Below are 52731 nucleotides of genomic sequence, written 5' to 3' on the forward strand. Positions count from 1 at the left end.
CACCGTGCGGTCATGGATCGCAGCCACCGCATCGCCACAGCCGCTGCAGTGGAGAACGTGACCAGGCACCGGGGTCAGCTCCAACACCAGCCAGCGACGCGCGCCGCGGTGCGCGTGCCGCCAGCCCTCAACCCGGTATCCCACCCACCCAGCGAGCTGGCAATACAATCGCCGTCGGCCACGGCCGACCCCCGGTTTGTTGACTCGACAACTGCAAACTAACCGGGTCGGCCGTGCGCCTCTCCCTCAGATGGGAGAAGAACCGTTTTTTTTGCCGATGCCCGCGCCCGACCGACTTCGGGTGGCTCAACGCAACTGGCTGTCCTTGCTGCCGCGACGGTTGTAGCCGGCGGTGCCCGCTTCCTCGCGATCATGGACGTCCTGGCAGGCCACGCACAGGCGCACGCCCGGCAACGCCTTGCGACGCGCCTCGGGGATCGCGGCATCGCAGTCTTGGCACTGCAGGCGGCCCGGCCCGCTGGGCAGGCGGCTGCGGGCACGCTGGATCGCATCCTTCACGGTGGCGTCTATCTGATCCTGCACCGCGCCGTCGCCGGCCCATCCGGTCGCCATGGCGTGCTCCTGCTTCAGCTTCATGAGCGACGCAGCCTAGCAATCAAGCAGTGGCGTTGGCGTCGAGGCGCCTCCTCGCGCACACTGGCGGCTGCTCTGGGGGGAGCCGGCATGGGACGCAACCACCACCGCGAGGACGGCGACGGCACCGGCGTGCCGCCGCACCTACGCAACCTGCATCGCCGCACGTATCCGATGCGCACCCTGGGCATGGGCCTGGCCGTGCTGCCCGTGCTGGTGGTGCTGCATGAACTCGATGCCGGCTGGCCCGCCTGGGCATGGACGCTGTTCTGCGGCCTGGCCTGGCCGCACGTGGCGCGACTGCGTGCCCACTACAGCCGGGTTCCCTACCGCGCCGAGCTGACCAATTTCATGATCGATTCGGCGATGGCCGGCAGCCTGGCGCCGATCATGCATTTCAACCTGCTGCCGTCGGCGATGCTGGTCACCGTGGCCACCGCCGACAAGATCAACGCCGGTGTGCGCGGGCTGTGGTCGCGTTCCCTGCTGGGCATGCTGGCGGCGATGCTGGTGATGACGCTGCTGGCCGGACTGCACTTCGACATCGCCACCAGCACGTCGGTCCTGCTGGCCTGCCTGCCATTGATGGTCATCCACGCGCTCACGGTGAGCGCCAGCAGCTACCGCCTGGTCCGCAAGGTGCAGAAGCAGAACCTGCGGCTGGATGAACTGACCCGGTCCGATTCGCTGACCGGCCTGCAGAGCCGCGATCACTGGCAGCAGCAGGCAGGCTCGATGCTGGCCAGCCACGCCGCCGGGCAGCCCGCCAGCATGCTGCTGGTCGACGTTGACCTGTTCAAGGCGATCAACGACCGCCACGGCCATGCCATCGGCGACGACGTGCTGCGCGGCATCGCCGGGGTCATCCGCGCGTCATTGCCGGAAGGCAGCCATGCCGGGCGCCTGGGCGGCGACGAATTCGCGATCGTGATGCCGGTCGCGGCGGAACAGGCCCACGGCATCGCAGAGGGCATCCGCATCGGGGTCGCCACGCTCGACCTGCCCACCCTGCCGTCGCTGCGGAGTTCGGTCAGCATCGGCAGCGCGGAACCGCCGACGATCCAGGCGGACCTGCGCAGCTGGATGGAGGCGGCCGACCATGCGCTCTACCGCGCCAAGGCGGCGGGTCGCGACCGGGTCGCCAGCACGTACCCCGGGGATGGCACACTGCCGGCCATGCATTGATGCGGGCACGCGAAAGGACGACGCGCTGAAGACAGGCAGTGAACTCGACCGGCGACTCATCGTCCAGCTCGCCGATGCCATCACCGATTCGCACTCGCTGGAGCAGTTCGTGCGCCCGCTGCTCGGCCTGCTGGAATCGGCGACCGGCCTTGAATCGACCTGCATGACCGCGATCGACGAGAGCGCCGGTTTGCAGCATGTCCTCTACGCCCGCAACAGCAGCAGCCTGCAGATCCCGGAAGGCCTGGTGGTGCCGTGGGGCGACACCCTGTGCAAGCGCGCGCTGGAGGACGCCGCCAATGCGCGCCTGCTCGACCTGTCCTATCGCGATGCGCTGACCGGGCTGGCAAATCGCCGGCGCCTGCTGGACACGCTGGAGCGCACGCCGGCCGGCAGCCTGGCGGCGCTGGTGTTCTTCGACGTCGACCACTTCAAGGAATTGAACGATCGCCACGGCCATCCGGCCGGCGATGAAGTGCTGCGCAGGATCGTGGAAGCGATGGCGTCGCGCGCGCCCGCAGGCGCCCTGCTCGCCCGCTACGGCGGCGAGGAATTCGCCTGCCTGCTGCCGGGGATCGACACCGCGACCGCCGCCGATGTCGCCGAGCGCATGCGTGCGGCAGTCGCCGCGATGACCGTGCAGATTCCCGATGGCCCGCAGGATGCACGGGTCTCGATCAGCGCAGGCGTCGCCAGTCGCCACCTGCATGCGCCCGAAGACCGGCAACGGCTGCTGCGCGATGCCGACATCGCGCTATACCAGGCCAAGGATGCAGGCCGCAATTGCGTGCGGATCTCGGCCGGCTGAACCGTGCGACCGTCAGGGCGTCGGCTTGGCTGGCGGCACCAGGCGGTCGTGCCATTCCGATACCAGCATGTTCGCCGCCGAGCCATACCAGGGGTGGTACTCCGCGATCATCTCGCCGTGGATGATCACCGGGTCGGTTGCGACCAGGGCCCTGGCGGCCTCGATATCGTCCACCGCCAGCACGAACAACCCGCGCCAGCCCGCCGGATCCTGCATGAACGGTCCGGCCAGCGCCAATTTCCCTTCCTTCGCCAACCGCCCGATGTTGGCCATGTGCCCGGCGAACATCGCCGTGCGCGCCTCGCCATCCGGCATCCGCGTCGGCCCGGTCTTGAGGATCACCAGGACGTAGCGGCGCATCCCGCGCTCGTCCGCGCCGGTGCGCTGCGCCAGCGCGGCATCGAACGTCGGAGCCGCGGTCGGAACCACGGGATCAGCGGCAGCGGCCGTGCCGATGCACAGCGACAACGCGAAGGGCAGCAGCAGGCGCATGGCCGGTCTCGATGGGAGGGACGACGCAGTGTAGGCCCGCCTTGTCGCCTGGTGCATCGCGGCAGCGACCTATACTCGAACCTCGCCCGCCGCGAACCCGCCCCACCCTGGAGACGCCGATGAACCGCCTGCCCGTGCTTGCCCTGCTGCCCCTGTCGCTGTGCCTGTCGATGCCGCTGCAGGCGCAGGACGCGCCGAAGATGTCTGCCGAGGAAGCCGCGATGATGGAGGCTTACCAGAAGGCCGGCACGCCCGGCATCGCGCACGCGGGGCTGTCGATGACCGCCGGTGAATACAACGTCGTGATCAAGAGCTGGAGCGCACCGGGCGCGCCGCCGTCGGAATCCACCGGCACGGCGTCGCGCAAGGTCATGCTCGGTGGCCGCGTGGTCAGCGAGGAGTTGAGCTCCAGCATGTACGGCCAGCCCTATACCGGCTTCGGCCTGACCGGGTTCGACAACGTCACCGGCACGTATTGGACCACGTGGAACGACAGCATGACGACCGGCCTCACCACCGGCACCGGCACCTGCGACGCACAGGCCCGTTGCGCCTTCACCGCGCACTGGGACGACCCGGTCAGCAAGAAACCGGTGACGGCGCGTATTGCGATCCGCTGGACCAGCCCGTCGGAGCAACTCTTCGAAATGCACGGCCCCGGGCCGGACAGCAAGGAAATGAAGATGATGGAGATGGTCTATACGCGGAAGTAAGCCGCAACGCGGTTCCTTGCCGCGTCCGTCACTGCCTGGCTGGTATTCCTGAGCTCCCCCACGGAAGGAAAGGAGTTGGCCATGACCGATGCACGCGACCTTGAACGCAAGTTCTGGAAGGTCATCGACCACGACCGCACGGTGATGCTGGGCATCACCGGCGTCGCACCGCGACCGATGACGGTGCTGGCCGAAGACCAGCAGGCACCGCTCTGGTTCTTCACCGCCTCGGACACCGACCTGGCCGAGAGCCTGCGCGGCAGCCTGGGCAAGCAGGCCACGGCGACGGTCGCCAGTAAGGACCACGCCGTGTTCGCCACGGTCAGCGGCAAGATCGTGGTCGACAACGATCCGGCAGTGATCGACCGCCTGTGGAACCCGTTCATCGCCGCGTGGTTCGAGGGCGGCAAGGACGATCCAAAGCTGCGCCTGCTGCGCATGGACCCGGAAGACGCCCACGTCTGGCTCAACGAGAACAGCCTCCTCGCCGGAGTGAAGTTGATGCTCGGCGTGGATCCGAAGAAGGCCTACGAAGACAAGACCGGCGACATCAAGATCGCCTGAGTGCCTCAGGCGTCGTCGTCGGCCTGCTGCAGGTCGGCGGCGTCACGGTCGTAGCCGAGCAGCTCGGCCGGCGCGCAGTCCAGCACGAAGCACAGCTTCGCCAGCGTGCGGAAGCGGATGCCCTTGACCTTGCCGCTGCGGAACAGCGACAGCTGGGTTTCGCTGATGCCGACCATCGCCGCGAGTTCGCGCGCTTTCATGCCACGGCGGACGAGCATCTCGTCCAGGGTCACCCGGATCGGCATCAGACGATCTCGTCCAGCTCGGCCTGCAGCGCGCGCGCCTGGTCGACCAGCCGCGCCAGCAGGATCAGCGCCGCGCCGACCACGCCGAGCACGATTCCCGACATGTCGAAGTACAGGTAGCCGCCAGTGCCACCGGCGATCCAGCGCGACAGGTTGGTCACCGCGAACACATTGACCAGCGCACCGGCGAGCACGCCGATGCCGATATGCCGCATCGCCCTTGCCACCGTGGGATGGAACAGGCGACCGGCGGACAGGTCGGCCAAGGCCCGCTGCACCGCCCACAGCGCCCACAGGTAACCGATACCGGGCAGGAAGCGCACCACCGACAGCAAGGCCCGGGTATTCCAGCCCTCCGGCATGTCGGTCGCCATCCGCCAGGGCAGCCCGACCATGCCCATCGCCAGCAGCAGGAACAGGCCGGTGAACACCACCAGGGCACCTGCCCGGAGCAGGCGGCATTGGCGGTGGAAACGATCGCTCATGGGCATCGCGCCCCCCTGTCTTCAGTCATGGGAATTTAACCTTGACTTAAATTTTTGAATCGCGATAACTTTATCCCAGAGTTAAATTTCAGGGAAGCCTCCACATGTCGCCTGCCATCCAGACCTTGGGCCTGACCCGTCGCTTCGGCGCGCACGTGGCGGTCGATGCGGTCTCCATGACCGTGCCCGAGCGCAGCATCTACGGCTTCCTCGGCCGCAATGGCGCGGGCAAGACCACCACCATCAAGCTGCTGCTTGGTCTGCTGCAGGCGGATGCCGGGCAGGCGCGGATCGCCGGCATCGACGTCGCCGCGGACCGGATCGGTGCCGCGCGCAAGGTCGGCGCGCTGCTGGAAGCACAAGGTTTCTATCCGCACCTCGGCGGCCGCGAGAACCTGGACATCACCCGTCGCCTGCTCGACCTGCCCATGCGCGAAATCGATCGCGTCCTCGAGCTCACCGAGATGACCGCGCATGGCCGCCGGCGGGTCGCCGACTATTCGCTGGGCATGCGCCAGCGCCTGGGGCTGGCGCGGGCGATGCTCGGTGCGCCGCCGGTACTGATCCTGGACGAGCCCACCAACGGCCTTGATCCCGAGGGCATCGCCGACATGCGCGGCTTCCTGCGCGAGCTGCCCGAACGCAGCGGTGCCACCGTGCTGCTGTCCAGCCACCTGCTGGGAGAAATCGAACAGACCGCGACCCATGTCGGCATCCTCAGCCACGGCCGGCTGGTGCTGGAAGGTGCGCTGCACGAGCTCAAGGCCGGCATGGCCACGGAGGTCGCGATCGAGACCGACACCCCGGAACGCGCGCTGCTGCTCGCCCGCGAACACGGGTTCGATGTCGAACAAGGCGACGATGCACTGATCGCGCGCTTCGCCGCCGGCGAGGACGTGCGCAACGCCACCGCAGCACTCAATCGCGTGCTGTGCATCGCCGGCGGCATCCGCATCCATGCGCTGGCCCCGCGCCGGCGCTCGCTGGAAACCCTCTACCGCAACGCCGCGCTGGCCGCCGCGCCGGCGGCGATGGCCTGACCCGGAGCCACCACCATGCCGCACCCTGCCCGCTTCACCACCGCCCTCGCCGTCGAGGCCCACAAGCTGCGCCGTTCGCTGGCACTGTTGCTGGCCGCGGTCGCGCCGCTGCTGATCGCGGTGTTCGTGTTCTTCAACCTGTTGCGGGTGGACAAGGCCGCGCCGTGGGCGATGACCCTGCAATCGTCCGCGGCGATCTGGGCGTTCTTCATGCTGCCGATGAGCGTCACCGCACTGACCGCCCTGGTCGCCCATACCGAGCACGGCCCGCGGGCATGGGACCACCTGCGCGCCCTGCCGCTGCCGCGCTGGCACCTGTACGCGTCCAAAGCTGTGTGCGTGCTCGGCGTGGTCGCGGCGATGAGTGTGCTGCTGGCCCTGCTCACCCTGCTGGCGGCCACGGGCGCGGGCTGGCTGAAACCGGCGGTCGCCGCCACCGGAGCGATGGATATCGCCGGCTACCTCACCTTGCTTGGCCGCATCTTCCTGGCCGCGTGGCTGCTGGTCGCGGTGCAGTTGTGGATCGCGCTGCGCTACGCCAGCTTCGTGCCGGCGCTGGCGGTCGGCATCGGCGGCACCTTCTTCGCGGTGGTCGCCACCTCGGCGAAGGTCGGCGCGGTGCTGCCGTGGCAGATCCCGGTCAACCAGCTCGCCACGGATCCCATGCGGGTGCAGTTCACCCTTGCCGTGGGTTGCATCGGCGGCTGCGCGATGTTCGCCGCGATGTTGCGGCGGATGGGCCGGCGCGACGTGCTGGGCTGATCGAACGCGTCTTGCCGGGTGAAGCCCCGCACCCATCCTGCCCGACCACACCACCACAGGAGGAAAGCCGCCATGTCCAATCAACATCGTTACTGGTTCGCCGCCACCCCGTTCGGCTACGGCTGGTGGCGCCCCAGCCACTGGCTGGGTTGGATCTCCGTCTTGTCGGCGATCGCCCTGGCCATGCTCGCCGGGCATCTGTTTCCGCCCGAGACCGCAGCGCTGCCGTTCTGGGGCACGACCGCCGCCATTGCGGCCGGCTTCCTGCTGCTGTGCTGGCTGAAAGGGGAGCCGCTGGGCAAACGCCGAGAGTGATGGCCGTCCAGGCGACGCCGATGATCGGGCTCAGCCTTGCGCCAGCGTGAAGTCGATCGCCGCACGCACCGCCACAGCCTGCGCGTCGTTGCATTGCGCCGGCGTGGCGCGCGGGCTGTCCGGATAGACCTCGGTGGTGGTGACGAAGCGCGCATCGGTGGCGCCGGCGCACAGGCCGAGCGCGCGGCAGTCGTATTCGATCACGCCCGGTGCGACCACCTTTGATCCGATGATGGTGCCGTCCGGATCGGCCGGCGCGATATGCGTCACCTTGGCCACCGCGTCGTTGATCGCCTGCTGGAAGGCGGGCTCCGGGCGCGCACTGTCCGCGCACAGGTAGAAGCCGTCCGGGATCGTGCCGGGCTCGTAGTCCTTGCCGTCGCGTGCGGCCAGTGCGGGACGGAATTCGGATTCGTCGCTGTCGGTGGTCTCGTGCAGGTCGATGTGCATGGCGATGCGGCCGGCCAGCGGTTGCAACAGCGCCAGCAACGCTGCGGATTCGGGCACCGGACTGTCGGCCTTGAAATTGCGGTTCGGATCCAGCGCATCAGGATTCCAGCGATTGATCCGCTCATAGGCCCACGGACTCACGCAGGGCACCACCAGCAGGTTGGCACGACCCGCGTAACGGGCGGCATCGCGTTCCACGAACAGCAACGCGCCCTGCACGCCGCTGGTCTCGTAGCCGTGCACGCCACCGGTCACCAGCATCGTCGGCAGTGCGTCGTCCCAGTCGCGGCTGCGGATCGCCAGCAGCGGATAGATGCCGTCCGGCGCACAGTCGAGTTCGCCGTACTGTTCGACGTCGAAGCGATCACGCAGCGCGTCGATCTTCGCCAACACCTCACCGGCATGGCTGCGCAGCCTGGGCTGGCGCGCGCGCCATTCCGTTTTCTCGGCGACGTCCCAGGGCTGGCCCGGCGTGCCGATCGGATAGGTCTGGTTGGACATGTCGCCTCCCGGCATTCAGATGGCCGCGGTCACCACGATTTCCACCTTCCAGCCGGGCCGCGCCAGCGGCGCCTGTACGGTCGCCCGGGCCGGTGCCTCGCCCGGCACGACCCAGGCATCCCAGGCGCGATTCATCGCATCGAAATCGGCGATGTCGGCCAGGTAGATCTGCGCGCGCAGGATCCTGCGCTTGTCGCTGCCGGCTTTCTCCAGCAAGGCATCGATCTCCGCCAGCACCTGGCGGGTCTGGCCCTCGGCGTCGGCGCTGGTGTCTTCCGGCACCTGGCCGGCCAGGTAGACGATGCCGCCGTGGACGGTGGCTTCGGACATGCGCTTGCCGGCGTCGAATCGCTGGATCATGGGCGGAGAGCTCGCGGGAGTGAGGGAATCCGCATGGTAACCGGCACGACAGCTCGCACGGCCCGGCCGGTGCCCGGCACGGGTGTCCCGTACACTGGCGGCCTGCCCCACCCCCTGAGTGCCCATGGCCAAGCCCAATTATTCGTTCGAGAAGCGCCAGCGCGAGCTGGCCAAGCAGAAGAAGAAAGACGAGAAGGACGCGAAGAAGCGCGCCGAGCGCGAAGCCGCGAAGTCCGACGCTGCACCGGCCGCCCCCCCCGCGGCGGACGAGCTCGAATAAGCGATCCATCGCCATCCCCCGCAGTCGGGGGATGGCGATGACGGCTGCGCGAAGCGCGGCTTACCAGATGCGGACGCGCTGCTCCGGCGGCAGGTACATCGCATCGCCCGGCTTCACGTCGAAGGCCCGGTACCACGGATCGAAGTTCCGCAGCGGGCCGTTGGCGCGGTACATGCCCGGCGAATGCGTATTGGTCTTGATCTGGTTCAGCAGTGCCTCGTCGCGGTACTTGCCCTTCCAGACCTGCGCCCACGACAGGAAGAAGCGCTGGTCGCCGGTCAGGCCGTCGATCACCGGCGCCGGCTCGCCGCCCAGGCTCAGCTTGTAGGCCGTATAGGCCATCGACACACCGCCGAGGTCGCCGATGTTCTCGCCCATGGTCAGCGCGCTGTTCACGCACTGGCCCGGCAACGGGCAATAGGCGGCGTACTGCGCACCGAGCGCCTTGGTCAGTTGCTCGAAGCGGGCGCGGTCCTCGTCGGTCCACCAGTTGCGCTGGATGCCGGCGAAATCCGACTTGCTGCCCTGGTCGTCGAAACCGTGACCCATCTCGTGGCCGATCACCGCGCCGATCGCGCCGTAATTCACCGCCGGGTCGGCGTTCACGTCGAAGAACGGCGGCTGCAGGATGCCGGCCGGGAACACGATCTCGTTGAAGCTCGCGTTGTAGTAGGCGTTGACCGTCTGCGGGGTCACGCCCCATTCCTCGCGATCGGTCTTCGTGCCCACGCGGCGGTTCTGGTCGTCGCGGTCGTAGCGGCGCATCGCCACCACGTTGGCCAGCAGGTTGCCTGGCACCACCTCGACGCTGGAATAGTCGAGCCACTTCGACGGATAGCCGATCTTCGGGCGGAAGGTTTCCAGCTTGCGGTAGGCCTCAGCCTTGGTCGCTTCGCCCATCCATGCGATCCCGGCGATGTTCTGGCGCAGCGCGGCGCGCAGGTTCTCCACCAGCGTGTCCATCGCCGCCTTCGACTCCGGCTTGAAGTAGCGCGCCACGTACAGCTGGCCGAGCGCCTCGCCCAGGCCGCCGCGACCGCCGACCAGCGCCACCGCGCGCTTCCAGTCGTCGCGCTGGGCCTTCTGCCCGCCCAGTACCTTGCCGTTGAACTCGAACGAGGCGTCGTCGATCGGCTTGCTCAGCAACCCGGCATTGCCGTCGATGGCGTGGAACGACAGATAGTCGCGCCAGGTCGCCAGCGGGGTGGCATCGATGATGTCGAGGATCGGCTGCACCGCGTCCGGGGTGACCACGTTGATCCGATCCGGCGCCTGCATGCCCTGCGCGCGCAGATGCGCGGCCCAGTCGTAGCCCGGATACTGCGCCTGCAACTCGGCGAAGCTGACCACGTTGTAGGTCTTGTCGCGGTTGCGCAGCTGGGCGCGTTCCCATATCGGCCTGGACAGCGCGGTTTCCAGTGCCAGGATCGCCTCGGCACGCGCCTTGGCGTCGGCGCAGCTGATCCCCGCGAAACCGAGCATGCGCTGGATGTGGGCGACGTAGGCCTCGCGGATCCTGACGAAGCGCGCGTCGGGATTCACGTAGTAATCCTTGTCCGGCAGGCCCAGGCCGCCGACGCCCAACGAGGCCAGGTAGCGGTCGGGATCCTTGCGGTCGGCGCCCAGGCCAATGCCGATCGGTCCGTTGCCGCCATCCAGGTCTCGGCTGGCGAACGCGGCGATCAGCGCGGCCTTCGAGTCGATCGCGGCGTAACGGTCCAGCACCGGCTGCAGCGGCTTGATCCCGGCGGCATCGCGACCCGCTCGATCCATGTAGCTGGCATGGAAGTCGCGCAGCTTGCGTTCGTTGCTGCCGGCCTTCAGGTCGCCGCGCTTGCCCAGCTCCTCGATCAGCGCATGCACCTGTTCCTCGGCGCGGTCGCGCAGCGCGTTGAAGGAACCGAAACTGGTCTCGTAGTCCTTCAGCTGGTAGCTGTCCAGCCACTTGCCGCTTGCGTAGCGGTTGAAGTCGTCGCCCGGCTTCACCGCGGTGTCGCGCGCGGACAAGTTCACGCCGAAGCTGCCGATCTGCGGCTTGCCCGCGCCGGGTTGGGCGGCGATCGCGCCCGCTGTGGTCAACGCCAGGGCGATGCCCAGGCTCAAGGTCAATGGCGCAAGACGCATGGCGGTGTCCCCGTCTGGAGTGGAATCCCGCAGGGTTACCGCTCGCGCCATGCGGCCCCCCTGCCATTGGTACGGCGACCGGCGCGCGATGGCGACCGGGTTAGCATGCCGCCCCTGCCCAGGAGATCGCGCTTGCCTCGTTACCACGGCCCCCTGCTCACTCGCCCGCTGGGCGAGGCCCTGCACGCCGCGCGCGATGCCGGCGCATCCACGTGGAACGGGTCGCTCGACCTGGGCCGCAGCACCGATGTCGCAGTGCTGGCAGATACGCATTGGGAGTGGCAAGGCATCCGCTATCCCTGGCCCCACAAGCTCAAGGACCGCACGCTGTACTGGTGGGATGGCGAAGAGTTCGCGGCGGTGTCCCGCTATGCCGGCAGGCTGATCAAGCTGGTCCCGACCGAATGGAACGTGCCGACCTTCGAGATCGACGGCATCAAGATGCTGCCGACGTCGAAGGCCTCGCCGCTCGACGACGCGCGCCGCAAGGTCGCGCTGGTGCAACCGTCAGGCAAGGCGGTGCTGGATACCTGCGGCGGCCTGGGCTATTTCGCCGCCTGCTGCCTCGATGCCGGCGCCGCGCGCATCCAGTCGTTCGAAAAGAACGAGGATGTGCTGTGGCTGCGCATGCTCAACCCGTGGTCGCCGGATCCCGATGCACCGGAACACGGCGGGCGGCTGCAACTCGCGCATGCCGATGTCTCGCAGGCGATCACGACCCTGCCCGATGCCGCGTTCGATGCCGCCCTGCACGACCCGCCACGCTTCGGCATCGCCGGGGAACTCTATTCGCAGGTGTTCTACGACCAGCTCGCGCGCGTGCTCAAGCGCGGCGGCCGGCTGTTTCATTACACCGGTGCGCCGAACAAGTTGACCAGCGGTCGCGATGTCCCGCGTGAAGTAGCCAAACGGCTGGAGAAAGCCGGTTTCCGCGCAGAACTCGCGCTGGATGGCGTACTCGCCGTGCGTCGTTGACCCGGGCGATCAGCGCGTCGCCGGATCCGACAGCAGGCCCTTGCGGCGATACCACAATTCCAGCGGCACGGTGACCAGCGGCGGCACCGCCGCCAGCAAGGCGAGCAGCAAGGCCCAGCCCGGCCAGCGCAGGCGTGCGCCGGCGATCACCGTCACCACCAGGTAGATCAGGAACGCCGCACCGTGCAGGCGGCCGAACAGCCACACGCCGGTGTCGGTGACCTGCAGGCCGTATTTCAGCCACATCCCGAGCAGCAATCCGGCCCAGGTCAGGCCTTCGAGGAATGCGGCGATGGCGAACAGGCGGCCGCTGGGCGACAGGGACGGAACTGGCATCGGCGGCTCCTTGCGTGGGGCCGGCATTGTCGCCGAAGCACTCCGCGCGCGGCACGCATCGCTCACTTCCCTGCGCGGTCGCCCGGTCCAAGCATGCGCGCGATATCGGCATCCTTGTCCTGCCACAGCGCGTTCATCCATTGCTGGAACTGCACGCGGAATGCGCGATCGTTCTGGTAGTCGCCGCGCAGGATCTCGGCCGGGATCTCGCGCTGGCGCACATGCACGCGGATCTCCGGGATGCGGTCGGCCAGCAGGTCGAGTAGCGATGGCGTGCCCGTCGGATACGCGATGGTCACGTCGACGATCGAATGCAGGCCCTGCCCCATCGCGTCCAGCACGAAGGCCACGCCGCCGGACTTGGGCTTGAGCAGGTATCGGTATGGCGAGCCCTGCGCATCGTGCTTGGCCTGGGTAAAGCGCGTGCCCTCGACGAAATTCATGATCGAGACCGGGATCGCGCGGAACTTGTCGCAGGCGCGGCGGGTGGCGTCGATGTCGCGACGGGCCAGCTCCGGGTTCTTCGCAATCTGCTTCTTGCTGTAGCGGCCCATGAACGGGTAATCCAGCGCCCACCACGCCAGGCCGAGCAACGGCACCCAGAACAGCTGGCGCTTGAGGAAGAAGCGCATGAACGGAATGCGCCGGTTGAACACCTTCTGCAGGACCAGGATATCCACCCAGCTCTGGTGGTTGGCCAGCACCAGGTAATGCCCATCGAAGCGCAATGCAGCGTCTTCGCGCAGGTCCACGCGGGTATGGGTGAATGTCCGCCACATCCAGTTGTTCACACCGATCCAGCTCTCGGCCAGGCCGGTCAGCAACGGATTGCTGGCCACCCGCAGGCGCTCGGACGGCAGCAGCGCCTTGATCAAGGCCATCGCCACCAGCGGCGGCACGTGCAACAGGGTGTTGATGGCGATGATGAGGAAGACCAGGGCAAGGCGCAGTGGCAGCATTCAAGGGCCATGAAACAGTGCGGGGAAACGGATTTTCGCCGATCGCGTGCGATCGCGCCCACTCCCTTCACCGGCGATGCGGCGACTCGGGTATGTTTTCGGCATCGCGCGACCGCAGGAATGCCGCCATGACCCGCATGACCGCAAGGGATTTCCCGCCCGCACTGCTCGAGCTGTACGACGGCTACGTGCACGGTCGCATGAGTCGCCGCCAGTTCCTCGACCGCGCCGGCCTGCTCGCCCTGGGCGGAATGACCGCCGTCGGTGCGCTCGCCGCGCTCACGCCCAACTACGCGCTGGCGCAGCAGGTGAAATTCACCGATCCCGACATCGTTGCCGAATACATCCGCTATCCCTCGCCGAACGGACACGGCGAGGTACGCGCCTATCGCGTGCGTCCTGCCAAGCCGACCGGCAAGTTGCCCGGCGTGGTGGTCGTGCACGAGAACCGCGGCCTCAATCCCTACATCGAGGACGTGGCCCGGCGCGTAGCCAAGGCCGGTTTCATCGCGCTGGCACCGGACGGCCTGAGTTCGGTCGGTGGCTATCCCGGCAACGACGACAAGGGCCGCGAACTGCAGAAGCAGGTCGATCCCGCGAAGCTGATGAACGATTTCTTCGCCGCGATCGAATTCCTGGCCAAGGACGAAGCCGCCACCGGCAAGGTCGGCATCACCGGCTTCTGCTACGGCGGCGGCGTGTCGAACGCGGCCGCGGTTGCCTACCCGGAACTGGCTGCGGCCGTGCCCTTCTATGGCCGCCAGGCCAAGCCGGAGGACGTGCCGAAGATCAAGGCACCGCTGCTGCTGCACTTCGCCGAGACCGACCCCAACGTCAACATGACCTGGCCCGCCTACGAGGCCGCGCTGAAGGCCGCCGGCACGACCTACGAAGCGCATGTCTATCCCGGCACCGGCCACGGCTTCCACAACGATTCCACCCCGCGCTACGACGAAGCCGCGGCGAAACTCGCATGGGAACGCACGCTGGCCTGGTTCCGCCAGCACCTGGCCTGAGCGCATCCCGCACTGCGGGGTTCAATGCAGGCGCAGGTGCTCGACCAGGGCGCGCCTGACCCGGTCGGCGTAGGCCGCGCTGGTGTAGTCGCCGGTTTCGAACACGCCGTTGCGGCCGGCCATGCGCAGCCCGGATTCGGTGGGCTTCGGCACGATCACGACGCGCCACGGATCCGGGCCTTCACTCGCCCCGAAGCGCCGGACTTCGACTGCAGCGACATTGTTCGCGGTAAGCCGCATGGCCCGCTCGCGGCCCCAGGCCTTGTGGTGGATCACCACTGCGTGCGGAGGAAAACTCCAGACCTGCGACTCGCCGGCCAGCACCGCTCGCAGCATGGCGATGCCGATGCTGGCCGCGCCACCGATGATGATGGCGAACACCGGCGTCGCGATCGACAGTGGCCACAATCCGCGGCCCAGTTCCCACACCGGCATCACCACCGCGAACACGCCGAGCATCCCGAACGCCACCCGCAACGGCCACGGAAAGCCGTGCCTGACCATCGGCAAGTCACCCTCCGGCATCGTCACATCGGTGTGCGGATCCATGCGCCGATTGTGCCGTGCCAGGCCCCATCCACTGCAACCCCGCGCACTGTGCGCGTATCCCTGCCGCATCCTTCCAGCAGGCCGTCCCGATGCATGCCACGTCCGTTCCCCGCGAATCCCGTCGCCCGTTCCGGTTCACCCACTGGCTGCCGCTGGCGTTGGCCCTGCTGTTGCCGCAGGCGCAGGCCGCGCCCGCGAACCCCGATGCCTTCGACCCACTCGCGCAGGCCATCGAAACATTCAAGCGCGACACCCGCTACCCGGCCGGCACCGCGGTGATCGTGGTGAAGGACGGCAAGATCGCTTACCAGGGTTACTTCGGCCTTGCCGATATCGCGGCGAAGACCGCCGTCGATGCGGACACCGTCTTCTACATCGCCTCGGCGACCAAGCCGTTCTTCGCATTGAATGCCTTGTTGGCAGAGCATGCGGGCAGCCTCGACACGCGCACCTCGTTGCAGGCGATGTTTCCCGCAGCGCGCTTCGACGGGTTCGATGCGAGCGCGGTCACGCTGCGGCACCTGCTGACCCATACCGCCGGCATCGACAATGTCGCGCTGGGCTGGGCCACCGCGTTCAGCGGCGTGCACGATGCCGCATCACGTCAACGCTTGGTGCTGCAATCGCGGGCGAACGCGGATGCGCCGCTGGGCACGTTCGACTACACCAACATCGGCTACAACATCGCCAGCGTGTGGCGGGATCGCATCGATGCGAAGCCCTGGCAGGCGCAATTGCAGGCACGCATCTTCGCGCCACTGAAGATGGTGCATACGACCGCGCGCACCAGCGAGGCCGAAGCCCGCGGCTGGACCATCGCCAAGCCGTATGCCTTCGTGTCAGTCGACCGCAGCGTGCCGCTGTACCTGCGCAAGACCGACGCCACGATGCACGCCGCCGGCGGCATGCTGTCCACCGCGCCCGATCTCGTCAACTTCCTCATCGCGCAACTCGACGCGGGCAAACTGGACCGCAAACAGGTGCTGCCGGCTTCCGTCATCGATGCATCGCAGCAGCAACAAGCCGTCACCGACAGCAAGTACCTCGACTTCCCCCGCGATGGCTATGCCTGGGGTTGGTACACCGGCGACTACAAGGGCCGGCGCATGCTGCATCACTTCGGCGGCTTCGCCGGCTTCCACGCGCACCTGTCGTTCATGCCGGAGGCGAACATCGGCCTGGTGGTGTTGAACAACGAGGACATGCTGGGCGCGCGCCTGGCCAACCTGATCGCCGATGTCGCCTATGGCATCGCACTCGGCGAACCCGGCATCGCGGCGACGGCGAAGGATGGGTTCGCCCGACTGGCGATGGACGCGGCGAAGCTTGAACAGGCTGCGGTTCGCCAGCGTGAGGCCCTGCAGGCGCGACCGTGGCGCTTGTCGCTGCCGCGCACCGGCTACGCAGGCCGTTATGCGCATGCCGATCTCGGCGAGGTCAGCGTGACCGTGCAGGCCGGTGGCGCACTGGCCCTGGGTTGGGGCCAGCTGCAGGCCGTCGCCAGCGGCTACGACAAGCCCGACCACGTGCGCGTCGAGTTCGTGCCGAACTCCGGCCAGGTCGTGGAATTCATCGTCGAGGACGGTCGTGCCGATGCGCTCGCGTTCGACGGGCTGCGTTTCGACAAGGCGCGCTGAGGACCGGGATCCTGCGCGGCGTGGCGGCTATGCTGCGGCGATGACCAGCCCCACGGCATCCGCCGCACATCCCGCATTGCCGCCCGCCGAGCGCTTTGCACGGCGGATCGCCGCCCTGCCCGACGCGATCACCGCGGGCTTCTTCCTGCTGCTGTGGATCGTGCCGCAGTGGCTGGGGCCAGCCGCGCTGCGCACCGGCCTGCTGATGATGCTGGTGGAATTCGTGCTGATGCATGCCACCGGCATGCTCGGTGGCATGGCGCTGGCGAACGCGGGCGATGCGCGTCGGCAATGGAAGCCGATCCTGCTGTTCGGCGCGTTCTACCTGCTGTTCATCGCCGCATGGTCGTGGATCTTCGAAGCATGGTGGCCGCTGCTGGCGCTGGCGTGGCTGGTGGCCGGCAAGTTGGCCCTGGCATGGCAACCGTTGCCCGATGCCGACAAGCGCGACCGCCTGCAATCGGATTGGGCGATCAGCGCGCTGGCGTACCTGTGCGGCGTGTTCGTCACCCTGATGCTGCCGTTGCCGCGGCTCGGGCTGGATGCCGGCATCGTCGCCGCTGCCCGGCTGCCGGGCAGCGGCGAGTGGGTGGACAAGCCGCATACCGTGGTCGCCTTCGGCCTGCTCTATTTCGGCGTGCTGGCCACTGCGAAGTTGCGCGGCTGGCGGCTGCCGGGCGAGCCCGTGGTGATCCGCAAGGGTTGAGGCTGTTCAACCCGCGGCATCGCCCGTCGATTCACTGGCATCGCGGAGTTCCACCCTGCGATTGAGCGCGCGACCTTCGCCGCTGTCGTTGTTGGCGACCGGGCGCGATTCGCCGTGGCCTTCGCTGCGCAGGCGCGCGGCATCCACGCCGTGTTCGACCAGCCATGCCACCACCGCTTCGGCGCGGCGGCCGGAAAGCGTGAGGTTGTGCGCGTCGCTGCCCTCGGCATCGGTGTGCCCGGCGACGACCAACTGCAGTCGTGGCCGCGCTTCCAGCAGCGCCAGCACCTGTTCCAGCACCGTGGTGGATTCGTCCTTGAGCGTGGCCTTGTCGGTGTCGAAATAGATCCCGTACAGGTCGACCTTGCCCTGCTTGTCGAGCTGCTCGCCCAGGCTTTCGCCGGTCTTCGCCGACGGTTCCAGTTCCAGCCGCACCTCGATGCGCTCACCGGAGACCAGGTCGGCCGCTTCGGTGTCCGGCTGGTAGTCGGGATGGCTGCCGGAGACCACCGCCAGTCCCGCCGGCACGCCTTCCAGCACGAAGCTGCCGTCGGTCGAGGTCGTCGCCTGGCGGGTGTTGCCGGCCGAGACCAGCACGCCCGACAGCGGTTCGCCGGTGGCCTTGTCCACCGCGATGCCGTGGATCGTGCCGGCATAACGCCACGGCTTGGGGTTGACCAGCAGGCGGGCGAAGTCGAAGGCGAAGCCGTCGGCGACGTCATTGGCCGGATCGTCGATGGCGACCTCCAGCTTGCCTTCGCGCAGCAACGCCAGTTGCTCCGGCAGCAGTTGCACGGTAATCAACTTGCCGATCGGCCCGGTCTGGTCGAGCGCATTCAGCGTGGTCGCCAGCAAGGGCACTTCGACGCCGTTGATGCGCGCCTGGTAGCGCGTGCCCCAGACCGGGGCCTGGAAGTCGTCGACGAACAATTGCAGTGCCGCGCCAGTGACCTGGGTGTCGCCCAGGTCGAAGGCGACCCGCAGCGATTGCGGCAGGTTGCCCGGGCGTTCGGTGCCGCTGGTGTAGCCATCGCCGTCGGCGGCCTTGTGGCCGCTGACCACCATGATCCGGTCGGTGCCGCGCGCGTCCTTCTCGCCGGGCTGGAACGGGAACGGATGCACCGGCGTGGACTTGCCGGTGAACGGATCGAACCCGGCCGGGAATCCGAAACCGAAATTGTCGAGGTCGCCGATCTGCACCATCAGTTCCGCATCGGGCCCGTCACGTTCGACTTTGTCCGGCGTGGGCCAAGCCTCGTCTTTCGCCGTTTCGGCGACAGCGGGTGCAGGTGTCGGCGTGGCGGCGTCGGCAGTGACGGCAGGCGCGGGTTGTTGCGGCTTGCAGGCCGCCAAGGCGAGCAGCAGGCAACAGGTGAGCACATGCATGGGACGAAGGAAGGACGGGGTCAGCATCGGGAATCACCGTGGGCATTCGGACCGCAGGAGTTACGCAAGCCCGGCGCGAACGCGGACATCCTCACGCCTCGTCGTCGATCGTCTCCTGTGGGGCGGCATCGCCACGTGGCACGTGCCGCGCGGCCCACATGTTGTCGACCAGGTTGGGATAGCGCCGCCCGGCCTGCGCGGCGCGTTCGCGTGCGGCATCGACCTGCCTCGGACTGAGAGGACGCGACTTGCCCGGCGGCGACTTGCGCTTCCAGGGCGGCAGGCTGGCGGGACCGACAGGCGTGTGCGACATGCGTCGGATGCTACAGGTCGAGCCCCTCGCGCACCTTGACGATGAAGGTCAGCGCAGCACCGTGGCGCAACTTGCCCTTCTCGACCCGCACGAAGAACGGGATGGTGCCGTTGCCGACCAGCGACCAGGTCGTCTGCACCAGGTGATACAGGCCTTCCAGTCCGGGCAGATTCTCGATCTCGACCACGAAGAAGCTGGTGGCCTGGCCGAACAGGTGGCCCATCTGCCACAACTTGAAGTTCGCCTTCTTCAGGCCGGTCACCGGCAGACCCTGGTCGTCCAGCACGCGCACCACGATGATCAGGCGGTCGTCGTCCTTGAGGATCGCGCCCTGCGCGGTCACGGTGAGCGGCCCGGTGGCCAGCTTCGGCCTCGGGGCCTTCTCGAACGCGAGATCGGGCTTGCGGATCGGCGTCGTGGTGCCGTCGCCGGCTTTCTTCCTGGCTATGTGCTGGCTCCTTCGCGTGGGGTGTATCGCAGCCAACGCGAGGAACCGCCCGGATGGGTCACTCAGGCGCGGAACACCGACTCCAGCAGTCGGAATGTGCCGGCATCCGCATCCAGCTCGACCTTGCCGCCCACCGGCACGATGAACTGCTCGCGGATATGGCCGATCATCGCGCCACGGTAGGCAGGAATCTTCAACGGGGTGATGTAGTCGTCGAGGATCTGTTCCAGCGTCAGCGAGCCGTAGCCGTCGCCGGGCTTGCAATCCGTGCACTCGCCGAAGATCACGCCTGAAACCTTGTCCAGCGCGCCCATCAGCTTGAGCGTGCTGAACATCCGATCGACGCGGTACGGCGCTTCGGACACATCTTCGAGAAACAGGATCTTGCTGCTGAAGTCCGGCAGATAGGGCGAGCCCGCCAGCGCGGTGAGCACGGTGAGATTGCCGCCGATCAGTTCGCCGCGCGCCTTGCCGCCGCGGATGGTCAACGTGCGGTTTTGTCGCTGCACGAGTTCGTCGCCGATGTCGCTCTTGTTGCGGTACTCGAGCAGCTCACGGTCCAGCAACACGCGCTTGAACTGATCCACGTTGAACGCATTCCAGCTGCCCGAACCGATCGGCCCGTGGAAGGTCACCAGTCCGGTCCTGGCCTGGATCGCGCAGTGCAGCGCGGTGATGTCGGAATAGCCCAGCAGGATCTTCGGATTGCGACGGATCACCGCGTAGTCCAGCAGCGGCAACAGCCGCGCCGCGCCGGAGCCACCACGCGTGCAGACGATCGCCTTGACCGATGCGTCGGCGAACATCGCGTTGAGGTCGCCGGCGCGCTGCGCGTCGGTGCCGGCCAGATGACCGCGACGTGCGTCGTAATGCGCGCCGGTCTTCACCGTGAAGCCGAGCGCTTCCATCGCCTCGCGCGCCAGTTGCAGGTTCAGGCTGTCGTCGGTGGCCGAGGACGGGCTCACCAGGCCGACCGTGTCGCCCTTCGCCAACGGCATCGGCAAGAGACGCGCGGGTGATGCGCGCGTCGCGCTTGCCATGCCGGACAACGGCAATGCGGTTGCGGCCAATGCCGCGCTTCCCAGGAATTGCCGCCGATCCATCTTGCCTCCGCGCTGACGTGGTGCAAGGCAGGGTAACAACCGCCCCGGCAGGCAACAATGGACGGCTGGCGAACGCCGTGTGCCACCACGCTCATCCGTGTCGATTCCGGTTCCGCCCGTTCGTCATATCGTCGAATCGGCGCAGTGCCGGTTCGACCCATTCCACGACGCAGGAGTCACGCCATGATCCCCAAGAACACCCTCTGCCTGTGGTACGACAGGGACGCCCTCGAGGCGGCGACCTTCTATGCCGCCACGTTCCCGGACAGCCCGGTCGGCGCGATCCATCGCGCGCCCGGCGAGTTCCCGTCGGGCAAGGAAGGTGACGTGCTGACCGTGGACTTCACCGTGTTCGGCATGCCGTGCATGGGCCTGAACGGCGGGCCCGCGTTCAAGCACAGCGAGGCGTTCTCGTTCCAGGTGGCCACCGACGACCAGGAAGAGACCGACCGCTACTGGAACGCGATCGTCGGCAACGGCGGCCAGGAAAGCGAATGCGGCTGGTGCAAGGACAAGTGGGGACTGTCGTGGCAGATCACCCCGCGCGTGTTGACCGAGGCGTTCAACAGCCCGGACCGCGCGGTGGCGAAGCGTGCGTTCGACGCGATGATGACGATGCGCAAGATCGATGTCGCGACGATCGAGGCCGCCGTGCGCGGCTGACCGCGCGCGCCGCCGCTAGTCCATCTCGGCCGCGGCTTCGCGGCCTTGCTGGCGGATCAGGGCTTCCTCGCGGGCATCGTTGATCGCGTGGCGCACGCCGTCCAGATCGATGGACGATTCGTCGTGCACGAACACCCCGGTCAGTTCGCTGTCCGGGCGCAGCTCGCCGGCTTCGTACAGCGCCCACATCTCTTCGCCATACCAGGTGTCCAGCAACTCCGGCGCCCAAGCGCCCAGGCTGGCGGTGAGGTTGTTGACGTCGCGCAACAGCATCGTCCGTGCGGCATTGTTGCCGGCGGCGCTGACCACCTGCGGGAAGTCGATGATGACCGGGCCGTCGGGCGCGACCAGCACGTTGTATTCCGACAGGTCGCCGTGGATCAGGCCGATGCACAGCAGCTTCTGCACCTGGTGGATCAGGAAGCGGTGGAAGCCGCGCGCCTGCAGCGCGGAGAGCTCCACTTCGCCCAATCGCGGCGCGGAGTGGCCATCGGCATCGACCACCAGCTCCATCACCAGCACGCCGTGGAAATACCCGAACGGCTCCGGCACCCGCACGCCGGCCTCGCGCAACTGGTAAAGCGCGTCGACCTCGGTGTTCTTCCACGCGGTTTCCTGCTGCTTGCGTCCGTACTTGCTGGCCTTGCCGATCGCCCGCGCCTCGCGGCTGCCGCGCACCTTGCGGCCTTCCTGGTACTGCACGCGCTGCTGGAAGCTGCGCTGCGCCATGTCCTTGTAGACCTTGGCGCAGCGGATCTCGTCGCCGGCGCGGACCACGTACACCGCGGCTTCCTTGCCGCTCTTGAGCGGCCGCATGACGGCGTCGATCACGCCGTCGTCGATGAGGGGCTGCAGCCCGGATGGGATTTTCATGGCATCTCGAAGCAGGAATCGGGGTGCCGCGAGGCGCGCCACGCGTGAATCCGGGGCAACAGAGTGCCTGATCGCTACACTGCCTGTCCTGAATCCCGCGACGTGATGGCATGCCCGATCCGATCCGACTGGCGAAACACGTGGCAGACCTCGCCCGATGCTCCCGCCTCGAGGCCGAGCGTTACATCAAGGGCGGCTGGGTGTCCGTCGATGGTCGCGTGATCGAGGATCCGGCGTATCCGGTCACTGGCGAGACCGTGGCGATCGATCCCGCCGCACAGCTGGAAACCGTGGAACCGGCGACGATCCTGCTGCACAAGCCGGTGGGCTACGACACCATCAGCGGACGCAAGGCGGCAGCGGGACTGGTCCAGCCGGACACACGCTGGGCCGAGGATCCCTCCGGCGTGCGCCTGCTGGAGCGGCATTTCCACCGCCTCACCCCGCTGGTCCCGCTCGATGCCGAGGCCAGCGGCCTGATGGTGCTGACCCAGGATGGCCGCGTATGGCGCCGCCTGACCGAGGACGGCGACGAGATCGAGCAGGAATTCGTGGTCGAGGTGAGCGGCGACATCGCCCCGTACGGCCTGCGCAAGCTCAACCACGGCCTGCACTACAACGGTCGTGCGCTGCCGCCGTGCAAGGTCAGCTGGCAGAACGAGGTCCGCCTGCGCTTCGCCCTGAAGGGCGTGCAAGGCGGGCAGTTGCGCGACATGTGCAAGCAGGTCGGGCTGGACGTGGTGGCGATCCGCCGCCTGCGCATCGGCAAGGTCTCCCTGGCGAAGATGCCGGTCGGCGTGTGGCGATACCTGCCGGTCGGCGAGCGCTTCTGAGCCGCCAACGACCACAGGCATCCGCTCAGCGTGTTTCCATCCGTCGCCAGCCGATTGCCAGGATGGCGAGGGCCAGCGGCAATCCGAGCAGGTGCCAGCGCAGTGTTTCCATCGGCGCCACCGCGACGTTCAGCAGCAGCCCGCCCTGCACGCCTATGTAGGCGAGCGCGAGCAACGCCAGTTCGAACATGCGGCCGTTGCGGAACAGCACGCCGGTCGCCATTCCCCACGAGGCCAGCGAGACGCCGACGACCAGCGTGGCCACCGCGGCCTGCGGATGCACCGCCGCCAGGCGCAACAAGGCCGGCAACACCAGCAGCCATGCCAGGCCGACGGCCACGATCGCGCGCACCTGCAGCAGCCTCGCGCGCATGCCGGGCGCAGTGAACACCAGGGCTGTGGTGTGGGTCTCGTGTTCGCGCAGCACCAGCCGCGCGAACAGATCCATCGCCAGCACCCAGGCCACGATGATCGCGACCGCCATCGCCTTCTCCGGCGCGAACGCCTGCACGCCCAGCGTGACCAGCAGCGCCAACCACCACCAGGCCCGACGCGGCCGCAATGCCAGTCGCAATTCCGCGGCCAGCAATGTCCCGAAACTACCGCGCTGCAGCGGTGAGAGCGCCGCGTCCAGCCAGCGCAGGCGGGCACCATCGTCATGTGCCTTGCGCGGGTTGCCGACGTGCGCCGCGAATCTGTCGAGGAACGGCACGGCTAGCGCCAGCAAAACCAACGCCAGCCCCAACCAGGCAGCGCGTCCTTGCAGGGTCGCGGCGCTGAGCTGCCAATGCGTCCAGTCCAGCAGCACCGGCGCCTTGCCCTCCAGCGCCTGCGAGCCGACGCTCAGGCCAAGTTCCTTGCCTGCGTCCACGGCCGGCCATGCATGCGACAGGTCGTATTCGGCGACCAGCAGGCCATGCGGATCGCCAGGCCATGGCAACGCCGCGCCCGGCGCCTGCTCGGCCTGCGACACGCCGAACGTCAGCAACATCACCCACACCACGAAGAACAGCAGGTTACCCGCGCTGCGCCGCAACCACGGCACCAGGTCGAACCACACCGCGAACGCAGCGGTCAGCGCCAGCGACGGCAGGGTCAGCACCAGCACCGGCTTGACCAGTTCCAGCAGGTCGATGCGCAGGTCTTCCGCGCGCAACACCTGCGCGACAAGACCCACGGCGAGCCCGGCGCCGATCAGCAACGCGAACACCACCATGTGGCTCAGCCACTTCGCCAGCAGGTAACCGCCGCGGCTCATCGTGGTCGCCACCAGCAATTGCCAGGTGCGCGTTTCGAGGTCGCGCACCACGGTGCCGCGCACCAGGTAGAACCCGGCGAGCGACAGCGTCGAGCTGTACATCAGCGCGGACACCATCCCGATCCACGCGCTGGAGTAACGCCCGCGCATGCCCTCGCCCACCGACACCGTCAGGTAGTCGCGGTCGACGGCGGGGAAGCACCACCACATCAATGCGGCCAGGCCCGCGATCAGGAACCAGAAGCGCGGCGTGCGCAGGCGCTGGCGCAGGTCGGTGGCAAGGATGGCGGCGACGGCGCACGCACCGCTCACGATTGCGCGCCGCTGCGATGCAGGAGCCACAGATAGGCGTCTTCAAGATCCGGCGCGACCTGGATTGCATCCGGTGCAGGGGCTTCATCGCCCACCACGCGCACCTCCACGCCGTGCGCGCGGCGCTGCGCGCGGCTGATGCGCAACGTTGCGCGTGCCTCGGCCAGCTGCTCTGCAGGCAGCGTCCACTGCCAGACATGGCCTTCGGCCTGGGCCATCAGCGCTTCCGGCGTGCCGTGGAAGCGCAGCTGCCCGCCACTCATGATCGCCAGGGTGCCGGCGCTGGCTTCGATGTCGGACACGATGTGCGTCGACAGGATCACCAGGCGTTCGCCGGCCAGTTCCGCAAGCAGGTGGCGGAAGCGCGCCCGCTCCTCCGGATCCAGGCCGACCGTGGGTTCGTCGACGATCAGCAGCTTCGGGTCGTTGAGCAGGGCCTGGGCGATGCCGACGCGCTGGCGCATGCCACCGGAATAACCGCCCAGGCGTCGATCGGCGACATCGACCAGCCCGACCATCTCCAGGCATTCGTCCACGCGCGCCGCCACCGTTCGCGATGGCAAGCCCTTCACCGCCGACAGGAAGGCCAGGAACTCGCGTGCGGACAGCGCCTCGTACACGCCGAAATCCTGCGACAGGTAGCCAAGCTCGCGACGCAGCACGTCCGGCGTGCGGGCGATGTCCTCGCCCCGCCACAGCACCCGCCCGCTGGTGGGCTTGGCCAGGGTCGACAGCACCCGCATCAAGGTGGACTTGCCGGCGCCGTTCGGCCCCAGCAGGCCGACGATGCCGGGGGCCATCGTCAATCCCACCCCCACGACCGCGTCATGGCCGCCGCGATAGCGGTAACCCACCGACTCCAGTGCCAATTCCGACGCCATGCCCGCCCATTCCGACCTAGATGCGTTGGTATGTTAGTGAAGTAACACACCAAAGCATGTGCCGATCGTCAGGGCTGGTTTCCGGGGACTCAGGCGCCACGCACCCGCAACGTCAGGCCCTTGAGGAAATTGCGCAGCAGCTGGTCGCCGCACTGGCGGAAGTTCTTGTGCCCCGGCTGGCGGAACAGCGCCGACAGCTCCGGCTTGGAGACCGGGAAGCCCGCATCGGCGAAAGCCTGGTGCATGTCCACGTCGGTGAACTGGAAGGCCACCCGCAGCTTCTTCAGCACGACGTTGTTGTTGATCCGCTTTTCCACGGGGCGCGGCGGTAGCGATTCATCGCGGCCTCGCCGGTGGATGACCAGGCCATCGAGGAAATACGCCATCACCCGGTCGCTGCAGGCGACATGGCCGGGCTCGTCTTCCTTCAGCAGGTAGCCACGCAATTCGTCCTTCTCGATCGCGAACTCGGGATCCGCGAGGCGGATGATCTCGATCACCTTGTTGTCGCTGAGATCCAGCATGTAGCGGATGCTGCGCAGGATGTCGTTGTTGATCATGGGCCAGGCCTGCGCGCGGAAATGGCCATCAGTCTACCGAGTGCGTCCTCAGCAGTCGTCCGACTGGTGGGTTGCGTAGCGCAAACCGCGCAGCAGGTGTGCGCGGAAACGCGGATCCGCATACAGCGGGATGTCGTGGCCCAGTCCCGTGTACCAGGCGCGTCCGCCCAGGCGTGCGTGGCACCAGGCGATGGGATGGTCGGCGCCCATCTTGCCGCCGGCATACGCGGATTCGTCGACGCTGGCGATGACGTCGACTTGCGCGCGCGGGTTCCGGCGATAGTTGTAGATCTCATCGCGTACCTGCCAGCCGGCGCTGCCGGGCAGCGCATGGCCCGCTTCGAAGCGCACCGGCGATGCCTGCAGGCCGGGCGGATGGCTGTCGAACCACGCGCCGACCAGCTCGCCGTACCAGGGCCAGTCGTATTCGGTATCGGCAGCGGAATGGATGCCGATGTAGCCGCCGCCCGCGCCAACGAAGCGTTCGAATGCCTGTTGTTGCGACGCATCCAGCACGTCCAGCGTGGTGTTGGCGAAGACGACGGCGCGATAGCGCGCCAGCGTGCCGGCATCGAACCGTGCCGGGTCTTCGCTGTGTTCGACCTGCAGCCCGGCCTCGGCACCGAGTTCGCGCAGGGTGTCGATGGCGACCGGGATCGAATCGTGCCGCCAGCCAGTGGTGCGAGTGAACACCAGGATGCGCATCGGCGCTGCAGTGGGTTCCGGCGACCTCGAATGCCGCTCGCGCCCCGCGCAACCGGTCAAGGTCGCGACCAGCAGGGTGAGCAGCACGGCAAGCACGCGTCGCATGTCCATCGGCGGACTATAAATCCGGAGGTCGCGGGTTTTGCATTAACGTGCGACGCGCGGGGATCGTCCCGCGCCAACGTCCCCGCACATGGCCCTCGATCTGTTCCTGAAACCCTACAAGCCCAGATCGCGATCGAAAACCGCCCTGCTGGGCGCGCGCCAGGCGCTGTTCGACGCCTTGCAGGCCGAGTACCCGGGAGCGCGACTGGTCGGTGATGCCAGGCAGGGCTGCATCGAAGGCTTCCCCATCGGCGAGCTGCACATCCGTCCCGACGAACTCCACTGGGCGATGCATGGCGTCGGCGACGACGCGCCGGTCCACGCCTTGGCCGACTGGTTCTTCGCGCAGGGATTCGCCTGCGAAGATCCGCAGGACGCCGGCTTCGACCGACCGCGCATCAAGCCACCTGCCATCCGTGCCGATCTGGACGATCTGGTCGGCGGGCAATGGCTGGGCATGCGCTTCGATCGCAATTACGCCACTGCGCTCGACCTGGATTTCACCCTGGCCGACGGTCGCCACGCCCTGCTGCGGATGTTGCACCTGGGGCGTTGCCAGGTCCCGGAGCTATCGCCGCTGGTGAAAGCGGTGGTCACCGGCAGCGTGTACGAACCCGGCGACTACGACAGCCTCAGCGTGCAGTTCGAAGGTGGCCATGCACTGGTCTTCACCGACGCCGTGTTCGGCGGCGTGCATATCACCGCCTGAGTCATGTCCCCCTGTCGATTCCATGCGCGCCGATACGTCGGTTGATGGACAGCCCGCTTCGATGACCGCAGGAGTCCACGTGAACCCGACCATCACCGCCTTCGAACGTTCCCCGGACCGCGGCCGCGGGCTCGCCCGGGACATGCGCATACGCTGGGCGCTGGAAGAAGTGGGACAGTCGTGCGACGTACGCCTTGTCTCCTTCGCCGCGATGAAGCAACCCGCGCACCTCGCGCTGCATCCGTTCGGGCAGATCCCGACCTACGAGGAAGGCGACCTGGTCTTGTTCGAATCGGGCGCGATCCTGCTCCACATCGCCCAGCGGCACCTCGGCCTGTTGCCGGAAGGCGCGAATGCCCGCGCACGCGCGATGGCCTGGCTGTTCGCCGCGCTCAACACGATGGAACCGCCGATCGTCGAATACGGCATGTCCAAGCTGTTCGAGCGCGACAAGCCCTGGTTCGAGCAGCGGCATCCGATGCTGGAGGAGCGCGTGCGCACACGCCTGGGCCAACTGTCCGCGCACCTAAGCGATACCGATTGGCTCGATGGCGACTTCAGCCTGGGCGACCTGATGATGGTCACGGTGCTGCGCCGCCTCGATGGCCACGGCGTGGTCGAGGACTATCCCCATCTCGCCGCCTACGTGGCCCGAGGCGAAGCGCGTCCGGCCTACCAGCGCGCCTTCCAGGCGCAACTCGCGGTGTTCAACCGCGCAGCAGCAGGACCGGCAACGCCACCAAGCCCAGCAACAGGATGATCGCCACCACCGTCAGCACGACCCGCAACGGTTCGGCACGCAATTGCGACAAGAACGTCTCCGCGGTGCCGTCGCGCACGGCGGCGGCATATTCGGCGCGGGCACGCTCGCCGCGCGCCTGCTGGTACTCGGCCATCAGGCGCTTGGCTTCCACGATCGCGGCATCCTCGCTGATCCAGATGCCGCCTACCGAAATCCGCCACGGGCCCGGCTTGGTCTCGTACCAGGCGATGCCGTTCTCATCGAGCAGTTCGCGCACGTCGTCGGCTTCGTCGTCGGGAACGTTGCGCAGGTTGAGCAGGAGCTTGGCCATGCGCGGATCATAGCCGGACGCCAGTGTCGAACTCAGTCCAGTGGTTGCAACCGGTGTTCCGCGCGCTCGCAGACCACCACGTCGCGATCCTCGGTGACGCTGCCCACTGCACGCACGCGCTGGCCGACGCGCATCGCAGCGAGATCGACCGGGGCTGCCTTGCACAGGTTCCAGCGCGCCGGCAGTTGCACCGGGACCTGGCCATGCGTCGCGGTGTCCACCAGCACGATCGCATTGCCGTCGTAGGTCCAGGGCTTGGTGTCGATGGAGGCGATGACGCCCTCGAGCGTGGCCTGGCTGCCCGACGTCAGCGCGGAGGTCGGGGGAGCGCTGGCGCACCCTGCAGCCGCAAGCGCAACGACGAGGACTGCAGCCTGCATGCCGCGAGCGAAGGGGAAGGACATGCGAACTCCGATGCGAGTGGGAAAGCTCGACCCTAACCCATCGAATGAAAACACCGTGACAACGGACAACCTGATTTCTGCCAGCTGCAGCGCGGGGATGTCATGCGGCTGCATTTGCACGGACAATGGATGCAGGCATGCCACGCGCGGCGCGCGGCGACTCGACGGAACATACATGCGAACTTTCGTACTTCGCGCGCGGGCGGCGCCCACCGACAGCCAGAAATTGCTCGCGGGCGTGGGCCAGGAAGCGCATCCCGAGATCCTGGCGCACACGCTGATGAACGCGATCTTCGTCGCGCAATCGCACCGCGCGGAAGTCGTTGTCTACCTGGTCCTGGAAAGCACCCAGGATTTCTCGCGCACGATCCGTTTCGAGGCCGATGCCATGCACGACATCGGCGGCTTCGACGAACGCTCGCTGCTGGCCAAGGTCGCCAGGGCGCTGGACGCGTCGCGCGGCATGGGCAAGGACGAGGCGCGACCGGTCGAATCCGGCGTGACCGTCCGCACCACCAGCTTCGAACGACTGGTGCAGGAACTGGCCGAGGACCACCAGCTGTTCGTGATGGATCCGAAGGGCACGCCGATCCGCGAGCAGGCATTCGCCGACAACCCCTGCTTCCTGCTCACCGACCACATCCCGATGCCGAAGAAGATCTTCCCCAGCCTGGAACGGCTGGGGGCGAAGAAGCTCACCTTGGGTTCGAAGATGCTGTTCGCCTCGCAGTGCGTGGTGCTGATCCACCACGCACTCGACCAGCGCTGAGGTTCTCGCCCTGCCCTGCTTTCAGGCAAGGAATTCGGTCATCCGCTGCAGCTCGTCATCCAGTGCGGCACGGAAGGCGCGACCCCTTGGTGCGGCAGCGACGTAACCGAATTCCGCTTCGACCCGGCCGCCGCGCAGGCTGATATTGGCCCAACCCGGCACCTGCCCCTGCCACAGCATCGGCAAGGCGTAGTAACCGAAGCTGCGCTTCGCCGCCGGGGTGTAGGCCTCGAACTTGTAGGTCCATCCCCAGAACAGTTCGAAGCGGCGGCGATCCCAGACCACCGGATCGAACGGCGCCAGCAGGCGCAAGCTGTCATCGACGACATGGCGGCGCGCGTTCGGATTCTCGCCTTCGGGCCAGTACCAGGTGGCGCCGTCGATGCGGCAACTCGGCAATCGCGAACGCGCCTGTGCCAGCGCAGCGCGGACCTGGCTTGCCAGGTGCGGCGCGCCATAGCCCAGCAAGCGGGCGAGATAGGTCAGGCTGGCCGCCGGCAGGGGAGCGTATTTGCGCACGATCAGGTCGACCAGTGCGGCGGCGCGGCGGGCCCGCCCTTCGGGGCTGTCGTCGGTCGGCGGATGCGCGGTCGCGGCATACACGCGGATGCCGCCCTCGCGGCGCTGCACGCGCAGCAGGCCGCGGTAGTGCAGGCCATCCAGCAACTGGGTGCTCGCATTGCTGGAGCCGCCCCAGTAGTTGCGCACACGGCCATGGGCGAAATGCTGGTCGACCTGGCGTGGGTGCACCGGGCCGCGTTCGCGCACGAAGGCCAGGACCTCGTCCGCGCGACGCCGGGTGGCGGCGTCCCACGCCCTTCGCGGTTCGCGCGGGTGCATCAGCGCCAGGTGCTCGCGCGGCAGGAAGCCGTAGTTGACCAGGCAATCCTCTTCCACCTGCAGCCGCGGATAGCGACGTTCCAGGTCGCCGGCCCGGTAATCCTTCACCCGATGGCGCAGGGTCAGGTCCTGCGCGCGCGCCGGCGACCGGATCGGATCGGCCTGCACGAAGCCCAGGCGCTGGATCGCGCGCGGCAGCGTGGTCGGCGTGAACAGCGAGCGGGCGATGGCGTAACGGCGCAACGCGTCGAGGGTGGGTGCGGGCATGCGGTGGATTGCAGCACAACGCACCACACGGTGTCAGCGGATATTCGATGGCATGTCGTTGGCGACGGTTGCAGCTTCCCGCTCTTGCTCCGTCAGCAGCTTCGGGACCGGCAGCGTTTGGAAGTCGATGGGCCGGAACACCGGCAGTTGCGCCGGCGGGAACCGCGCCCAGCGCGCCTCGGTCCGCAAATACAGGGTGATGCCGCGGGTGCCATCGCCACCCCAGAGCGGCAGTACGACACGACGGACTTCGTGGTCTTCGCGCAGCAGCAGGCCGCCACCGACATCGCGCGCCAGCTGATGCGCATCCGACATCGCCAGCCAGCCATCGCTGCATTCCAGGCTGAGCTTGAATGCCCGCACCGGCGTGGGCCCCGGCACCGACGATGCCAGCGCGATCGCGGGTGTCCCCGGCTTCACCTCGCGCGACAGCACCTCGCGCGCACCACGCCACCACACCACGTATTCGGTGTCGTCGCGCCAGGCGAGCGTAGACACCTGCGATTCGACGTCCTTCGACGCCCACCACATCGCCAGCCGCAAGTCCGCGCCCTGCCCGGTGAACTGGATGGCAGATGACTCCTTTTCGACCAAGGCCCCGAAACGCGCAAGCTCCGGTGCGCTGCCGGCATCCACCACGCTGGAAAACGTGCCGGTCAGGTCCGGGCATGCGGGCATTCCCGGCATGCGCTTGGTATCGACTGCCGGGAAATTCGCGGGTGGCGCCTGGTCGCCGCGTTGCACGCAGCCGGCGAGCATCAGCAGCGCAGCAAGGTGGACGCAGGTGTTGCGCTTCAGGGTGACGGGCATCGCAGCATGGGACGGGCGGGACGCCCACCATAGCCGTTCCCGCAGCGGCATCGGCTGGACATTCGTTGCCGCGCTGCCGGCCAGCCTCGCGGCTTCCCGGCCGGCCTGTCCGGAAATGTATAGTTCGCCCGTCATGCTGGGTACGGTATCCAGCCCCCAATCGCGGAGACAGCTCATGGGTCTGATTCAAGCAGTGGCAGGTGCGGTCGGCGGCATGCTCGGCGACCAGTGGAAGGACTTCTACACGGTCCCGGCCGGCCTGCCGTCCACGGCGGCATTGTTCGCGGCGGTGCCGCAGGGCACCAATGCGGGCCGCGGTTCGAATACCAGCGGTTCCTCCAACATCATCACCAACGGCTCGAAGATCGTGGTGCCGGAAGGCTACGGCCTGCTGCTGTTCCAGGACGGCAAGATCACCGGCTTCGTGGCCGAGCCGGGCGGTTACGAGTGGCGCTCGGACGACATCAACTCGAAGTCGATCTTCGCCGGCGACGGCATCGTCAGCCCGCTGATCATGCAGAGCTGGGAGCGCTTCAAGTTCGGCGGCCAGCCGGGCTCGCAGCAGGCGGCGTTCTACGTCTCGCTGAAGGAACTGCCGGACAACCGCTTCGGCACCCAGTCCGAGATCTACTGGGACGATGGGTTCCTCAACACGCAGGTCGGCGCGGTCACCCGCGGCTCGTACACGCTGAAGATCGTCGACCCGATCCTGTTCGTGAAGAACTTCGTGCCGGCCAGCTACCTGCAGCCCGGCAAGGTGTTCGATTTCACCGACCTCGACAACGCCGCGGCGGCGCAGCTGTTCAACGAAGTCGTCGGTTCGCTGGCGCCGGCGTTCAGCCTGTACACGAACGACCCGTCCAAGGGCAACCGCATCACCAAGCTGCAGCAGGATTCGATCGGCTTCGCCAAGAGCCTGTCGGATGCGGTCGAGAACGGCTACCAGTGGAAGTCGGATCGCGGCCTGGTGATCGCCAAGACCGCCATCGTCTCGATCGAATACGACGCCAACACCAAGGAACTGCTGAAGACCGTGCAGCGCGCGGACGCACTGTCCGGCGCGCGCGGCAATTCCAACCTGCAGGCCAGCGTGGCGCAGGGCATCCAGTCCGCGGGCGAGACCGGCGGTGCCGCCGGCCTGATGGGCATCGGCATGGCCAGCGGGATGATGGGCGTCGGCAACATGCAGCAGCCGGTGGCACCGGCCGCGCCCGCCGCCGACGATCCGATCGCCAAGCTCAAGAAGGCCAAGGAGATGCTCGACCTGGGCCTGATCACCCAGGACGACTACGACGCGCTCAAGGCCAAGGCGCTGGGACTGTAAACCGGGAACCGCGCAACCACCATGTCGAACGCCAACACCCCGCCACCGGTGCCGCCCAGCGGCCCCGGATCGCCGCAGGACGTGCCGCCGCTGCCGGGGCAGTTCGGCATCGATCCGTCCACCCTGCCCCCGCCGATCCGCGATGAATTGCTGGCGCCCGATCCGGTCGCCATCGACACGTCGGCGGAAGAACTCAAGGACGGCGCCAACCGCTGCCCGAAGTGCGGCGCCACCGACATCAGGCAGCGGCCCGGCACCGACCTGCTGGTCTGCCTGTACTGCCGCAACGAATGGCACGGGCAGCGGGTCGAGGAGGAATTCGGCTTCGGCGAGGGCCTGGACGACCTGGCCGGCACGATCATGGCCTCGGGCGCCCGCGACATCGACGACGATGTCTCCAGCCTGATGACCTACAAGTGCACCGGCTGCGGCGCCGAGGTCACGGTCAACACCGAGAGCACGATGACCGCACGCTGCCATTGGTGCCGCCACGTGTTCGGCGTCAACGAGCAGGTCGCGAACGGCGCGGTGCCCGACGCGGTGCTGCCCTTCCACATCAAGAAGGACGATGCGGTCGCGCGGATCCGCCAGTTCGTGGACAAGCGGCGGATGTTCGCGCTGAAGGAATTCAAGGAACAGTTCACGCCGGAGAACGTGGTCGGCGTGTACCTGCCGTACATGATCGTGGACGGCAAGGCCAGCGCGGACGTGGCCGGCCAGGGCGAGATCGAGACGCGCCGCTACACCCAGGGCAGCGGCGACAAGAAGAAGACCTACTACGACGCCGACATCTACCGGGTGGAACGGCACGTGGACTTCACCGTCGACGACCTGCCGCTGGAGTCCTCCACCGAGCGCGGCAACCTGGACACCGGCGTCAACACCAACAACATCATCAACACGATCCTGCCGTTCGACACCAAGAACGCGGTGAAGTGGAACGCGTCCTACCTGTCCGGCTATACCTCGGAGAAGCGCGACACCGACGTGGAGCAGTTGCGCCCGCGGCTCGAGGACCAGTTGCTGTCGATCGCGCGCTGCCAGGTCGAGGAATCGGTGAACCGCTTCGACCGCGGCGTGCGCTGGGAACAGGAACGCCTGGACGTGCACGGCACCCGCTGGGTGGCGATGTACCTGCCCGTGTGGCTGTACTCCTACCAGCAGGGCGGTAAGGGCGGGATGCTGCACTACATCGCGGTGAACGGCCGCACCGGCGAAACCATGGGCAGCGTGCCGGTGCAGCAGTGGAAGCTGTTGCTGGCCGCGATCACCGTTGGCACCTTCCTGGAAGGCATTGCACTCTGGATGTTGGGGAGTTCCTCATGAGCGACGATGGTGGCCTGGCCCTGCTCCTGCTCGGCCCGGCGGGCGGTGCCGGCCTGTACTGGATGCTGTATCGCTACTACCGCAATACCGACAAGTCGCACGCCTTCGAGCGCGAGACCGTGGTCGATGCCAAGCCGGTGACCGGCGCGGAACGCGACCGCAAGGTCGACGAGATCAAGGGCACCCGCGAATCGCGGATCCAGGGCGACAACCTGCGCGAGTACCGCAAACGGGTGCAGCGGATCCGCGACGACGGCAGCTGATCCCCTCCGCCGCCAATCGGGGCAAGCAAAACAGGTGCACGCATTGAGCAACCTGATCCACCTGATCTATTGCAGCGCCGCACCGCGGCCCCTGGGCCGCGAGGAGCTGGCCGCGCTTCTGGCCGGCGCACGCCTGCACAACGAGCGCCACGGCATCACCGGGATGCTGCTGCATGTCGATGGCAGCTTCTTCCAGGTGCTGGAGGGCGCGCCGGACGATGTGGAACGCCTGTTCGCGCGGATCAGCGCGGATCCCCGCCACGACCATGTCACCGTGATCATCCGCGAGCCCGTGGCCACCCGCGCATTCGGCGAGTGGACGATGGGGCATGCGGAAATGACCCGCGACGACCTGGACGGGATCGTCGGCGCCAATGACTTCTTCGCGAGCGGCGGATCGCTGCCCGAGATCGGCGAGGGACGCGCGAAGAAGCTGCTGGCGGCGTTCCGCGACGGGCGTTGGCGGACGGCGCCGGCCAACGCCGTCGCTGCCGCCGAAGACGCCACCTTGCCGCCGCTGCGCTATGCCTTCGCGTTCCAGCCCATCGTGCATGCGCCCACCCGTTCGATCTTTTCCCATGAAGCGCTGATTCGCGGCCCGGGCGGCGAGAACGCCGCGTCGATCCTGCAGCGCAGCCAGCCGGTGGACATGCATGCATTGCGCGAACGGCAACGCATCGCCGCGCTGGAAGCAGCGGCGCGGCTGGGCCTGTGCACGCGCATCAACATCAATTTCCAGCCGTCGGACATCGCGCACTCGCCGACCGCGATCTCATCGCTGCTGGACGCAGCGGGCCGCTGCGGCATCCCGCCCGGATCGATCGTGCTGGAAGTGCTGGAGAGCGAGATCATCCGCGACTCCGGCGACTTTTCCGCACGGATGAACCCGTACCGCGCCTCCGGCCTGACCTTCGCCATCGACGACTTCGGGTCCGGCTACGCGGGCCTGAACCTGCTCGCCGATTTCCAGCCCGACCTGCTCAAGATCGACATGAACCTGGTGCGCGGGATCGAGCGCAACGGTCCGCGCCAGGCGATCCTGCGCGGCATCGCCCGTACCTGCCTCGACCTGGGCATCGACCTGATCGCCGAGGGCGTGGAAACGGTCGAGGAATATGCCTGGTTCCGCGCCGAGGGGATCGAATTGTTCCAGGGCTTCCTGCTGGCCAAGCCCGTGTTCGACCGGCTTTCCACGGACTTTTACCTGCCCTAGCCGAGCGTCGTCACCACGGCACGTCACGGCCGTCCCAGGCGATGAAACGACCACTGTCGCGTGGTTGCAACCCGGCGATGACATCCAGCAACTGGCGCGCAGCGCGTGCAGGCGTGAACAACGCATTCGCGGGAACGCGCGACTGGAACGGCGCGGACAGCGGCGTGTCCACGGTGCCCGGATGCAGCAGCACGCAGGTCGCAAGCGGATGGCTGCGATGCAACTCGATGGACAGCGTGCGCAGCAACTGGTTCTGCGCGGCCTTCGACGCGCGATAGGCGTACCAGCCGCCCAGCCGGTTGTCGCCGATCGAACCCACCCGCGCCGACAGCGATGCGACCACGCAACGCGAGCGCGCATCCAGCAGCGGCAGCAGCGCACGCACCAGCAGGATCGGGGCGAATGCATTCAACGCGAACACCTGCTGGAACGCCGCGCGATCCAGCGTGGCCAGCGATTTTTCCGGCTGCACCGCATCGTCATGCAACACGCCCGCGCAATTCACCGCCAGGTGCAGGACACCGGTCACCGAGCGCACGCCCACGGCGACTGCGTCGATCCCGGCATCCGTGGCCAGGTCGGCATCGATGCGATGCAACCTCGGGCCATGCAGGCGTGCGAGCGCCGCCAGTTCCGGCGATGCACACGCATGGCGCGACACCGCACAGATGCCCGCCACCGCCTGGTTGTCCAGCAGCGCCTCGACCATCGCCAGGCCGATGCCACTGCTGGCACCGGTCACCAGCACCTGCGCGGGCGCGTCCAGGCCATCCACGGGGCTTCGCATGCGTCTGTGCTCCCAGGTCAGCGGCTACGGTGGACGCGATCGCGCCCGGGCGCAATCGCTGCTGCAATCCCGCAGCGCTGGCCGACCGCGACCCGCGTGGCGATACTGCTCCCGACTCGACTGACGGATCACGAGCATGCGCATCCTCCTCGCGGGCGCGACCGGACTGGTGGGACAAGGCGTGCTGCACGAAATCCTGGCCGACGCCGCGGTGACCCATGTCGGCCTGCTGGGCAGGCGCATGGTCCATCACGACGACCCGCGCGTGCAGTCGCTGGTGGTCGAGCGGTTCGATGCACTCGACACCATCGCCGATCGACTCGCGCCTTGGGATGCCTGCTTCTACTGCGCCGGTGCACCACCGGTGGGCACGGCGGCGGACGAGTACCGGCGGGTGACCGTCGACCTGACCCTGCACGTGGCGCGCGCCTTGGCCGGACGCAATCCGCAGGGCCGGTTCCTGTACATCTCCGGGGCCAACGCCAATCCTCGCAGCAGGCTCATGCCGTTGCGGGTCAAGGGCGAAGCGGAAACGTTGTTGCAGGCCTTGCCCATCTCCACCGTGATGCTCCGCCCCGGCGGCGTGCAACCCGCCCACGGCGAACGCAGCCCGCATGCATGGATGCGCCCGATGTACGCGCTGGGCAGCCCGCTGATGGGGCTGGGCGTGCGCCTGTTGCCGGGCCTGATGACCAGCACCGCGGCCATCGGCCGCACCATGCTGGCGCTGGCCGCGATGGACAAGCCGCCGCGCGTGGTCGAGAACGCCACGATCAATCGCATCGCCGCGGGTGCGCCGCCCTGACCCGGCACCGGCCTGTTTCGTGCGGATGTCGCGTTGCCTCGGGGAGATGTCTCCCGCCTTGCGTTTGCTCATGGGAGGCGACGACACCGGGGATGACATGCACGCAACACCCAGCGCAGCACCCGCGGACTACCGCAATTTCCACCTGTGGATGCTGGTGCCGTTCGCGATCTCGATCCTGGGGTTCTCGTACAGCTACTACCTGGACCTGTCGAGGGCCACCTTCCACCAGCACGTGCACGGCATCTCCGCCACGCTCTGGTATGTGCTGGTGGTGATCCAGCCCTACCTGATCGCGCGCAGGCACGACATCCAGGGGCATCGATCACTCGGTGCCGTCGGCACCCTGCTGGCCGGCGTGGTCGCGGGCAGCGCCTATGCCCTGATCCCGCGCAACATCGACGATGTCGCAACGCTGGACCCGAACGGCTTCTTCAACCCCACGTTCGCCTATTTCGCGGTGATCATCGATGTCCTGCTGGTGAGCATGTTCGCCGTCAGCGTGGTCATGGCGATCTTCGCCATCAAGCGCCGCGACCTGGCCGGTCACGTGCAATGGATGATGGCGTCGGTGTTCTTCGTGCTGTCGCCGGCGCTGGCGCGGATGATGGGCATCGGCGCGATCATCGCCAACCAGGGCGACATGACCGGGATCAATCTGGTGAAGCTGGCCATCCCGGCGATGGCGGTGATCATGGCCCTGGTGCTGCTCTACTTCCGCAGGTTCGGCAGCTTCAGGCACCCGGCCTTCTGGCTGCTGCTGGCCTGCCACCTCCCGTACCTGTTCGTGGAACCGATCGGCAACAATCTTGCGATCCAGGGCGTGCTCGCCGCCATCTTCAAGTAAGGCGAGGTCAGGCGACCTCGGCGATCCAGGTGCGACGCTCCGCGCCCGACAGCAGGCTGTGGTGGCGGTCCAGCTGGGCAACGAAACGGCTGAACACCGCGCCGGCTGGCGGTTCCGCCTGGATCGCGGCCTCGCGCGACTGGCGATAGCGCTGGGCCGGGCTTTCCACCGGCCCGCCCTCGCGCAGGACCTGGGCGAACTGCAGCGAGCGCAGTTCGGCCTCCGCTTCCAGCGCGACGGAACCCTGCGGATGCGGTTGTTGCCATTCGGTCCCGCGGTCGCGGTCGACCACGTCCACGAACGGAAGGAAGCTGCCGTCCTGCATGCGGCGCGTACCGGCGGTGAAGGATTGCGACATGGCGATGCCCCTGTGGTGATGACGGGGCGACTGTCCACCCGCGCAAGTGGAGACGCCGTGATGGCGCACGCGGCGCGAAGAGCGGATCGCAGCGTGCCGGGCACATCCATGGCGCGGTTACTTCGCGGGCGTCCCAGGGCTGCCGTAGAGGAAGGTCAGCGCACCCGGCAGGCGTTGCTCCCATGCCGCTTCGGTGTGTTCGGCAGCGGCATCCACCACCACGCGGAAATTCGATGCGTCGTAGCCGGCGGCATGGAAATTCGCTTCGACCTGGCGCACCAGGTCGACCATCTTCTTGTTCACGGCCGCATTGGACGACTCCTTGCCGCCGAAGCCGATGAACACGCGTTGCGGCATCGCCACCAGCGGGCTGGTATCGCGCACCAGCTGGCCCAGGCCGATCCACAGCACCGGGCTTTCGATCAGCCCGTAGCCGAACACGTTCGGCTTTGCCAGCAAGGCGTAGAGGCTGGCCACGCCGCCGTAGGATGAGCCGCCGATGCCGGTATGCATCGGGCCTTGCAGCGTCCGGTACCGGCCATCCACCAGCGGCAGCACCTCGCGCGCCATGAAGTCGGGGAACCGCTTGCCTGCAGGCTCGTCCATGTCGGGGTTGCCGACGAAATCCTTGTACGGCAGGTACTCGTGCGCCCGCTGCATGCCGGCGTGATCCACGCCGACCACGATCATCGGCGGAATTGTCTGGTCGGCGACCAGCCGCCGTACCGTTTCGTCGGCACCCCATTCGTGGTGGCTGACGTCGCTGAGGCAGGCATCGAACACGTTCTGCCCGTCGAGCAGGTAGAGCACGGGATAGCGGCGATCCTTGTTGGCTGCGTCCGCGTAGCCTGCAGGCAGCAGCACCCGGATCGTGCGTTCGTTACCGAAGATCGCGCTCTTGAGCGCATGCATGCGCAAATCGCCGGTGACGGTCGCGGTGCATGTTGAAGGTGCTTGCGTCGCGGCTGCATGGGATGCACCCACGAGCGACAAGCAAAGCAGGAAAACGCGACAGCGCAGCGATTCTCGCATCGGGACTCCCTGGCCGTGATGCCGGCAGCTTACCACCCAGGCGCGGATTGGCCAGCGGGCGACTTGCCGCGCATGGACGCCATCGGCTTCCTATTGCGCAGGATCGTCCGACGGATGGTCGACCGTGTACAGCCAGCGTCCATCGATCTTCTTCTGCACGTCGGTGAAACGCCCGCGCTGCACGGTTTCCGCCTGCGTTTCCTTGTTGACCGCACGGATCGCGTACGTGCCCCACGCCACCCGCGTGTCGCCCACCGCCTCATGGCCGATGGTCGTCATCTCGACGTCCTTCACCAGGAAGCCGCCGAGGAAGTGCGCGAAGCCGTCGCGGATGGCGGTCCGCCCCCTGGCCATCGTGCCGCCGGGAAACCAGATGATCGCGTCCTCGGCATAACAGGCAGCGACGGCATCGGCATTGTTGGCTTCGAAGCCCGCGGTGAAGCAGTCCCCGGCAGAAGCGGCAGGATCCGCGGCACTCGCCCCGCTCCACCACAGCGCGCCCATGCACAACCACAGGGTGCGGACTCGATTGGATGCACGCATGTGACGACTCCCCGGCTGATTGCTTCAGCTAACGCCGCGGCGTGAGGGTAACGGCCATCACCTTCCGGCAGATGGCGGCTTCCTGTTACCGAAGTCAGGCAGCAGAGCCGCCTTGCGTCGTGTCCAGCAGTCGCCCCAGTTGCTCGCGCAGTTCGGCCACCTCGGCTTCCAGCACCGCCACCCGTGCGGCAAGCCCGGTCGCCGGCGCTTCGCCCGCTCCCCCTGACTCGCGCACGACGATCGCGTCCACGTCCACCGGCCCGCACAGCAGGTGGGCGAAGCGATCTTCGCGCTGGCCCGCGCCGCGCGGCAGCTGCACCACCAGCGCGGGCTGGCGCCTGGCCAGCCGCTCCAATTGGTGGCGCACGCCTTCCACGTCGGCGAAGGCATGCAGCCGCTCGCCACGCGTGAGCAGCTCGCCCGCCGTTTGCGAGCCACGCAACAGCAGCAAGCCCAGCAGGGCCACCTGCTGCGATGTCAGCCCGAAATGCTGCATCGCGCGATGTTCGTAGCGCTCCGCACGCGATGAAAACACTTGCCTCGCCAGCCCCTTCGCCTCCAGTTGGCGCAGCGCGTGGTTGACCGCGCCGGTCTCCAGCGCCATCACCGGCTCGCGCGCGGTCTTCTGGTTGGCGGCCGATTGCACCGCGGCGATCGTCAATGGATAGACGTCGGGCGTGGTCGCTTCCTTCTCGATCAGGCACCCCAGCGCGCGTGCTTCGGCGGCGGTGAGCAACGGCGGGGATTCGCTGGCCTCCATGTCAGTAGGCGCCCATGTAGTCCTTCTTGCCGACCTCGACGCCGTTGTGGCGCAGCAGGTCGTACGCGGTGGTCACATGGAAGAAGAACTGCGGCAAGCCGTACGCCAGCAGGTAGGCCTGGCCACCGATCCGGCGCTCCTTCGGCGTGCCCGGGCGCAGCACCAGCTCGCGCTGGTCGCTGCCCTCGAATGCCGCTACATCCAGGCCACCGATGAACGCCAGCGTCGCGGCGATGCGCTGCTGCAGGTCGGCAAACGCGGCATCGCCGCCTTCATATGCCGGCACCTCCACGCCCGCGAGCCGCGCCGACACGCTGCCGGCGAAATCGCAGGCGATCTGCACCTGCCGCGCCAGCGGGAACATGTCGGGGAACAGGCGCGCCTGCAGCAAGGCGACGGGCTCGATCTTGCGTTCGCTGGCGTGCGCTTCGGCCTTGGCCAGCACACCGGCCAGCGCGGCAAGCATCTGCTGGAACACGGGGACGGAAGCGGCGTGCATCGACAGGGACATGGGCGGTTCCGTGGAGGTGGGGAACGGCATGGTAGCCGGCATCCGCCGACATGGTGACAGCGATCCTGCGACTCCCCGCTCGCCATTGCCTTCACTCGCGGAACGGCACCGCCAGCGTCGGGCACTGGTCGACGCGCAGCGTGTCCGGCGTTTCGCTGTGGCTGATCCAGCATTCGTCGAAGACCGAGCAATAGCAGGCGCGGATCTCGATGCGGCCGAAACGCGCCTTGTCCAGCGCGGTCCACACGGGCTCGCGTTGCGCCGCGTGATGCCAGCGCAGGAAGGTGATCTCCTCGCCGGCACGCATCACCCGGCCCGCGATCCCGCTGGTATAGACATCGCGTCGGTCGATCCGTGCATCCGCGGGCAGTCGAGCGGCACGCAGCATCAACGCCGTGGTGTTGGGCACCGCGGCGCCATCCACCCGGACTTCCATCCAGCGGACGCGCGCCGGCCCCACGCCCTGGTTGACCACGGTGAAGCCCAGCGAGCGCAGGCGCTGGTGGGACGCCTCGTCCAGCGTCGAGTTGCCGGAATGAAAGCCGATGTAGGGCCAGCTCTGCGCCTGCACGAGCCGCTGCATGTCGTCGCCCTGCGCCAAGGCGAGCCAGATCGAACTGATCGATGTCGCCAGCGCTGCGAACGCCACCATCAGGTCCAGGCTGGAACGCAACCATCCGCCCTCCCTGCCAGCCACTTCAACCTCTGCCATGTCCGCTCCCCCGTCGCTGCATGGGATCGATCCGGAGGCAACGCGCAAGGTTGATCCGTTGCCGCGCAACGCGGGCATGCGGACGGATCCGGCAAAGCGGCAGCACGGGAGCATCACGCGTCGCGCAACGTGTCCCGGAACTTCACTCCGGCGGAAACATCGCCGGCAATACCACGGGTGCCACGGCGCGATAGATGCTGCCGTGGTCGAGGTCGGGGCGCGCCACGACCTGCCATTGCAAGCCGACCGGCGCGGCCTTGGTCAATGCGTCTTCGAGCACGCGCACATTCGGGCCGATGGTCTCGGGCTCGGCCCATGCCACGTACAGGCGCCCACGCAGCGCCGGATGCGCCGCCAGCCAGGGCGCTGCATCCTTCGCAAGCTTGCCGGCGTTCCACCACAGGCTGGGATCCAGCGCGATGCTGGTCTCGAACAGGCCCGGCATCGCGAAGAACGTTTCGACGATGAACAGCCCTGCCGCGGATTCGCCGATGATGCCGCGTCGATCGCTGGCCGGCAGATTGGCCTCGACCCACGGCACCAGCTCGCTGGCGATGAAGCTGCGGAATGCAGCGGAGCCGCCGACCACCGGCGCGATCTTGCGATCCGATTTCACCGTGGTCGGCCCGGTCATGTCGCGACGCCGCTGGGTGTTCTCGATGCCGACCAGGATCACCGGTGCCATGCGCCCTTCGCGGATCGCCAGGTCGATGGTGTCGGCGACATGCGGGAAGTCCTCGGCCAGTCCGCCATCCGGCATGTAGATCACCGGGTAGCGGCGATCCGCCGCCCGTTCCGGCGGCAGGTAGAGGTTGATGCGGCGCCGCTCATGCATCACCGCCGAGTCGAGGGTGATCGACTGGTGCGCAGGTGGCGCTTCGGGCGCGGGCTGCGCGGCCCGGGCGGCGGGCAGGCAGGACAGCAGGAGCAATGCGACCAGGTGTCGGCAGACAGGCATGGGGTGCAGTGTAGTCGGAATGTTCCCCGTCCTCGCCTTCGGGCCATTCGTCCCTCGCGTCGGCACCTCGTGCAACGACCGCAACCGGTGCCGTATCTCCTGCCGGCACGACCCCATCACGCATCGAGGCCCCATGAAACTGCTCGTCTTTGCAACCGCCGCACTGCTGGTACTCCCGGTCTTCGCGCATCCCGCCGATCGCATCGTGCCGGCGCGGGAGATCCAGGCCTTGGTCGAACGCCATGCCGAGTTGGACATGTTCTCCGGCACGGTGATCGTCGCCGACCACGGCACGGTCGTGTACGCCGGTGCGCATGGCGACGCCAACAAGGACCACCGCGTTCCGAACCGGCTGGACACGCGCCACAACATCGGTTCGATCGGCAAGACCTTCACGGCGGTGGCGATCATGCAGTTGGTGGAGGCCGGCAAGCTGCGACTGGACGACACCCTGGCCATGCACCTGCCTGCGTTCCCGTTCCCGGAAAAGGACGCGATCACGATCCAGCAACTGCTCAACCACTCGTCCGGCCTGGGCGACTACATGGAGCACGACGACTACAAGCGAACGATGCCGGGCATCGACACGATCGCCAGCATCCTGCCGCTGATCTACGCGCAGAAGCCGCAGTTCCCGCCCGTCGAGCGCTTCGGCTATTCAAACTCGGGCATGGTGCTGCTGGGCGCGATCATCGAAAAGACCAGCGGACTGGCTTACCCGGACTACCTGCAACAGCGCATCTTCCAGCCTGCGGGCATGACCGACAGCCAGCTCGCACAGGAGCACGATGTGCTGGCGAATCGCGCCATCGGCTACACGATGACGCCGGACCGCGGCTATCGCGCCAACGTACGCGAGATCATGCCGGCGTCGGCCGATGGCGGCCTGCACGCGACCGCGACCGACCTGCTGCGCTTCGACCAGGCACTCGACGGCAATACACTGCTTGTCGCCGAGAGTCGGCAGCGCATGTTCACCCCGGTCGGTCCTGCGCCGTTCTACGCCAGCGGCTGGTTCACCAAGCGCGTCGATGGGCACCTCGCGGTCGGCCACGGCGGCGGTGCACCTGGCATCAATGCCGAATTCCGCCGCTACCCGGACGATGGCCTCACCGTGATCGTGCTATCCAACTACGACATGGGCGCGACACCGCTCGCCGATGCCGTCGAACAGGCGCTGTTCGGCCTGCCTTACGCGCTGCCGACCCGCGTCGATGCCGACCATGCGCGCGCAGAGCAGTTCCTCGAACAGGGACATGCGCCTGCCGCGCTGGCCATCCTGGATCGACTCGCCAGCGCCGAGCAGCCGCACCTGCCCTCGCTCTACGCGGGCGCGAAACTCCGCATCGGCGGCAAGGTCGATCTCGAACAGGCCGTGACCGCCCTCACCCGCTACATCGAGCTCGCCGGCGCCGATGCCCGGCCCTCGCGCGCGGCCGCCTGGTGGCGCAAGGGCAATGCGCAGGAACTGCTGGGCAGGATCGCCGAGGCGAAGGAGAGCTACGAAGCGTCGTTGCGGCTGGATCCGGCCGACGAGGACGTGCGGCAGTCGCTGGACAAGCTGATCCGCGCCAGGCAGCCGTGAGGACCGCAGGACACTGTCCTCAGCCCGCATCGTTGCGCGTTCATCCGACGATCGGATGCTCAACTCGCGGGAACTCCCATGCCATTCGACTACCAGGTCCTGAAGGCCAACAACGCCGGCAACGACAAGGATGCGGTCAAGAAATTCCTGGAAGAATTCCCCAAGGTCGATCCCAACTTCGATCCGCCCGGTTCCCCGAAGTACGACACCGTGTGCGCCGATGCCGTCAAGATCTGGCAACTCAACAACGGCCTGGTCTCGGACGGCGTATGCGGGCCCAACACCTGGCGGGCGATCCTGGGCGAGGACTGGGACTTCAACTTCCGGCATGAGGCGAGCGAGACCTTCCAGCCCACCAAACGGGATTGCTGGCGCGCGGCCGCTGCGACGATCTTGCGGGTGCCGATGTCGAGCGTTCCGCTGGGCACCGCGCAGTACGACAACGGCGGACTCAACAATGCCGCCGGCAACCTGACGACCTTCGCCACCGAGCACGGACTGGTCTACAAGAAGGTCAACATGAGCGCGGGCAACCTGGCCGCCACGCTGTTGCAATACAAGCGCTTCATGGTGAACGTGAACGACGACTACGCCGGCAAGGTGCCCGGCAACAACACGCACTGGATGGTCCTGCACCGGATCCGCACCGACTTCTGGATGACATCGGGCGGGACCAGCGTCACCTTCTGGGATCCGATGCCCGTCGGCCAAGGCCAGGACAAGCGCACCCTCTCGTTCGCGAAGTTCGCGCAGTACTACATCTGCCACATGCACCGGCCGAACTGAGGTCGAAGACGCGCGCGCCGATCTCGGGGACAGGCAGGCAACCCGCCGGCGCGCAGGCCCCGCTAGTTCGCCACCGCGGCACCTTCGTCCCCGAGCACGGTGTCGACATCGATCACCCGGAACTCGGGGGAGGCATCGAAGAGTTCCTCCAGCACCCACGCGTGGCTGGCGCCATAGATCACCGGGATCCGGCCGTCCTTGTCCGCGGCCAGGCTCTTGATGTTGGAAAAGATCCGGGTGTTGCGTCGGTACCCGTACCCGGTCAGGTCCGCACCCAGGTACGTATCTCCCACGCCGACATCGACCAGACCCGTCACGAAGAACTGCTTGAACCGGCGCTTGGTCCTGCCATCGTTGATGAAGCGGAGGTACTCCCCCAACGTCATGCGGCTCTTCAAGGCATCGATATAGGCATTGGCCTGTCGGTTCGGCTCGTTGTAGGCCTGCCATCTCGCAAGTTCACCCCGATCCCGGGCATACGCTTCCCAGTCCTGCATCGTGCCGTCCACTTCGATCTGCGGCGGCCGCGTATCCACGCAGCTCACCCCGTCGATGCCGAGTTCCCGCGCCAGCCTGAATCCGAGCTGGTAGGTCTCGTTGCGTCCCAGCGCCCACGTGCCAGCGGCGTATGCCTTGAACAGCGCGTCCTGTCGCGCCTGGTCCGCCACCATCATTTCCACCGCGATCCGCGTGGGCTTGAAGCGCTTGAGTCTGTCGATGACGACGCGGAGCTCTGCCTGCCTCGCTTCGCTTTCGATGTCCAGGTGGTCCTCGCCTTTGACATCGCTCACGTTGTCGGCGTGGCTGAAGTGGAACGCGCCGAGAATCATGATCTCGGTGCGGTCTTCACGGTCGGGCACCGGCAGTCCATCCAGGGCATGCCGGAGGGTTTCATGGCGGGGGATCGCCGCGCTGGCCAGCAGGGCCGCCTGTTCCGCACGCGATGCGTCCTGCGCGCGCAGCGGCATCGAGGCGCACAGCGCCAGCAGCAGGACAATCGTGGGGCGCAGGTGCATGCACGTCTCGATAGGGGTGCCGGGATGCGTCATCGGTCGCGCCCGTGGGCGCACGACCACGACGCAGCAGCCTAAGCGGCAGGTTGATGCAGTCGCCATGCATTTCCTGTCCGATCGATCTCCGCACCAGCGCCACCGCCAGCACTTGCCCCTCGACACCGCCCCTCCGTCACGCACAAGGCACCGCTGCATTAGGATCGCCCTTCGCCCATCCGACACTGGAGCCTCACATGCGCACCACTGCCCATCGCGCGTGCGACCTGTGCGAGGCGATCTGCGGGCTGGAACTGCAATTCGACGACGGCGCACTGGTCGCAATCCGCGGCGATGCCGCCGACCCTTTCAGCCAGGGACATATCTGCCCGAAGGGCAATGCGATCCTCGACCTGGAAGCCGACCCTGACCGTCTGCACGTGCCGATGCTGCGCGAGGGTTCGACGTGGCGCGCGATCGCTTGGGACGAGGCGTTCGCACTGGCGGGCGCAAGGCTCGCCGCGATCCAGCAGGCGCATGGCCCCGCATCGGTGGCGGCCTACCTGGGCAATCCCAATGTCCACCACTTCGGGCATATCGCCTACCTGCCGTCGCTGTTGAAACTGCTGCGCACGCCGAACATCTTCAGCGCGTCGTCGGTGGACCAGTGGCCGCACCAGTTCGCCTGCGCGCAGATGTACGGCCACCAGTTCCTGCTGCCGATCGCCGACATCGACCACACCGACTATTTCCTGATGCTCGGCGCCAACCCGATGGCGTCGAACGGCAGCCTGATGACCGCGCCCGGAATCCCGCGGCGGCTCAAGGCGCTGACCGCGCGCGGCAAACTGGTCGTGGTCGATCCGCGTCGCACCGAGACAGCGGCCGTCGCCAGCCAGCACCTCCCGATCCGTCCGGGTGGCGATGCCTTGTTCCTGCTGGCCTTGCTGCAGGCGATGCAGCGGATCGGCCCGCCGCGCGTGGACGCCTACGCAGGACGCCTGGCGGGACTCGACACCGCACTCGCCGCGATCAACGCCATCGACACCTCATCGCTGGGGGCCGAGACCGGCATCTCGATCGAAGTCGTCACCCAGATCGCCAGCGAATTCCTCGCGGCCCCGCGTGCCGTCGCCTACGGCCGCATGGGCGTGTCGGTGCAGCCCTGGGGCACGCTGTGCCAGGTCCTGCTGCAACTGGTCAACCTGGTGAGCGGCAACCTTGACCGCGTCGGCGGCGCGCTGCCAAACGAACCGGCGATCTCGATCACCGGGCCCGGCACAAATCCCGGCACGCAGGGACGCTGGCGCAGCCGAGTGCGCGGTCTATCCGAATTCGCGGGCGAGTTGCCGGTGGCCTGCATGGCCGAGGAGATCGCCACGCCCGGCGATGGGCAGATCCGCGCCCTGCTCACCTGCGCGGGCAATCCGGTGTTGTCGACACCGGACGGACGCGCCGTGGATCGCGCGTTGCAGGGCCTGGACTTCATGGTCGCAATCGACATCTACGTCAACGAGACCACGCGCCATGCGAACCTGATCCTGCCGCCGGCGTCGCCACTGACCCAGGACCATTACGACTCGATCTTCAATGCCTTTGCCGTGCGCCGGGTGGCGCGGCTCAATCGCGCCTTGCATCCGCGCCGCGAGGACGAACGCGCCGACTGGGAAATCGTCAACGGCCTGGGCGCCGCCTACGCGGCCAGCGCCGGCAAGCCGTGGCAGCCCTTGCCACCGCCGCGCGACATGATCGCAAGGGGCCTGGCGCGCGGCGACAGCGGTCTGGACCTGGCCGCGCTCGATGCCGCGCCGCATGGGCTGGATCTCGGCCCGTTGCGGCCTTCACTGCTCGCGCGCCTGCAGACCGCGAGCGGCTGCATCGAATGCGCGCCACCTGCGTTGCTGGCCGAACTCGAGCGCTTTGCCGCACGCGAGCGCAGCGACGTGGCAAATCCGGGCCTGCGCCTGATCGGCCGCCGCGAGGTGCGCAGCAACAATTCATGGATGCACAACGCGCCGCGCCTGGCCAAGGGCAAGCCGCGCCACCAGTTGCTGATGCACCCCGACGACATGGCTGCACGCAGCCTGCAGGACGGCGGCCGCGTCGCAGTGCGTTCGCGCACCGGCGAGATCCGCACGGAAGTGATCGGCGATGCGGGCCTCATGCCCGGCGTGGCCTGCCTGCCGCACGGCTTCGGCCACGGACGCGACGGCATCCGGCTCACGCGTGCATCGACACTCGCGGGGGAAAGCTACAACGACCTGACCGATCCGCTTGCTGTCGAAGGGGGCTGCGGCAATGCCGCGCTCAATGCACTCCCGATCGAGGTGCAGGCGTTGCCTTGAGCGTGGCCAGGCCTGGCGTCGATTCGGGATCGATGAACCCGGAGCCCGGCCTGCGGATCACGCCTCGGCGATCAACGCCTGCACGCGATCCACGAGTTCCGCCGGGAGGAACGGCTTCTGCAGGCGCGGCACATCCGCCGATTCCCGTCCGTTGTCCGCGTAGCCTGTCACCATCAGGATCGGCATCCGTGGCTTGCGCCGTCTCACCGCGTCGATGAGATCCTGCCCACTGAGCCCCGGCATCGCGTAATCGGTCACCATCAGGTCAAAGGGACCAGCCGCGACCAGCAGTGCAAGCGCTTCTTCACCATCCGCCGCCTGCACGACGTCATATCCGGCGCGGCGCAGGCTGGAGGTGCCGCTTGCGCGTACCAGCTCGTCGTCATCCACCAGCAGGATGCACTGGCGCTTCGCCGCCAACGGCCTGGTGCGCTCCGCTTCATGCTGTTGGCGCTCAAGGTCTGGCGTGGCCGAGACCGGCACCCACAGGCTCACGGTGCTGCCTTCGCCCAGCGTGCTCGCAAGCTTGAAGCCCCCACCCGATTGCACTGCCAGCCCTTGCACCGAGGCCAGGCCAAGCCCGGTGCCCTGTCCGGTCGGCTTGGTGGTGAAAAACGGTTCCGCCGCCCGCGCGACCACGGCCTCGTCCATGCCGCAGCCGTCATCGCAGACATCGATGCGCAGGTAGCGTCCCGGTCGCAGGCCCGGCTCGTCAGGATCGTTGTCTTCGCGCACGCGCAAGGTGATGTTGCCCACGCCTTCGATGGCATCGCGGGCATTCACCACCAGGTTCAACACCGCCAGAACCACCTGATCCGGGTCGGCATGGACCGCCGGCAACCCTTCGGGCATGTCCAGCACCAGGCGAATGCCGGGACGCAGTGAGCGCTGGGCCAGTTCGACCGCCGAATCCATCAGGCTGTCCGCATCGATGTCCTGCGGCTGCAGGTGCTGGCGTCGGCCGAATGCCAGCAGGCGCTGCACCAGCGTACGGGCACGCTCGGCAGCCTGCAGGCCCACCGCGATCACTTCCTGCGCCACGTCGTTGCCCTGCAGTTCCAGCCGCGCGAAATCCAGCGCGCCCATGACCGGGGTCAACAGGTTGTTGAAGTCGTGCGCCACGCCCCCCGTCAGTTGGCCAAGGGTTTCGATCTTCTGCGACTGCCGCAATGCTTCCTGCGCTTCCGCGAGGCGCGCCTGCTCGCGCAGGCGTTCGGCAACCTCCATCGACACCCGCTGCTCCAACTCGTCGTTGAGTTCTTTCAGAGCACGCTCGCTCTCGCGGAGTGCGTTCGCGACCCTGATCTGCTGGGTCGTCTCGGTGCAGACCACCAACACGCCGCCCTGCGCGGACGCGTCGTCGATCGGGCCGTAGCTGTAGGTCCAATAGACCTCGTCGAGCACGCCATGGCGATAGCTCGGGACCAGGTGGTTCTCGTGCCAGGTGGCGCCCTCGCCACGCATCACCATGTCGATTTGCGGGCCGATGATGCCCCAGAGTTCGCTGAACAATTCGCTGCCGCGGGCGCCCAGCAAGGCGGGATGCTTTTCCGGACCCAGCGACGGCCGATAGCCGTCGTTGTAGAAGCAGATGTGTTCGGGACCCCAGAAAATGAAGATCGGGTGGCGGGTGGTGAGCGCCATGCGCAGCGCGGTCTTCAGGGCCTGCGGCCACTGCTCGGGCGGCCCGACAGGCGACGACGCCCAGTCGTGGGCGCGAATCATCGCGCCCATCTCGCCACCGGAATTGATGAAGTCGAGCGGTCCCATCGGATTCCCGGAACATGCGGTGCCGCTGCACCTGACGCAGCAGCGTCAGCCATCCGTTCGTGAAGGCATGAAGACACGGCAAGGAGGATGGTCCCCATGCAGCCGATGCGGGTGCCGGCGCCGATCCCGCATTCCCGCCGGTCAAGGTTTATGCTTGGAGGCGATGAACGGGTCCTCGCCGCAGCGGTCATTCCCGCAGGGTAGCGGGCAGCGCGCGCGTGGGGACGCGCCCCTGGGGGGCTGGCGTGGCGCCATCAATCGCGCGACCGAAGACCCGCAACTCGGCCTGATCAGTTTCTTCGCCGCGCTGATCGCACTGATCGTGCTGCCGTTCTCGATCTATCGCTTCGCGCAGGGCCAGGTCGGCGTGGGGATCATCGATGCGCTGATCGTGATCGCGGTGTCCGCGGTCGGGTTCGTCGCCTGGCGGCCCGGACAGGCCGCGCGCGCCGGGCTCCTGATGGCGATCGTGACCACGGGCAGCTGCCTGGTGGTGTCCCTGCTGTTCGCGCGCCACGGCCTGCTGTGGTCCTACGCGGTGCTGACCACCAATTTCCTGATGACCAGCCGACGCATGGCGATGATCGCCAACGTGACCGTGCTCGCCATCCTCGGCAGGCATCCCGAAGTGTTCGCCAACCATGTCGAGCGGGTGGTGTTCCTCAGCAGCGGCGTGCTGGTCTCCTTGTGCGCCTTCATTTTCTCGCTGCAATCGACCCGCCAGCGCCAGGCGCTGGAACACATGGCGATCCATGACCCGCTGACCCAGGCGATGAACCGGCGCGCGTTCGACATCGACCTGGCCACGACGTTGCAGACCCACCAGCTGAGCCGGTCCCCGTGCACCCTGGCGATCATCGACCTGGATCACTTCAAGTCGGTCAACGACACCTTCGGCCACGAGGTCGGCGACGAGTTGCTGGTCGAGATGGTGCGCACCTTGCGCATCCACCAGCGCGAGCAGGACCGGCTCTACCGCTTCGGTGGCGAGGAGTTCATCCTGCTGGTGCCGGACACCGGTGCGCATGGTGCCCAGCACGCGCTGGAGGGTTTGCGCGAGACGATTTTCCAGACCCTGCGGCGGCCGGATGGCCAGCCGGTGTCGGTGTCGATCGGGGCCGCCACCCTGGAGCCCGGCGAGCGCGGCGCATTCTGGCTCACCCGTGCCGATGCCGCGCTGTACCGGGCCAAGAACGGCGGCCGCAACCGGGTCATGATGGCCAATCAGTTCGACCCACCCGTGGACCAGGCCATCGATCGACGCGGCGCCGTGCACGACTGAGGCACGACGGAAACGCGGGTACGGGATGCCGGATCGGAACCCGGACCGCCCAGCCCGCCAGGACACCGGAAACAAGTGGACCCTGCCCCTGTTTTTGGTCGCCTTTTGTCCATGCCCGCGGTTGTCTGCTGGTAGTCTGGCCGCTCATCCCGAGCACCGGACCGTGCCGATGCCTACCCCCCATGTGACAAGCGTGGCCACGCCGGGCCTCGTGGTGACGCCGTCGGACGGCCAGCGCTTCACCCGGGCGCTGGTGGCGCTCACCCGCGCCGTCTGGCATCCCGACTGCAGCTTCGACAGCGCTCTGGCCTTGATCTGCGAACGCGCGGCCGACGCGCTGCGCGTCGACCGCGTCAATGTCTGGCAGTACGACCGCGACGCCCAGCGCCTGCGCTGCCTCCATGATTTTCCCGCGCGCGAGCATGCGCATGCCGGCGACGACACGCTGGAATCGCTGTCCCTCGAAGGCGACGACTATGTGAGCGGGTTCGAGGACGTCCGCGCCCTCGATGCCGCCGATGTCCGCCTGCATCCGAGCACGGCGAGTTCGCTCAGCGAATTGCGACGCTACCTGGAACGCCACCGCATCCAGGCCTTGCTCGACGCGCCGGTCCGCGTGGAAGGCGAGTTGCTTGGCGTCATCTGCCACGAATGCACGCGCGGTCCCCGCCAGTGGTCGCACGACGAGATCACCTTCGCCGGCAGCATGGGCGATTTCGTGGCGATGGCGTTCGAGATCGTGCGCCGGCGTCGGGCGGAAAAGGAAGTGCAGCACTTGCTGCTGCACGACGCCACCACCGGCCTGCCCAACCGCGACTACCTGGTGGAGCTGCTTCGCCAGCGCCTGGCAGCACCACGTGCGCCCGGCGACGTGCTGGCCGTCGTGCACGTACGCATCGATGCGTCGGGCGGCGTGGCCTTGCCGGAGGATGCGCCGACGGCGGACGACGTGATGGGCCAGGTGGCCCTGCGCTTGCGCCAGCTCGGCAGCAACCAGGCGCACCTGGCGCGCGTGCGCGCCGACGGCTTCGCCTTCGTGCTGGAGGGCAGTACGGCGCAACGAAACGCCGTGCGGCTGGCCGAACGCTGCATTGCCGCGGTCCGTGGCTTGCAATGGGAACTCAAGG

The 52731-nt window shown here is 67.5% G+C and carries 61 protein-coding genes (1 of these 61 only partly in view); 28 read left to right on the top strand and 33 right to left on the bottom strand.

Annotation, left to right across the window (positions count from 1 at the left end):
• Window positions 1-306: 306 nt before the first annotated feature.
• Window positions 307-573, bottom strand: a complete 267-nt coding sequence (locus tag ACE3T8_RS10585; RefSeq protein ID WP_374609157.1) for a DksA/TraR family C4-type zinc finger protein — start codon at window positions 571-573, stop codon at window positions 307-309.
• 111 nt (window positions 574-684) lie between these two features.
• Between ACE3T8_RS10585 and ACE3T8_RS10590 the strand changes: the two genes are divergently transcribed.
• Both ACE3T8_RS10590 and ACE3T8_RS10595 read left to right on the top strand, forming a co-directional pair.
• A complete protein-coding gene (locus ACE3T8_RS10590; protein ID WP_374609158.1) occupies window positions 685-1779 on the top strand; it encodes a diguanylate cyclase in 1095 nt (364 codons plus the stop codon).
• Window positions 1754-2587: a GGDEF domain-containing protein gene (locus ACE3T8_RS10595; RefSeq protein ID WP_374609159.1), complete on the top strand. Its 834-nt coding sequence runs from the start codon at window positions 1754-1756 to the stop codon at window positions 2585-2587. Before ACE3T8_RS10590 ends, ACE3T8_RS10595 begins: the two co-directional genes overlap by 26 nt.
• 12 nt (window positions 2588-2599) lie before the next feature.
• Here ACE3T8_RS10595 and ACE3T8_RS10600 read toward each other — a convergent pair whose 3' ends face one another.
• Complete coding sequence (locus tag ACE3T8_RS10600; protein ID WP_374609160.1) at window positions 2600-3079, bottom strand: YciI family protein; 480 nt, start codon at window positions 3077-3079, stop codon at window positions 2600-2602.
• Between the two features lie 119 nt (window positions 3080-3198).
• On the opposite strand from ACE3T8_RS10600, the gene ACE3T8_RS10605 reads away from it, so the two are divergent.
• A complete protein-coding gene (locus ACE3T8_RS10605; RefSeq protein WP_374609161.1) occupies window positions 3199-3792 on the top strand; it encodes a DUF1579 family protein in 594 nt (197 codons plus the stop codon).
• Window positions 3793-3873: 81 nt separating this feature from the next.
• Entirely contained in the window at window positions 3874-4356 is a 483-nt protein-coding gene (locus tag ACE3T8_RS10610) for a pyridoxamine 5'-phosphate oxidase family protein (protein ID WP_374609162.1), read from the top strand.
• A gap of 5 nt (window positions 4357-4361) precedes the next feature.
• Here the strand turns inward: ACE3T8_RS10610 and ACE3T8_RS10615 are convergent, their stop codons facing one another.
• A complete protein-coding gene (locus tag ACE3T8_RS10615; protein ID WP_374609163.1) occupies window positions 4362-4601 on the bottom strand; it encodes a helix-turn-helix domain-containing protein in 240 nt (79 codons plus the stop codon).
• Complete coding sequence (locus ACE3T8_RS10620; RefSeq protein ID WP_374609164.1) at window positions 4601-5086, bottom strand: DUF2975 domain-containing protein; 486 nt, start codon at window positions 5084-5086, stop codon at window positions 4601-4603. Before ACE3T8_RS10620 ends, ACE3T8_RS10615 begins: the two co-directional genes overlap by 1 nt.
• A gap of 104 nt (window positions 5087-5190) precedes the next feature.
• Between ACE3T8_RS10620 and ACE3T8_RS10625 the strand changes: the two genes are divergently transcribed.
• The 3 genes from ACE3T8_RS10625 (at window position 5191) to ACE3T8_RS10635 (ending at window position 7203) form a co-directional block, all read left to right on the top strand.
• Entirely contained in the window at window positions 5191-6126 is a 936-nt protein-coding gene (locus ACE3T8_RS10625; RefSeq protein WP_374609165.1) for an ABC transporter ATP-binding protein, read from the top strand.
• 15 nt (window positions 6127-6141) lie between these two features.
• The gene (locus ACE3T8_RS10630) at window positions 6142-6888 is read left to right on the top strand and encodes an ABC transporter permease (RefSeq protein ID WP_374609166.1); all 747 of its coding nucleotides are present in this window, start codon (window positions 6142-6144) and stop codon (window positions 6886-6888) included.
• Between the two features lie 72 nt (window positions 6889-6960).
• The gene (locus tag ACE3T8_RS10635; RefSeq protein ID WP_374609167.1) at window positions 6961-7203 is read left to right on the top strand and encodes a hypothetical protein; all 243 of its coding nucleotides are present in this window, start codon (window positions 6961-6963) and stop codon (window positions 7201-7203) included.
• Window positions 7204-7233: 30 nt separating this feature from the next.
• On the opposite strand, the gene ACE3T8_RS10640 is transcribed toward ACE3T8_RS10635, so the two are convergent.
• Both ACE3T8_RS10640 and ACE3T8_RS10645 read right to left on the bottom strand, forming a co-directional pair.
• On the bottom strand, window positions 7234-8154 hold the full coding sequence (locus ACE3T8_RS10640) for a M14 family metallocarboxypeptidase (RefSeq protein WP_374609168.1): 921 nt from the start codon (window positions 8152-8154) through the stop codon (window positions 7234-7236).
• A 15-nt stretch (window positions 8155-8169) separates the two neighbouring features.
• A complete protein-coding gene (locus ACE3T8_RS10645; RefSeq protein WP_374609169.1) occupies window positions 8170-8514 on the bottom strand; it encodes a RidA family protein in 345 nt (114 codons plus the stop codon).
• 124 nt (window positions 8515-8638) lie between these two features.
• Here ACE3T8_RS10645 and ACE3T8_RS10650 point away from each other — a divergent pair, with 124 nt between their 5' ends.
• Entirely contained in the window at window positions 8639-8794 is a 156-nt protein-coding gene (locus ACE3T8_RS10650) for a hypothetical protein (RefSeq protein WP_374609170.1), read from the top strand.
• A gap of 60 nt (window positions 8795-8854) precedes the next feature.
• Here the strand turns inward: ACE3T8_RS10650 and ACE3T8_RS10655 are convergent, their stop codons facing one another.
• Window positions 8855-10918, bottom strand: coding sequence for a M13 family metallopeptidase (locus tag ACE3T8_RS10655; RefSeq protein ID WP_374609171.1), 2064 nt, complete (start codon window positions 10916-10918; stop codon window positions 8855-8857).
• 105 nt (window positions 10919-11023) lie between these two features.
• Here ACE3T8_RS10655 and ACE3T8_RS10660 point away from each other — a divergent pair, with 105 nt between their 5' ends.
• Window positions 11024-11893: an SAM-dependent methyltransferase gene (locus ACE3T8_RS10660; protein ID WP_374609172.1), complete on the top strand. Its 870-nt coding sequence runs from the start codon at window positions 11024-11026 to the stop codon at window positions 11891-11893.
• A 9-nt stretch (window positions 11894-11902) separates the two neighbouring features.
• Here ACE3T8_RS10660 and ACE3T8_RS10665 read toward each other — a convergent pair whose 3' ends face one another.
• Both ACE3T8_RS10665 and ACE3T8_RS10670 read right to left on the bottom strand, forming a co-directional pair.
• Window positions 11903-12229: a DUF3817 domain-containing protein gene (locus tag ACE3T8_RS10665; protein ID WP_374609173.1), complete on the bottom strand. Its 327-nt coding sequence runs from the start codon at window positions 12227-12229 to the stop codon at window positions 11903-11905.
• A 62-nt stretch (window positions 12230-12291) separates the two neighbouring features.
• Window positions 12292-13188, bottom strand: a complete 897-nt coding sequence (locus ACE3T8_RS10670; RefSeq protein ID WP_374609174.1) for an acyltransferase — start codon at window positions 13186-13188, stop codon at window positions 12292-12294.
• A 128-nt stretch (window positions 13189-13316) separates the two neighbouring features.
• Between ACE3T8_RS10670 and yghX the strand changes: the two genes are divergently transcribed.
• Window positions 13317-14204 (top strand): YghX family hydrolase, encoded by an 888-nt coding sequence (gene yghX, locus ACE3T8_RS10675; protein WP_374609175.1) that lies wholly within the window; start codon window positions 13317-13319, stop codon window positions 14202-14204.
• Between the two features lie 21 nt (window positions 14205-14225).
• Here yghX and ACE3T8_RS10680 read toward each other — a convergent pair whose 3' ends face one another.
• Entirely contained in the window at window positions 14226-14753 is a 528-nt protein-coding gene (locus ACE3T8_RS10680) for a hypothetical protein (RefSeq protein WP_374609176.1), read from the bottom strand.
• An 89-nt stretch (window positions 14754-14842) separates the two neighbouring features.
• Between ACE3T8_RS10680 and ACE3T8_RS10685 the strand changes: the two genes are divergently transcribed.
• Together ACE3T8_RS10685 and ACE3T8_RS10690 are read left to right on the top strand one after the other, a co-directional pair.
• Entirely contained in the window at window positions 14843-16390 is a 1548-nt protein-coding gene (locus tag ACE3T8_RS10685) for a serine hydrolase domain-containing protein (protein ID WP_374609177.1), read from the top strand.
• Between the two features lie 40 nt (window positions 16391-16430).
• Window positions 16431-17096, top strand: coding sequence for a hypothetical protein (locus tag ACE3T8_RS10690; protein ID WP_374609178.1), 666 nt, complete (start codon window positions 16431-16433; stop codon window positions 17094-17096).
• A gap of 6 nt (window positions 17097-17102) precedes the next feature.
• Here the strand turns inward: ACE3T8_RS10690 and ACE3T8_RS10695 are convergent, their stop codons facing one another.
• The 4 genes from ACE3T8_RS10695 to ACE3T8_RS10710 all read right to left on the bottom strand — a co-directional run bounded on the left by ACE3T8_RS10695 (window position 17103) and on the right by ACE3T8_RS10710 (window position 20346).
• Entirely contained in the window at window positions 17103-18482 is a 1380-nt protein-coding gene (locus tag ACE3T8_RS10695; RefSeq protein ID WP_374609179.1) for an OmpA family protein, read from the bottom strand.
• A gap of 91 nt (window positions 18483-18573) precedes the next feature.
• The gene (locus tag ACE3T8_RS10700; protein WP_374609180.1) at window positions 18574-18795 is read right to left on the bottom strand and encodes a hypothetical protein; all 222 of its coding nucleotides are present in this window, start codon (window positions 18793-18795) and stop codon (window positions 18574-18576) included.
• A gap of 10 nt (window positions 18796-18805) precedes the next feature.
• Entirely contained in the window at window positions 18806-19279 is a 474-nt protein-coding gene (locus ACE3T8_RS10705) for a hypothetical protein (protein ID WP_374609181.1), read from the bottom strand.
• Window positions 19280-19305: 26 nt separating this feature from the next.
• The gene (locus ACE3T8_RS10710; protein WP_374609182.1) at window positions 19306-20346 is read right to left on the bottom strand and encodes an LD-carboxypeptidase; all 1041 of its coding nucleotides are present in this window, start codon (window positions 20344-20346) and stop codon (window positions 19306-19308) included.
• Between the two features lie 183 nt (window positions 20347-20529).
• Between ACE3T8_RS10710 and ACE3T8_RS10715 the strand changes: the two genes are divergently transcribed.
• Entirely contained in the window at window positions 20530-21009 is a 480-nt protein-coding gene (locus ACE3T8_RS10715) for a VOC family protein (protein ID WP_374609183.1), read from the top strand.
• A gap of 15 nt (window positions 21010-21024) precedes the next feature.
• On the opposite strand, the gene ACE3T8_RS10720 is transcribed toward ACE3T8_RS10715, so the two are convergent.
• Complete coding sequence (locus ACE3T8_RS10720) at window positions 21025-21882, bottom strand: PA4780 family RIO1-like protein kinase (RefSeq protein ID WP_374609184.1); 858 nt, start codon at window positions 21880-21882, stop codon at window positions 21025-21027.
• Window positions 21883-21992: 110 nt separating this feature from the next.
• Between ACE3T8_RS10720 and ACE3T8_RS10725 the strand changes: the two genes are divergently transcribed.
• A complete protein-coding gene (locus ACE3T8_RS10725; protein ID WP_374609185.1) occupies window positions 21993-22715 on the top strand; it encodes an rRNA pseudouridine synthase in 723 nt (240 codons plus the stop codon).
• Window positions 22716-22740: 25 nt separating this feature from the next.
• On the opposite strand, the gene ACE3T8_RS10730 is transcribed toward ACE3T8_RS10725, so the two are convergent.
• The 4 genes from ACE3T8_RS10730 to ACE3T8_RS10745 all read right to left on the bottom strand — a co-directional run bounded on the left by ACE3T8_RS10730 (window position 22741) and on the right by ACE3T8_RS10745 (window position 26542).
• On the bottom strand, window positions 22741-24285 hold the full coding sequence (locus tag ACE3T8_RS10730) for an ABC transporter permease (RefSeq protein WP_374609186.1): 1545 nt from the start codon (window positions 24283-24285) through the stop codon (window positions 22741-22743).
• Window positions 24282-25166, bottom strand: a complete 885-nt coding sequence (locus ACE3T8_RS10735) for an ABC transporter ATP-binding protein (RefSeq protein WP_374609187.1) — start codon at window positions 25164-25166, stop codon at window positions 24282-24284. The genes ACE3T8_RS10730 and ACE3T8_RS10735 overlap by 4 nt, the downstream gene beginning before the upstream one ends.
• An 89-nt stretch (window positions 25167-25255) precedes the next feature.
• On the bottom strand, window positions 25256-25726 hold the full coding sequence (locus ACE3T8_RS10740) for a DUF1456 family protein (protein ID WP_374609188.1): 471 nt from the start codon (window positions 25724-25726) through the stop codon (window positions 25256-25258).
• Between the two features lie 48 nt (window positions 25727-25774).
• Window positions 25775-26542 (bottom strand): ThuA domain-containing protein, encoded by a 768-nt coding sequence (locus ACE3T8_RS10745; protein ID WP_374609189.1) that lies wholly within the window; start codon window positions 26540-26542, stop codon window positions 25775-25777.
• Window positions 26543-26624: 82 nt separating this feature from the next.
• Between ACE3T8_RS10745 and ACE3T8_RS10750 the strand changes: the two genes are divergently transcribed.
• Together ACE3T8_RS10750 and ACE3T8_RS10755 are read left to right on the top strand one after the other, a co-directional pair.
• Window positions 26625-27245, top strand: a complete 621-nt coding sequence (locus tag ACE3T8_RS10750) for a hypothetical protein (protein WP_374609190.1) — start codon at window positions 26625-26627, stop codon at window positions 27243-27245.
• 79 nt (window positions 27246-27324) lie between these two features.
• Complete coding sequence (locus ACE3T8_RS10755; RefSeq protein WP_374609191.1) at window positions 27325-28005, top strand: glutathione S-transferase family protein; 681 nt, start codon at window positions 27325-27327, stop codon at window positions 28003-28005.
• Here the strand turns inward: ACE3T8_RS10755 and ACE3T8_RS10760 are convergent.
• Window positions 27953-28318, bottom strand: coding sequence for a DUF6164 family protein (locus ACE3T8_RS10760; protein ID WP_374609192.1), 366 nt, complete (start codon window positions 28316-28318; stop codon window positions 27953-27955). The two genes, ACE3T8_RS10755 and ACE3T8_RS10760, sit on opposite strands and share 53 nt — an antisense overlap.
• 32 nt (window positions 28319-28350) lie before the next feature.
• Window positions 28351-28722: a hypothetical protein gene (locus ACE3T8_RS10765; RefSeq protein WP_374609193.1), complete on the bottom strand. Its 372-nt coding sequence runs from the start codon at window positions 28720-28722 to the stop codon at window positions 28351-28353.
• A 175-nt stretch (window positions 28723-28897) separates the two neighbouring features.
• Between ACE3T8_RS10765 and trmY the strand changes: the two genes are divergently transcribed.
• Entirely contained in the window at window positions 28898-29491 is a 594-nt protein-coding gene (gene trmY, locus ACE3T8_RS10770; RefSeq protein ID WP_374609194.1) for a tRNA (pseudouridine(54)-N(1))-methyltransferase TrmY, read from the top strand.
• A 21-nt stretch (window positions 29492-29512) separates the two neighbouring features.
• On the opposite strand, the gene ACE3T8_RS10775 is transcribed toward trmY, so the two are convergent.
• Together ACE3T8_RS10775 and ACE3T8_RS10780 are read right to left on the bottom strand one after the other, a co-directional pair.
• The gene (locus ACE3T8_RS10775) at window positions 29513-30598 is read right to left on the bottom strand and encodes a DNA glycosylase AlkZ-like family protein (protein ID WP_374609195.1); all 1086 of its coding nucleotides are present in this window, start codon (window positions 30596-30598) and stop codon (window positions 29513-29515) included.
• A gap of 33 nt (window positions 30599-30631) precedes the next feature.
• Window positions 30632-31408, bottom strand: a complete 777-nt coding sequence (locus ACE3T8_RS10780) for a hypothetical protein (protein WP_374609196.1) — start codon at window positions 31406-31408, stop codon at window positions 30632-30634.
• Window positions 31409-31583: 175 nt separating this feature from the next.
• Between ACE3T8_RS10780 and ACE3T8_RS10785 the strand changes: the two genes are divergently transcribed.
• Genes ACE3T8_RS10785 through ACE3T8_RS10800 form a run of 4 tightly spaced genes read left to right on the top strand, consistent with a single transcriptional unit; the run spans window position 31584 to window position 35534 of the window.
• Window positions 31584-32732 carry an SPFH domain-containing protein gene (locus ACE3T8_RS10785; protein ID WP_374609197.1) on the top strand — a complete coding sequence of 383 codons (1149 nt, stop codon included), beginning with the start codon at window positions 31584-31586 and terminating at the stop codon, window positions 32730-32732.
• A 21-nt stretch (window positions 32733-32753) separates the two neighbouring features.
• A complete protein-coding gene (locus ACE3T8_RS10790; RefSeq protein ID WP_374609198.1) occupies window positions 32754-34058 on the top strand; it encodes a TFIIB-type zinc ribbon-containing protein in 1305 nt (434 codons plus the stop codon).
• A complete protein-coding gene (locus tag ACE3T8_RS10795) occupies window positions 34055-34321 on the top strand; it encodes a hypothetical protein (RefSeq protein ID WP_374609199.1) in 267 nt (88 codons plus the stop codon). The genes ACE3T8_RS10790 and ACE3T8_RS10795 overlap by 4 nt, the downstream gene beginning before the upstream one ends.
• 43 nt (window positions 34322-34364) lie before the next feature.
• The gene (locus ACE3T8_RS10800) at window positions 34365-35534 is read left to right on the top strand and encodes a diguanylate phosphodiesterase (protein ID WP_374609200.1); all 1170 of its coding nucleotides are present in this window, start codon (window positions 34365-34367) and stop codon (window positions 35532-35534) included.
• Window positions 35535-35544: 10 nt separating this feature from the next.
• Here ACE3T8_RS10800 and ACE3T8_RS10805 read toward each other — a convergent pair whose 3' ends face one another.
• Window positions 35545-36321: an SDR family NAD(P)-dependent oxidoreductase gene (locus tag ACE3T8_RS10805; protein WP_374609201.1), complete on the bottom strand. Its 777-nt coding sequence runs from the start codon at window positions 36319-36321 to the stop codon at window positions 35545-35547.
• Window positions 36322-36457: 136 nt separating this feature from the next.
• Here ACE3T8_RS10805 and ACE3T8_RS10810 point away from each other — a divergent pair, with 136 nt between their 5' ends.
• A complete protein-coding gene (locus ACE3T8_RS10810) occupies window positions 36458-37126 on the top strand; it encodes an NAD-dependent epimerase/dehydratase family protein (protein WP_374609202.1) in 669 nt (222 codons plus the stop codon).
• 97 nt (window positions 37127-37223) lie between these two features.
• Entirely contained in the window at window positions 37224-37973 is a 750-nt protein-coding gene (locus tag ACE3T8_RS10815) for a hypothetical protein (protein WP_374609203.1), read from the top strand.
• Between the two features lie 7 nt (window positions 37974-37980).
• Here ACE3T8_RS10815 and ACE3T8_RS10820 read toward each other — a convergent pair whose 3' ends face one another.
• The 7 genes from ACE3T8_RS10820 to ACE3T8_RS10850 all read right to left on the bottom strand — a co-directional run bounded on the left by ACE3T8_RS10820 (window position 37981) and on the right by ACE3T8_RS10850 (window position 42847).
• The gene (locus ACE3T8_RS10820; RefSeq protein ID WP_374609204.1) at window positions 37981-38331 is read right to left on the bottom strand and encodes a hypothetical protein; all 351 of its coding nucleotides are present in this window, start codon (window positions 38329-38331) and stop codon (window positions 37981-37983) included.
• A 117-nt stretch (window positions 38332-38448) separates the two neighbouring features.
• Window positions 38449-39243 (bottom strand): alpha/beta hydrolase, encoded by a 795-nt coding sequence (locus tag ACE3T8_RS10825; RefSeq protein WP_374609205.1) that lies wholly within the window; start codon window positions 39241-39243, stop codon window positions 38449-38451.
• A gap of 210 nt (window positions 39244-39453) precedes the next feature.
• Complete coding sequence (locus ACE3T8_RS10830) at window positions 39454-39906, bottom strand: nuclear transport factor 2 family protein (RefSeq protein ID WP_374609206.1); 453 nt, start codon at window positions 39904-39906, stop codon at window positions 39454-39456.
• Window positions 39907-40000: 94 nt separating this feature from the next.
• Entirely contained in the window at window positions 40001-40666 is a 666-nt protein-coding gene (locus tag ACE3T8_RS10835; protein ID WP_374609207.1) for a YceH family protein, read from the bottom strand.
• Window position 40667: 1 nt separating this feature from the next.
• Complete coding sequence (locus tag ACE3T8_RS10840; protein WP_374609208.1) at window positions 40668-41177, bottom strand: DUF1993 family protein; 510 nt, start codon at window positions 41175-41177, stop codon at window positions 40668-40670.
• A gap of 91 nt (window positions 41178-41268) precedes the next feature.
• Complete coding sequence (locus tag ACE3T8_RS10845) at window positions 41269-41889, bottom strand: hypothetical protein (RefSeq protein ID WP_374609209.1); 621 nt, start codon at window positions 41887-41889, stop codon at window positions 41269-41271.
• A 142-nt stretch (window positions 41890-42031) separates the two neighbouring features.
• Window positions 42032-42847, bottom strand: a complete 816-nt coding sequence (locus tag ACE3T8_RS10850) for an alpha/beta hydrolase (RefSeq protein ID WP_374609210.1) — start codon at window positions 42845-42847, stop codon at window positions 42032-42034.
• 133 nt (window positions 42848-42980) lie between these two features.
• Here ACE3T8_RS10850 and ACE3T8_RS10855 point away from each other — a divergent pair, with 133 nt between their 5' ends.
• Both ACE3T8_RS10855 and ACE3T8_RS10860 read left to right on the top strand, forming a co-directional pair.
• Window positions 42981-44432 (top strand): serine hydrolase, encoded by a 1452-nt coding sequence (locus ACE3T8_RS10855; RefSeq protein ID WP_374609211.1) that lies wholly within the window; start codon window positions 42981-42983, stop codon window positions 44430-44432.
• Window positions 44433-44510: 78 nt separating this feature from the next.
• Entirely contained in the window at window positions 44511-45218 is a 708-nt protein-coding gene (locus tag ACE3T8_RS10860; protein ID WP_374609212.1) for a peptidoglycan-binding protein, read from the top strand.
• 62 nt (window positions 45219-45280) lie between these two features.
• Here the strand turns inward: ACE3T8_RS10860 and ACE3T8_RS10865 are convergent, their stop codons facing one another.
• Complete coding sequence (locus ACE3T8_RS10865) at window positions 45281-46234, bottom strand: DUF5694 domain-containing protein (RefSeq protein ID WP_374609213.1); 954 nt, start codon at window positions 46232-46234, stop codon at window positions 45281-45283.
• Between the two features lie 230 nt (window positions 46235-46464).
• Between ACE3T8_RS10865 and ACE3T8_RS10870 the strand changes: the two genes are divergently transcribed.
• Window positions 46465-48552: a molybdopterin-dependent oxidoreductase gene (locus ACE3T8_RS10870; RefSeq protein WP_374609214.1), complete on the top strand. Its 2088-nt coding sequence runs from the start codon at window positions 46465-46467 to the stop codon at window positions 48550-48552.
• Between the two features lie 57 nt (window positions 48553-48609).
• Here ACE3T8_RS10870 and ACE3T8_RS10875 read toward each other — a convergent pair whose 3' ends face one another.
• Entirely contained in the window at window positions 48610-50322 is a 1713-nt protein-coding gene (locus ACE3T8_RS10875; RefSeq protein ID WP_374609215.1) for a response regulator, read from the bottom strand.
• Window positions 50323-50485: 163 nt separating this feature from the next.
• On the opposite strand from ACE3T8_RS10875, the gene ACE3T8_RS10880 reads away from it, so the two are divergent.
• Window positions 50486-51604, top strand: a complete 1119-nt coding sequence (locus ACE3T8_RS10880) for a GGDEF domain-containing protein (RefSeq protein ID WP_374609216.1) — start codon at window positions 50486-50488, stop codon at window positions 51602-51604.
• 169 nt (window positions 51605-51773) lie between these two features.
• Window positions 51774-52731, top strand: partial view of a putative bifunctional diguanylate cyclase/phosphodiesterase gene (locus tag ACE3T8_RS10885; protein ID WP_374609217.1) — the 5' portion only. 923 nt of this gene lie beyond the right edge of the window; 958 of the gene's 1881 nt are visible here — the first part of the coding sequence; the start codon lies at window positions 51774-51776; the stop codon falls past the right edge of the window.

The organism is Thermomonas sp., from assembly GCF_041919455.1.
In the GTDB taxonomy this organism is placed as follows: Bacteria; Pseudomonadota; Gammaproteobacteria; order Xanthomonadales; family Xanthomonadaceae; genus Thermomonas.

Bases quoted from the DNA above. Each gene is read 5' to 3' on its own strand.
- ACE3T8_RS10585 (WP_374609157.1), bottom strand. From the start codon at position 573: ATGGCGACCGGATGGGCCGGCGACGGCGCGGTGCAGGATCAGATAGAC.
- ACE3T8_RS10590 (WP_374609158.1), top strand. From the start codon at position 685: ATGGGACGCAACCACCACCGCGAGGACGGCGACGGCACCGGCGTGCCG.
- ACE3T8_RS10595 (WP_374609159.1), top strand. From the start codon at position 1,754: ATGGCACACTGCCGGCCATGCATTGATGCGGGCACGCGAAAGGACGAC.
- ACE3T8_RS10600 (WP_374609160.1), bottom strand. From the start codon at position 3,079: ATGCGCCTGCTGCTGCCCTTCGCGTTGTCGCTGTGCATCGGCACGGCC.
- ACE3T8_RS10605 (WP_374609161.1), top strand. From the start codon at position 3,199: ATGAACCGCCTGCCCGTGCTTGCCCTGCTGCCCCTGTCGCTGTGCCTG.
- ACE3T8_RS10610 (WP_374609162.1), top strand. From the start codon at position 3,874: ATGACCGATGCACGCGACCTTGAACGCAAGTTCTGGAAGGTCATCGAC.
- ACE3T8_RS10615 (WP_374609163.1), bottom strand. From the start codon at position 4,601: ATGCCGATCCGGGTGACCCTGGACGAGATGCTCGTCCGCCGTGGCATG.
- ACE3T8_RS10620 (WP_374609164.1), bottom strand. From the start codon at position 5,086: ATGAGCGATCGTTTCCACCGCCAATGCCGCCTGCTCCGGGCAGGTGCC.
- ACE3T8_RS10625 (WP_374609165.1), top strand. From the start codon at position 5,191: ATGTCGCCTGCCATCCAGACCTTGGGCCTGACCCGTCGCTTCGGCGCG.
- ACE3T8_RS10630 (WP_374609166.1), top strand. From the start codon at position 6,142: ATGCCGCACCCTGCCCGCTTCACCACCGCCCTCGCCGTCGAGGCCCAC.
- ACE3T8_RS10635 (WP_374609167.1), top strand. From the start codon at position 6,961: ATGTCCAATCAACATCGTTACTGGTTCGCCGCCACCCCGTTCGGCTAC.
- ACE3T8_RS10640 (WP_374609168.1), bottom strand. From the start codon at position 8,154: ATGTCCAACCAGACCTATCCGATCGGCACGCCGGGCCAGCCCTGGGAC.
- ACE3T8_RS10645 (WP_374609169.1), bottom strand. From the start codon at position 8,514: ATGATCCAGCGATTCGACGCCGGCAAGCGCATGTCCGAAGCCACCGTC.
- ACE3T8_RS10650 (WP_374609170.1), top strand. From the start codon at position 8,639: ATGGCCAAGCCCAATTATTCGTTCGAGAAGCGCCAGCGCGAGCTGGCC.
- ACE3T8_RS10655 (WP_374609171.1), bottom strand. From the start codon at position 10,918: ATGCGTCTTGCGCCATTGACCTTGAGCCTGGGCATCGCCCTGGCGTTG.
- ACE3T8_RS10660 (WP_374609172.1), top strand. From the start codon at position 11,024: ATGCCGCCCCTGCCCAGGAGATCGCGCTTGCCTCGTTACCACGGCCCC.
- ACE3T8_RS10665 (WP_374609173.1), bottom strand. From the start codon at position 12,229: ATGCCAGTTCCGTCCCTGTCGCCCAGCGGCCGCCTGTTCGCCATCGCC.
- ACE3T8_RS10670 (WP_374609174.1), bottom strand. From the start codon at position 13,188: ATGCTGCCACTGCGCCTTGCCCTGGTCTTCCTCATCATCGCCATCAAC.
- yghX (WP_374609175.1), top strand. From the start codon at position 13,317: ATGACCCGCATGACCGCAAGGGATTTCCCGCCCGCACTGCTCGAGCTG.
- ACE3T8_RS10680 (WP_374609176.1), bottom strand. From the start codon at position 14,753: ATGGATCCGCACACCGATGTGACGATGCCGGAGGGTGACTTGCCGATG.
- ACE3T8_RS10685 (WP_374609177.1), top strand. From the start codon at position 14,843: ATGCATGCCACGTCCGTTCCCCGCGAATCCCGTCGCCCGTTCCGGTTC.
- ACE3T8_RS10690 (WP_374609178.1), top strand. From the start codon at position 16,431: ATGACCAGCCCCACGGCATCCGCCGCACATCCCGCATTGCCGCCCGCC.
- ACE3T8_RS10695 (WP_374609179.1), bottom strand. From the start codon at position 18,482: ATGCATGTGCTCACCTGTTGCCTGCTGCTCGCCTTGGCGGCCTGCAAG.
- ACE3T8_RS10700 (WP_374609180.1), bottom strand. From the start codon at position 18,795: ATGTCGCACACGCCTGTCGGTCCCGCCAGCCTGCCGCCCTGGAAGCGC.
- ACE3T8_RS10710 (WP_374609182.1), bottom strand. From the start codon at position 20,346: ATGGATCGGCGGCAATTCCTGGGAAGCGCGGCATTGGCCGCAACCGCA.
- ACE3T8_RS10715 (WP_374609183.1), top strand. From the start codon at position 20,530: ATGATCCCCAAGAACACCCTCTGCCTGTGGTACGACAGGGACGCCCTC.
- ACE3T8_RS10720 (WP_374609184.1), bottom strand. From the start codon at position 21,882: ATGAAAATCCCATCCGGGCTGCAGCCCCTCATCGACGACGGCGTGATC.
- ACE3T8_RS10725 (WP_374609185.1), top strand. From the start codon at position 21,993: ATGCCCGATCCGATCCGACTGGCGAAACACGTGGCAGACCTCGCCCGA.
- ACE3T8_RS10735 (WP_374609187.1), bottom strand. From the start codon at position 25,166: ATGGCGTCGGAATTGGCACTGGAGTCGGTGGGTTACCGCTATCGCGGC.
- ACE3T8_RS10740 (WP_374609188.1), bottom strand. From the start codon at position 25,726: ATGATCAACAACGACATCCTGCGCAGCATCCGCTACATGCTGGATCTC.
- ACE3T8_RS10745 (WP_374609189.1), bottom strand. From the start codon at position 26,542: ATGGACATGCGACGCGTGCTTGCCGTGCTGCTCACCCTGCTGGTCGCG.
- ACE3T8_RS10750 (WP_374609190.1), top strand. From the start codon at position 26,625: ATGGCCCTCGATCTGTTCCTGAAACCCTACAAGCCCAGATCGCGATCG.
- ACE3T8_RS10760 (WP_374609192.1), bottom strand. From the start codon at position 28,318: ATGGCCAAGCTCCTGCTCAACCTGCGCAACGTTCCCGACGACGAAGCC.
- ACE3T8_RS10765 (WP_374609193.1), bottom strand. From the start codon at position 28,722: ATGTCCTTCCCCTTCGCTCGCGGCATGCAGGCTGCAGTCCTCGTCGTT.
- trmY (WP_374609194.1), top strand. From the start codon at position 28,898: ATGCGAACTTTCGTACTTCGCGCGCGGGCGGCGCCCACCGACAGCCAG.
- ACE3T8_RS10775 (WP_374609195.1), bottom strand. From the start codon at position 30,598: ATGCCCGCACCCACCCTCGACGCGTTGCGCCGTTACGCCATCGCCCGC.
- ACE3T8_RS10780 (WP_374609196.1), bottom strand. From the start codon at position 31,408: ATGCCCGTCACCCTGAAGCGCAACACCTGCGTCCACCTTGCTGCGCTG.
- ACE3T8_RS10785 (WP_374609197.1), top strand. From the start codon at position 31,584: ATGGGTCTGATTCAAGCAGTGGCAGGTGCGGTCGGCGGCATGCTCGGC.
- ACE3T8_RS10790 (WP_374609198.1), top strand. From the start codon at position 32,754: ATGTCGAACGCCAACACCCCGCCACCGGTGCCGCCCAGCGGCCCCGGA.
- ACE3T8_RS10795 (WP_374609199.1), top strand. From the start codon at position 34,055: ATGAGCGACGATGGTGGCCTGGCCCTGCTCCTGCTCGGCCCGGCGGGC.
- ACE3T8_RS10805 (WP_374609201.1), bottom strand. From the start codon at position 36,321: ATGCGAAGCCCCGTGGATGGCCTGGACGCGCCCGCGCAGGTGCTGGTG.
- ACE3T8_RS10810 (WP_374609202.1), top strand. From the start codon at position 36,458: ATGCGCATCCTCCTCGCGGGCGCGACCGGACTGGTGGGACAAGGCGTG.
- ACE3T8_RS10815 (WP_374609203.1), top strand. From the start codon at position 37,224: ATGCACGCAACACCCAGCGCAGCACCCGCGGACTACCGCAATTTCCAC.
- ACE3T8_RS10820 (WP_374609204.1), bottom strand. From the start codon at position 38,331: ATGTCGCAATCCTTCACCGCCGGTACGCGCCGCATGCAGGACGGCAGC.
- ACE3T8_RS10825 (WP_374609205.1), bottom strand. From the start codon at position 39,243: ATGCATGCGCTCAAGAGCGCGATCTTCGGTAACGAACGCACGATCCGG.
- ACE3T8_RS10830 (WP_374609206.1), bottom strand. From the start codon at position 39,906: ATGCGTGCATCCAATCGAGTCCGCACCCTGTGGTTGTGCATGGGCGCG.
- ACE3T8_RS10835 (WP_374609207.1), bottom strand. From the start codon at position 40,666: ATGGAGGCCAGCGAATCCCCGCCGTTGCTCACCGCCGCCGAAGCACGC.
- ACE3T8_RS10840 (WP_374609208.1), bottom strand. From the start codon at position 41,177: ATGTCCCTGTCGATGCACGCCGCTTCCGTCCCCGTGTTCCAGCAGATG.
- ACE3T8_RS10845 (WP_374609209.1), bottom strand. From the start codon at position 41,889: ATGGCAGAGGTTGAAGTGGCTGGCAGGGAGGGCGGATGGTTGCGTTCC.
- ACE3T8_RS10850 (WP_374609210.1), bottom strand. From the start codon at position 42,847: ATGCCTGTCTGCCGACACCTGGTCGCATTGCTCCTGCTGTCCTGCCTG.
- ACE3T8_RS10855 (WP_374609211.1), top strand. From the start codon at position 42,981: ATGAAACTGCTCGTCTTTGCAACCGCCGCACTGCTGGTACTCCCGGTC.
- ACE3T8_RS10860 (WP_374609212.1), top strand. From the start codon at position 44,511: ATGCCATTCGACTACCAGGTCCTGAAGGCCAACAACGCCGGCAACGAC.
- ACE3T8_RS10865 (WP_374609213.1), bottom strand. From the start codon at position 46,234: ATGCACCTGCGCCCCACGATTGTCCTGCTGCTGGCGCTGTGCGCCTCG.
- ACE3T8_RS10870 (WP_374609214.1), top strand. From the start codon at position 46,465: ATGCGCACCACTGCCCATCGCGCGTGCGACCTGTGCGAGGCGATCTGC.
- ACE3T8_RS10875 (WP_374609215.1), bottom strand. From the start codon at position 50,322: ATGGGACCGCTCGACTTCATCAATTCCGGTGGCGAGATGGGCGCGATG.
- ACE3T8_RS10880 (WP_374609216.1), top strand. From the start codon at position 50,486: ATGAACGGGTCCTCGCCGCAGCGGTCATTCCCGCAGGGTAGCGGGCAG.